Annotated in this window: 41 protein-coding genes (2 of these 41 cut by a window edge); 12 read left to right on the top strand and 29 right to left on the bottom strand. The window is 46.6% G+C overall.

The genetic code is table 11. The features are described from left to right. From DW800_RS05695 to tsaD, 12 genes are all read right to left on the bottom strand, one after another. On the bottom strand, window positions 1-989 hold the 5' portion of the coding sequence (locus DW800_RS05695; RefSeq protein ID WP_035448568.1) for a hypothetical protein. The gene continues 91 nt to the left of window position 1, outside the view; the window shows 989 of its 1,080 coding nt (coding positions 1-989); the start codon lies at window positions 987-989; its stop codon lies off the left edge, out of view. A gap of 7 nt (window positions 990-996) precedes the next feature. After that, window positions 997-1,866, bottom strand: coding sequence for a DUF58 domain-containing protein (locus DW800_RS05700; RefSeq protein ID WP_005827747.1), 870 nt, complete (start codon window positions 1,864-1,866; stop codon window positions 997-999). 168 nt (window positions 1,867-2,034) lie between these two features. After that, window positions 2,035-3,030, bottom strand: coding sequence for an AAA family ATPase (locus tag DW800_RS05705; protein WP_005827745.1), 996 nt, complete (start codon window positions 3,028-3,030; stop codon window positions 2,035-2,037). Between the two features lie 193 nt (window positions 3,031-3,223). Continuing rightward, entirely contained in the window at window positions 3,224-4,405 is a 1,182-nt protein-coding gene (locus DW800_RS05710; protein ID WP_005837202.1) for an HU family DNA-binding protein, read from the bottom strand. Window positions 4,406-4,431: 26 nt separating this feature from the next. Continuing rightward, a complete protein-coding gene (locus DW800_RS05715; RefSeq protein ID WP_005827742.1) occupies window positions 4,432-4,704 on the bottom strand; it encodes an HU family DNA-binding protein in 273 nt (90 codons plus the stop codon). Window positions 4,705-4,782: 78 nt separating this feature from the next. Further along, on the bottom strand, window positions 4,783-6,081 hold the full coding sequence (rimO, locus tag DW800_RS05720; RefSeq protein WP_005837204.1) for a 30S ribosomal protein S12 methylthiotransferase RimO: 1,299 nt from the start codon (window positions 6,079-6,081) through the stop codon (window positions 4,783-4,785). Further along, a complete protein-coding gene (ftsY, locus tag DW800_RS05725; protein ID WP_005827738.1) occupies window positions 6,078-7,037 on the bottom strand; it encodes a signal recognition particle-docking protein FtsY in 960 nt (319 codons plus the stop codon). The genes rimO and ftsY overlap by 4 nt, the downstream gene beginning before the upstream one ends. Window positions 7,038-7,287: 250 nt before the next feature. Then, entirely contained in the window at window positions 7,288-7,446 is a 159-nt protein-coding gene (locus DW800_RS05730) for a DUF4295 domain-containing protein (protein WP_005827735.1), read from the bottom strand. Window positions 7,447-7,460: 14 nt separating this feature from the next. Beyond that, window positions 7,461-7,649, bottom strand: a complete 189-nt coding sequence (rpmG, locus tag DW800_RS05735; protein WP_002560155.1) for a 50S ribosomal protein L33 — start codon at window positions 7,647-7,649, stop codon at window positions 7,461-7,463. A gap of 20 nt (window positions 7,650-7,669) precedes the next feature. Next, complete coding sequence (gene rpmB, locus DW800_RS05740) at window positions 7,670-7,930, bottom strand: 50S ribosomal protein L28 (RefSeq protein WP_004291052.1); 261 nt, start codon at window positions 7,928-7,930, stop codon at window positions 7,670-7,672. Window positions 7,931-8,051: 121 nt separating this feature from the next. Further along, a complete protein-coding gene (locus DW800_RS05745) occupies window positions 8,052-8,519 on the bottom strand; it encodes a CinA family protein (RefSeq protein ID WP_009038369.1) in 468 nt (155 codons plus the stop codon). 13 nt (window positions 8,520-8,532) lie between these two features. Continuing rightward, complete coding sequence (tsaD, locus tag DW800_RS05750) at window positions 8,533-9,555, bottom strand: tRNA (adenosine(37)-N6)-threonylcarbamoyltransferase complex transferase subunit TsaD (protein WP_005827731.1); 1,023 nt, start codon at window positions 9,553-9,555, stop codon at window positions 8,533-8,535. A gap of 204 nt (window positions 9,556-9,759) precedes the next feature. Here tsaD and DW800_RS05755 point away from each other — a divergent pair, with 204 nt between their 5' ends. Further along, window positions 9,760-14,232, top strand: coding sequence for a translocation/assembly module TamB (locus DW800_RS05755; RefSeq protein ID WP_119957921.1), 4,473 nt, complete (start codon window positions 9,760-9,762; stop codon window positions 14,230-14,232). A 157-nt stretch (window positions 14,233-14,389) separates the two neighbouring features. Here the strand turns inward: DW800_RS05755 and dnaB are convergent, their stop codons facing one another. Further along, complete coding sequence (dnaB, locus tag DW800_RS05760; RefSeq protein WP_008664493.1) at window positions 14,390-15,961, bottom strand: replicative DNA helicase; 1,572 nt, start codon at window positions 15,959-15,961, stop codon at window positions 14,390-14,392. Window positions 15,962-16,258: 297 nt separating this feature from the next. On the opposite strand from dnaB, the gene ispE reads away from it, so the two are divergent. Both ispE and DW800_RS05770 read left to right on the top strand, forming a co-directional pair. Beyond that, entirely contained in the window at window positions 16,259-17,092 is an 834-nt protein-coding gene (ispE, locus tag DW800_RS05765; RefSeq protein WP_016273799.1) for a 4-(cytidine 5'-diphospho)-2-C-methyl-D-erythritol kinase, read from the top strand. Between the two features lie 83 nt (window positions 17,093-17,175). After that, window positions 17,176-17,670 carry a PepSY-like domain-containing protein gene (locus DW800_RS05770; RefSeq protein ID WP_005827722.1) on the top strand — a complete coding sequence of 165 codons (495 nt, stop codon included), beginning with the start codon at window positions 17,176-17,178 and terminating at the stop codon, window positions 17,668-17,670. A gap of 69 nt (window positions 17,671-17,739) precedes the next feature. Here the strand turns inward: DW800_RS05770 and purT are convergent, their stop codons facing one another. Both purT and DW800_RS05780 read right to left on the bottom strand, forming a co-directional pair. Next, the gene (gene purT / locus DW800_RS05775) at window positions 17,740-18,906 is read right to left on the bottom strand and encodes a formate-dependent phosphoribosylglycinamide formyltransferase (RefSeq protein ID WP_005827720.1); all 1,167 of its coding nucleotides are present in this window, start codon (window positions 18,904-18,906) and stop codon (window positions 17,740-17,742) included. Between the two features lie 138 nt (window positions 18,907-19,044). Further along, window positions 19,045-20,562: a DUF4301 family protein gene (locus DW800_RS05780; protein ID WP_119957893.1), complete on the bottom strand. Its 1,518-nt coding sequence runs from the start codon at window positions 20,560-20,562 to the stop codon at window positions 19,045-19,047. Window positions 20,563-20,667: 105 nt separating this feature from the next. Between DW800_RS05780 and DW800_RS05785 the strand changes: the two genes are divergently transcribed. Continuing rightward, window positions 20,668-22,887, top strand: a complete 2,220-nt coding sequence (locus DW800_RS05785) for a RelA/SpoT family protein (RefSeq protein ID WP_005827714.1) — start codon at window positions 20,668-20,670, stop codon at window positions 22,885-22,887. Between the two features lie 16 nt (window positions 22,888-22,903). Then, window positions 22,904-23,275: a diacylglycerol kinase family protein gene (locus tag DW800_RS05790; RefSeq protein WP_005827712.1), complete on the top strand. Its 372-nt coding sequence runs from the start codon at window positions 22,904-22,906 to the stop codon at window positions 23,273-23,275. Here DW800_RS05790 and DW800_RS05795 read toward each other — a convergent pair. The 3 genes from DW800_RS05795 to DW800_RS05805 form a co-directional block, all read right to left on the bottom strand. After that, on the bottom strand, window positions 23,251-24,228 hold the full coding sequence (locus tag DW800_RS05795) for an MFS transporter (RefSeq protein WP_005827710.1): 978 nt from the start codon (window positions 24,226-24,228) through the stop codon (window positions 23,251-23,253). The two genes, DW800_RS05790 and DW800_RS05795, sit on opposite strands and share 25 nt — an antisense overlap. Then, complete coding sequence (gene panB / locus DW800_RS05800; RefSeq protein ID WP_034523185.1) at window positions 24,209-25,030, bottom strand: 3-methyl-2-oxobutanoate hydroxymethyltransferase; 822 nt, start codon at window positions 25,028-25,030, stop codon at window positions 24,209-24,211. Before panB ends, DW800_RS05795 begins: the two co-directional genes overlap by 20 nt. A gap of 76 nt (window positions 25,031-25,106) precedes the next feature. Beyond that, the gene (locus DW800_RS05805; RefSeq protein WP_005827705.1) at window positions 25,107-25,754 is read right to left on the bottom strand and encodes an HAD family hydrolase; all 648 of its coding nucleotides are present in this window, start codon (window positions 25,752-25,754) and stop codon (window positions 25,107-25,109) included. A gap of 118 nt (window positions 25,755-25,872) precedes the next feature. Between DW800_RS05805 and DW800_RS05810 the strand changes: the two genes are divergently transcribed. Continuing rightward, entirely contained in the window at window positions 25,873-27,228 is a 1,356-nt protein-coding gene (locus DW800_RS05810) for an MATE family efflux transporter (protein ID WP_005827703.1), read from the top strand. A 151-nt stretch (window positions 27,229-27,379) separates the two neighbouring features. On the opposite strand, the gene DW800_RS05815 is transcribed toward DW800_RS05810, so the two are convergent. Genes DW800_RS05815 through DW800_RS05830 form a run of 4 tightly spaced genes read right to left on the bottom strand, consistent with a single transcriptional unit; the run spans window position 27,380 to window position 35,052 of the window. Further along, window positions 27,380-29,683 carry an ABC transporter permease gene (locus DW800_RS05815; RefSeq protein WP_008664475.1) on the bottom strand — a complete coding sequence of 768 codons (2,304 nt, stop codon included), beginning with the start codon at window positions 29,681-29,683 and terminating at the stop codon, window positions 27,380-27,382. 19 nt (window positions 29,684-29,702) lie between these two features. Further along, complete coding sequence (locus DW800_RS05820) at window positions 29,703-32,006, bottom strand: ABC transporter permease (RefSeq protein ID WP_008664474.1); 2,304 nt, start codon at window positions 32,004-32,006, stop codon at window positions 29,703-29,705. A gap of 21 nt (window positions 32,007-32,027) precedes the next feature. After that, window positions 32,028-32,711 carry an ABC transporter ATP-binding protein gene (locus DW800_RS05825; RefSeq protein ID WP_008664472.1) on the bottom strand — a complete coding sequence of 228 codons (684 nt, stop codon included), beginning with the start codon at window positions 32,709-32,711 and terminating at the stop codon, window positions 32,028-32,030. Between the two features lie 25 nt (window positions 32,712-32,736). Beyond that, complete coding sequence (locus DW800_RS05830) at window positions 32,737-35,052, bottom strand: ABC transporter permease (protein WP_008664470.1); 2,316 nt, start codon at window positions 35,050-35,052, stop codon at window positions 32,737-32,739. Window positions 35,053-35,336: 284 nt separating this feature from the next. Between DW800_RS05830 and DW800_RS05835 the strand changes: the two genes are divergently transcribed. The 6 genes from DW800_RS05835 to DW800_RS05860 all read left to right on the top strand — a co-directional run bounded on the left by DW800_RS05835 (window position 35,337) and on the right by DW800_RS05860 (window position 43,096). Next, entirely contained in the window at window positions 35,337-36,143 is an 807-nt protein-coding gene (locus DW800_RS05835; RefSeq protein ID WP_008664467.1) for a metallophosphoesterase family protein, read from the top strand. Continuing rightward, entirely contained in the window at window positions 36,118-36,855 is a 738-nt protein-coding gene (locus DW800_RS05840) for a hypothetical protein (protein ID WP_005827685.1), read from the top strand. Before DW800_RS05835 ends, DW800_RS05840 begins: the two co-directional genes overlap by 26 nt. A 244-nt stretch (window positions 36,856-37,099) precedes the next feature. Next, window positions 37,100-38,470, top strand: coding sequence for a sigma-54-dependent transcriptional regulator (locus DW800_RS05845; RefSeq protein WP_119957894.1), 1,371 nt, complete (start codon window positions 37,100-37,102; stop codon window positions 38,468-38,470). Beyond that, a complete protein-coding gene (locus DW800_RS05850) occupies window positions 38,460-39,767 on the top strand; it encodes a sensor histidine kinase (protein WP_119957895.1) in 1,308 nt (435 codons plus the stop codon). Before DW800_RS05845 ends, DW800_RS05850 begins: the two co-directional genes overlap by 11 nt. Window positions 39,768-39,861: 94 nt before the next feature. Continuing rightward, on the top strand, window positions 39,862-41,313 hold the full coding sequence (locus tag DW800_RS05855; RefSeq protein ID WP_005827676.1) for a potassium/proton antiporter: 1,452 nt from the start codon (window positions 39,862-39,864) through the stop codon (window positions 41,311-41,313). A gap of 115 nt (window positions 41,314-41,428) precedes the next feature. Next, window positions 41,429-43,096, top strand: coding sequence for a long-chain fatty acid--CoA ligase (locus DW800_RS05860; protein ID WP_005827674.1), 1,668 nt, complete (start codon window positions 41,429-41,431; stop codon window positions 43,094-43,096). Between the two features lie 343 nt (window positions 43,097-43,439). On the opposite strand, the gene DW800_RS05865 is transcribed toward DW800_RS05860, so the two are convergent. The 7 genes from DW800_RS05865 to DW800_RS05895 form a co-directional block, all read right to left on the bottom strand. Further along, on the bottom strand, window positions 43,440-45,593 hold the full coding sequence (locus tag DW800_RS05865; protein WP_005827672.1) for a glycoside hydrolase family 97 protein: 2,154 nt from the start codon (window positions 45,591-45,593) through the stop codon (window positions 43,440-43,442). 21 nt (window positions 45,594-45,614) lie between these two features. Further along, the gene (locus tag DW800_RS05870) at window positions 45,615-48,113 is read right to left on the bottom strand and encodes a glycoside hydrolase family 31 protein (RefSeq protein ID WP_117600886.1); all 2,499 of its coding nucleotides are present in this window, start codon (window positions 48,111-48,113) and stop codon (window positions 45,615-45,617) included. A gap of 34 nt (window positions 48,114-48,147) precedes the next feature. Continuing rightward, window positions 48,148-49,953 carry a glycoside hydrolase family 66 protein gene (locus DW800_RS05875; RefSeq protein ID WP_117703287.1) on the bottom strand — a complete coding sequence of 602 codons (1,806 nt, stop codon included), beginning with the start codon at window positions 49,951-49,953 and terminating at the stop codon, window positions 48,148-48,150. Between the two features lie 13 nt (window positions 49,954-49,966). After that, complete coding sequence (locus DW800_RS05880) at window positions 49,967-51,463, bottom strand: SusF/SusE family outer membrane protein (RefSeq protein WP_005827666.1); 1,497 nt, start codon at window positions 51,461-51,463, stop codon at window positions 49,967-49,969. A 19-nt stretch (window positions 51,464-51,482) separates the two neighbouring features. Then, window positions 51,483-52,973, bottom strand: coding sequence for a RagB/SusD family nutrient uptake outer membrane protein (locus DW800_RS05885; protein ID WP_165853107.1), 1,491 nt, complete (start codon window positions 52,971-52,973; stop codon window positions 51,483-51,485). Between the two features lie 14 nt (window positions 52,974-52,987). Then, window positions 52,988-55,990 carry a SusC/RagA family TonB-linked outer membrane protein gene (locus tag DW800_RS05890; protein ID WP_009038352.1) on the bottom strand — a complete coding sequence of 1,001 codons (3,003 nt, stop codon included), beginning with the start codon at window positions 55,988-55,990 and terminating at the stop codon, window positions 52,988-52,990. A gap of 249 nt (window positions 55,991-56,239) precedes the next feature. Further along, on the bottom strand, window positions 56,240-57,671 hold the 3' portion of the coding sequence (locus tag DW800_RS05895; RefSeq protein ID WP_008664452.1) for a DUF6377 domain-containing protein. It continues 227 nt past the right edge of the window; only the last 1,432 of its 1,659 coding nucleotides appear in the window; its start codon lies beyond the right edge, outside the window — the gene reads right to left on this strand; it ends in the stop codon at window positions 56,240-56,242.

The raw sequence follows: 57,671 nt of genomic DNA on the forward strand, positions 1-57,671 counted from the left end.
ATCTTGGTACGCAAAGAACGTTTCTCGATAATGGTAATCTCAGTAGGCTGCGGCTTGGCATTCTCCTCTTCTTTCTCCTTGGTTTCATTAATAAAGTCAATGGCATTAATCAAGTTAGCGTCATTTTCGTTCATCAATGGATTATGCTTGGCAAATTTCACCAAATCAGCAGTCTGGAACAATTCACGCAAATCTGATATAGCTTCCTTATCTTTCATTTCCAGCAACTTATCTATGATTTCCGTAGAAGTCATTTCCAAAGCATTGAAACCAAAACGGTCTTTTATATATGTACGAAGAGCATCAGTCAATTCCGTATAATATTCCTTCGGTTCCCCTTTCTGCCATACCTTCTCATTCTTGATACGTTCTATCTCCTGCATAGCCAACTGATGGGGAGGCAGCTTAGGTTCTACCTTCACCTTACGGATAATAGGCTTATTGTCGAAGAAGCGCATTATCAGATAGACAAGTAATATCCCTATCGGGATAATCAGCGCACCACAAGCCATAAGACCATACCAGTCTTCCCAGGCAAAAGGCGCTTGCATCACTGTTTTGGGACCGAAGAACTGTTCCGGATTCTCCGGATCTAACGGGACATTCACCGAATATACTTTCAAGGCCAACGCTTTGGAGCGATACTTCTCATTATCCACTGTCACTTCCATAGGCGGCAGATAATAAAGAGCCGAGTCGAAAGAGGTAACTGTATACTCTTGAGTTATCAATGCACGCCGGCCATCATTCAGCAGTTGCGTATCCAGCTTGGCCACATCAATAATTTCAACCCCATTCACCAGCGTATCGGTATATACCGGGAATATGGCACGCTTATCGGCATCCAGAGATACTTGAAGCTTTATCTTTGCCTGCTCTCCAATAAGAATCTGCAAAGAGTCAATCGTAGCATCTACCGTTACCGACTGGGCTACTACCCTTCCCGACCATGCTATCAATAACGCTATCAGAAATAAATATCTTTTCATTTTCCGATTAATTTCGTTTCGCAAACAAATTCATCAATGCCTTGACATAATCCTGGTCGGTACGTACCGACACATTGTCGACATTACTCTTGGTAAACGTTTCATTCAATTCCGCCTGCTTGTTCACCCACCAATCATGATGGGCACGGCGCACGGCACGCGAGGAGGTGTCAATCCACTGCTCATGTCCCGTCTCGGCATCCCTAATCTTCATCAGTCCCACGGGTGGCAATTCTTCCACACGACGGTCGTACACCTGAACGGCAACCAGGTCATGCTTACGATTGGCAATGGTCATGGCGTTCTTGAAACTTTCCTGGTCGATGAAGTCGGACAAGACAAATGCCGTGCAACGGCGTTTCATCACATTCGTCAGATATTCCAATCCCAAACGGATGTTCGTCCTCCGGCTTTCCGCATGAAAATCTATCAGTTCGCGGATGATGTAAAGTATATGCTTACGTCCCTTCTTGGGCGGAATAAACTTCTCAATCCGGTCCGAAAAGAAGATGACACCAATCTTGTCATTATTCTGAATGGCAGAGAATGCCAGTGTAGCGGCAATTTCCGTCACCATATCCTTCTTCATCTGCTTTACCGTACCGAACTCCAAACTACCGGAAACATCTACCAACAACATCACTGTCAATTCGCGCTCCTCCTCAAACACCTTGACGTAAGGCTTGTTGAAGCGGGCGGTCACATTCCAGTCAATGTCGCGTATGTCATCGCCAAACTGATACTCGCGCACCTCGGAGAATGCCATACCTCTACCCTTGAAGGCAGAGTGATACTGCCCGGCAAAGATATTGTTGGACAATCCGCGCGTCTTTATCTCAATCTGACGGACTTTCTTCAAAAGTTCTGTTGTTTCCATTGATTTATTTTAATAATCTCATTTAAGCACACAAGCGCAATTTAGTTTATAACAGAAACTTCCCTATGAAAAGGGGTGAGGTTTTCGGTACTCAACCCTAAGGTTTACGACGCTAAACCTCAGGTATAGGATTGTAAACCTCAAGTTTACGAAAACCTCTATTATGCGTTAGGGCACTTCAACCTTGTTCAGTATCTTGCTGACGATTTCATCAGATGTCATATTGCTGGCTTCCGCCTCGTAAGTCAAGCCGATACGGTGGCGAAGTACGTCGTGTGCCACAGCGCGCACATCCTCCGGAATGACATAACCGCGACGCTTGATGAACGCGTAGCTACGGGCAGCCAAGGCCAAGTTGATGGAAGCACGGGGCGAACCGCCGAAACCAATCATGTCTTTCAGTTCTTTTAAATCATATTTTTCCGGATAACGGGTAGCAAATACAATATCAACAATATATTTTTCTATTTTCTCATCCAGATACACCTGGCGAACCACTTTACGAGCTTCAATAATTTCGTCTGCCTTCAAAATGGGCTTCACTTCAAATTTATCACCATTGATATTCTGACGGATAATCAGTTTCTCCTCTTCCAGCTTCGGATAGTCTATTACGACTTTCAGCATGAAACGGTCCACTTGCGCTTCGGGCAGCGGATAAGTACCTTCCTGCTCGATAGGATTCTGTGTGGCAAGCACCAGGAATGGTTTGGGCAACCCGAAAGTTTCATTGCCGATAGTAACTTGACGTTCCTGCATGGCTTCCAGCAAAGCACTCTGTACTTTGGCCGGAGCACGGTTGATTTCATCAGCCAAAACAAAGTTTGCGAAGACCGGACCTTTTTTTACTTGGAACGTTTCATCCTTCTGGCTGTAAACCATTGTACCTATTACGTCGGCAGGCAACAAGTCAGGCGTAAACTGAATGCGGCTGTATTGCGCATCAATCAACGAAGCAAGCGTCTTGATAGCTAAAGTCTTTGCCAAACCGGGCACACCTTCCAACAACACATGTCCATCGGACAACAAACCAATTAACAACGACTCTACCAGATGCTTTTGTCCTACAATGACCTGGTCCATACCTGTGGTAAGATTGGTAACGAAAGCACTTTGTCTTTCAATCCGCTCATTCAGTTCGCGGATGTCAATTGTTTCAGCCATAAATCAATCTATTTTTTAATGTTTAATTTCTTCATTTATCCGGTTTTGAACCGGCAATTATTTTTTTCGCTCCCAAAAGTACGGGAATAAATTAACCATACCAACTAATTTTTATTAAAAAACTATGCGAAACCTTTTAGATTAAACTACTTTCATAGAGTTTAGTATTTAACAAAAAAGAAGCAGTAATTTTTTACTGCTTCTTGGCTAATTTCGGTATCTTGATAGTGGTACCATAAGGTACATTATCCGGATTCTTGATTACGCCGGGATTATGCTTCACGATATAAGGCCAAAGCGCTTTTGTCCCATAAAAACGAAGCGCTACCCTAGTCAGCGTTTCCCCTTCCTTGATGGTATAAGTGGTTTCTGTTCCCACAATCGTATACCCCACAGAATCCGGTTCAAACGGTGCAACTGTCTTTTTCTGCTCTTTTTTAGGAGCGGGAGACTGTGCCTGTACATTTTCCTTTGGAGTTGTTGTAAGCGCAGGAGTTGTTGTAGCAACAGTTTCTGCCACAGTATCTGTCCGGGCAGGAACTACAACATCTTTTGAAACAATGCTGTCTGTCAAGGCAATATTGTCTTGACCGGCAGGGACATCCACCTTTTCAGTAACAGATTCCTTCACATCCGAGTCTGCAACCTCTTCTACAAGAGGCTTTGCAGTAAGTTTGTCAAGCAAGTCCGGATAATACATGAAAGCTACGGCACCACCACACAACAACACTACAAATACAACGATGCCTATAAAATATTTCATAGTCGAAGAATCTGCCGTATCTTTTATCACTGGCTCAGACGGTTCCGGTTCAACAGCAACTATATTTTCAGGCATTGCTTCAGGTTCAGTTTTTTCCGGTTTCTCCTCTTCAACTTCCGGTTCGGGCTCAACTAACGGCTCTTCGACTACAGTTTCCACCAAAGGTTCTTCTATCGTGGCTTCTTCCACTAAGGCAACCTTCTCCTCCACCTCTTGTTCCGGAGTTTTGATTTCAGTATCTTCATCATCTTCACTGTCATTTTCCTGCAGGGTGTCCTCAAGCACCGTAGCGTCATTCAAAACTACAGTTTCAAAATGCGAAAATGGTCTATTGATAATATCTTTCAAAGCCGGTTCCGGTGTAAACGACACTTTTGTATGCCCTTGTATCTCAAACCTTTCCCCCGTATTCACATTAACGCTTTCACGACTCCCGACATCTATCAGCTTGAAAGTCCCCAAACCTCGTATCTTCACATATTTGTCCTTCTCCAAAGACTCCTCAATCAGCTGGAAGAATTCTTTCACAAAACTATCCGCATTCTTCTTGCTCATGCCATGCCTTTCAGCCAGCGTGTCAATCAGGTCTTGTATGTTCAGTTTCTCGTTCATAATACGGGAGATTTTTTAAAAGCCGGTTACTTAAACTTATCCTTTAACAATGTACTCGGCTTATAGGTCAATACCAATTTGGGAGGCACCAGCATACGTTGCTTTGTAGTCGGATTCACAGATATACGCTCTGCCTTCTTTTTCACTTCGAATGTACCGAACCCTTGTATAGAGATAATATTCCCCTCCTCCAACTGCCGTGTCATATCTGCCAGCAATGAAGCAACCAGCTCAGAAGTATCTTTCAATGTGTACCCTAACCTCCGCGACAATTCAGAAGTAAACTCTTTGTTATTCAAAATGTAAGCCTTTAAATTGAACTACGGTGCTATATTAGCAAATCTTCTTCACATATGCAAGAAGATAAGGAAAAATCTTTAAATTATTCGTCCAAAAAGGTCGAAATCATCGGAATTTACTATCTCTACGTGGTAAAAGTTACCTATATGCAACGCCCTGTCTCCACGCTCAATCAAAACCTCAGGATCCACTTCGGGAGAATCAAATTCTGTACGTCCAATATAATATTCGCCTTCCAGCCGGTCAATGATTACTTTCATCTGCCTGCCTACTTTCTCCGCACTCAACTCCCCTGAAATGCCTTGTTGAATAGACATTAACTCATCCAAGCGCGCTTGTTTCACTTCCTGGGGAATAGAATCCTCATATTCAGCAGCGGCATACGTCCCTTCTTCTTCCGAATACGCAAAAGCCCCCATTCTATCGAAACGCACTTTACGGACAAACTCTTTCAGCTCCTCAAAATCGGCTTCAGTTTCTCCTGGATGCCCCACCATCAGTGTAGTACGGAGATGAATACCGGGAACCTCCTCACGGAATTGTTCTATCAGCTTATACGTCTCATCCTTCGTCACATGGCGACGCATCTTTTGCAGCATATTGTCACTGATATGTTGCAGGGCAATATCCATATATTTGCATACATTGTCACGCTCGCGCATCACACGGAATAAATCAGCCGGAAAATGTGCCGGATAGGCATAATGCAAGCGTATCCACTCCACTCCGGGAATATCCGAAATCCGCTCAACAAGCTCGGGCAACATTTGCTTCTTATATAAATCTACTCCGTAATAGGTCAACTCCTGGGCTATAACCTGGAATTCCTTTACACCCCGTGCAACCAGATACTTCACCTCGTCAAGTATCTCCTCCATCGGGCGCGACACATGCCGTCCCGTAATGATGGGAATAGCACAATAAGAACATTTACGGTCACACCCTTCGGATATCTTCAAATAGGCATAATGCTTGGGAGTGGTCAATGTGCGCTCTATGTGCAGCTCGTCATGATAGGCCTTTCCCAAATCCTGCAACAACTCTCTCCAATTGAATTTACCATAGAATTTATCCACCTGGGGAATTTCAACGGCCAATTCCTTCAGATAACGTTCCGAAAGGCAACCCATTACATAAAGCTTCTCCAAGTTTCCTTCCTCCTTGGCCTGCGCAAATTCCAGAATCATATTAATGGATTCCTCCTTGGCGTCACCGATGAAACCGCAAGTATTGATTACGGCAATCTGTCCCTTCGGTCTTTCCGCATCATGTGTCACATGGAATCCCACTTCCTCCAACTGACGCATCAAATGTTCCGAATCCACCAGGTTTTTAGAACATCCTAAAGTGATGATATCTATAGTCTTCCGTTTCATGCATTCTCCCCGAACAGTGAATCAACAAATTCCTTTTTACGGAACACCTGCAAATCTTCCATTCCTTCACCCAATCCAATATATTTAACCGGAATTTTAAACTGGTCTGAAATGCCGATGACTACGCCACCCTTGGCTGTTCCGTCCAACTTTGTAACAGCCATTGCCGTAACCTCCGTTGCCAGAGTGAACTGCTTGGCTTGTTCAAATGCATTCTGTCCGGTTGAGCCATCCAACACAAGCAACACCTCATTCGGAGCATCAGGAACAACCTTCTTCATCACATTCTTGATTTTCGTCAGTTCATTCATCAAACCGACTTTATTATGAAGGCGTCCTGCCGTATCTATAATTACCACATCGGCATTATTGGCAGTTGCGGAACTCAGTGTGTCAAAAGCGACAGAAGCCGGGTCAGCACCCATTTTCTGCTTTACAACAGGTACACCTACCCGTTCACCCCATATCACCAACTGCTCCACAGCAGCAGCACGGAAAGTATCGGCAGCACCCAGATAAACAGACTTTCCGGCTTTCTTAAATTGATAAGCCAGTTTGCCAATCGTAGTAGTCTTCCCTACACCATTGACGCCCACTACCATAATGACGTATGGTTTCTTCGCAATCGGTGCTTCAAAGTCATCCACATCCTCCGAATTATTCTCTGTAAGCAACGCTGCGATTTCATCACGTAAAATATGATTCAGCTCAGTGGCATTCATATATTTGTCGGCTGCTGCACGCTTTTCGATACGTTCAATAATTTTCAGTGTCGTTTCCACGCCCACATCCGAAGTTATCAACACCTCTTCCAGATTATCCAATACTTCATCATCAACTTTTGACTTTCCTGCCACGGCACGCGCAATCTTGCCAAACACACTTTCTTTGGTCTTAGATAATCCTTTATCTAATGTTTCCTTTTTTTCCTTGGAGAAAAAACTAAAAAATCCCATACACTAATTATTTTTATGCAACCTGTTTTCGCATTCCCTGCAAAGATAGTGCAAACCGAATGCAGAATAAAATGAACCCGTTCATTTTTTATGCTGAGGTGCAGCCTATCTTCGCATTTTCAGCAAAGATATAACAAAACTGACGAATATTAAAAACTTCGTCCTCTTTTTAAAAAGAAATCCCCTTACCGGAAATACCGACAAGGGGATCTTTATAAGTCATCAGCGCTTTACAGCCACTGTATTTATCTTATTTCTTAAAGAAGTTCTGAACATCTTCATTACGGACCATCTGTTCATCAAAGATGTAAGCACCAGTCTTAGGAGACTTCACCATTTTGATAACCTTTGTATAAGAACGTCCTTCTTTGCTTCCTTCGTGCAAGGTTGCTACCGCTTTCTTTGCCATAAGTTATAGATTTATTATTTAATTTCTTTATGTACTGTCACTCTCTTCAGAATCGGGTTGTATTTCTTCAACTCCAATCTCTCTGTGGTATTCTTTCTGTTCTTCGTCGTAATATAACGAGAAGTACCCGGCATACCGCTATCCTTGTGTTCTGTGCATTCCAGAATCACCTGTACTCTGTTACCTTTTGCTTTCTTTGCCATAATCAGTATTCTCCTCTACTTTAGCCAATAACTTTAATGCTTTTCCAATCACAATAACCTTTAGCTACCGCATCTTTCAAAGCAGCGTCCAGTCCTTTCTTATTAATAATGCGCAAACCATTAGCGCAAATGCTAAGGCTGATCCAGCAATCCTGCTCTACATAGTAGAACTTCTTGTTAAACAAGTTCAAATCAAAGGTTCTCTTTGTTCTTCTCTTTGAGTGTGAAACATTGTTGCCAATCATGGCCTTCTTTCCGGTAATTTGACAAATCTTTGACATTTCTATCTTAATTTTATAGTTTTCTTTTTTGCCTATTTCAAACAGAGCGCAAAGTAAGCACTTTTATCGTTACCAAACAAGTTTTTCTTAAAATAATTCACTGTATGATAGCATTTTTTCCTCATTTCAGCTTCTCACAAAGCAACAAAAGGGCATTTTGAATTGCTTTTTCCACATTTCCCTTTCTTCCCTCGTCCCCCTCCTGCTTCATGGCAACGATTTCATTTTTATAGGCAGCAGCTATCCACACCGTACCCACCGGTTTTTCCGGAGTCCCACCTCCAGGACCTGCAATACCGGAAGTAGCCACTGCACAATCTGTTTTCAGCGTTTTCATCGCACCTTTCACCATTTCTGTAACAGTTTCGCGGCTTACTGCTCCATGTTTTTCCAAAGTTTCGGCAGATACATGCAGCAAAGACATCTTTATTTCATTGGAATACGCCACTATACTACCATTAAAGTATTCCGAACTGCCGGGAACGGAAGTAATCAGAGCGGCAATCCCTCCACCCGTACAACTTTCTGCGGTGGAAAGGGACAATTTCTTTGCTTTCAGCAGCTCTCCTACCTTTTCTTCCAACTTCATACCTTATTATATATTATCCTAAAGTTACGCGTGAATAAGCAGGTGCTTCCATCGGACAAAAATCCTTATCCATATACTTGAAGTATCCGGTAATGGCAATCATGGCAGCGTTATCCGTTGTGTAGCTGAACTTCGGAATAAATATTTTCCAACCATACTTCCCGGCATGCTCACGGAAAGCATTACGCAATCCATTATTGGCGGAAACGCCTCCTGCAACAGCCACTTCCTTTATTTTATATTGTTTGGCAGCTTTGCGCAACTTATCCATCAAGATATCTACAACGGTAGCTTCCAGTGATGCCGCCAAATCCGTCTTGTGATGTTCGATGAAATCGGGGTCGTCCTTCATCCAGTCGCGCAGAGAGTAAAGAAACGAGGTCTTAAGTCCGCTGAAACTATAATCCAACCCTGGAATATGCGGTTTGCTGAACGAGAAGGCTTTAGGATTACCTTGCCGAGCCAGTTTGTCAATAATCGGACCACCCGGATATCCCAATCCCATTACCTTCGAGCATTTGTCAATGGCTTCACCAGCGGCATCATCAATGGTCTGCCCCAAAATTTCCATATCGTTATAGGCTTTCACCAAGATAATCTGTGAATTTCCACCGGAAACCAGCAAGCAGAGGAAAGGAAATTCCGGCTGCACATTATCTTCACCTTCTGCTTTAATGAAATGAGCTAACACATGACCAGTCAAATGATTAACATCAATCATAGGAATACCTAATGAACGGGCAAACCCTTTGGCGAAAGATACCCCCACCAACAACGACCCCATCAATCCCGGTCCACGCGTAAAGGCCACAGCACTCAATTCCTCTTTGGTTACTCCAGCGCGTTTCAATGCCTCATGCACTACCGGAACTATATTTTGTTGGTGCGCGCGGGAAGCCAGTTCAGGCACTACCCCGCCGTATGCTTCATGCACAGCTTGGCTGGCCACCACATTCGAAAGCAGATAACCATCTTTGATGACAGCTGCAGAAGTGTCATCACAAGAAGATTCTATTCCCAAGATTATTGTACTCATAGTGTTTATTTACGTTTAAACGCTGCAAAAGTAGTGATAAAAGTACGATTCATAACGTATTATTTCATATTTTTGTTGGCTGATTATAAAAATTAACCGCCTATCAGAAAGCTAAAAAAAACAGTACGCTGGGTACTCGGTATTGTATTGGGATTGTATATCGGTACCATATTGTTGCTGAACATTCCATCCGTTCAGCGACAAATGTCTGTATTTGTTGCCAATGAACTGGCTTCCATACTGGACAGCAAGATTTCCATCGGGCGAATAAACATAGGATTGCTGAACCGCATCATCATCGACGATCTGCTCCTGGACGACCAGTCCGGCAAGGAAATGCTGAAGGTGACCCGTCTTTCCGCCAAATTCGATATTCTCCCCCTATTCAGCGGCAAAATATCCATCAGTAACATACAATTGTTCGGCTTTAACATCAATCTGAGCAAGCAGACTCCCAAGGATAAACCTAATTTTCAGTTTGTACTCGACGCATTCGCATCCAAAGATACGGTTCAAAAGAAAAATAACCTGGATCTCCGTATCAATTCCTTACTGATACGCCGCGGAAAGGTTTCATATGATGTGCTGTCCGAGAAAGAGACTCCGGGAAAGTTCAATCCACAGCATCTCCGCTTGCGTAACATTATTGCAAACATCTCCCTAAAAGCATTGCAAAATGATTCTATCAATGCTGCCATCAAGCGTCTGAGCATCGAAGAAGAACATTCCGGATTTGAATTGAAGAAACTAAGCCTAAAGGTTATCGGCAATGACCAACGGATGAAAATCGAAAATTTCGCCATCGACCTCCCCAACACCTCTTTGGCAATGGATACTATACACATGGATTATGACAGTCTGGGGGCGTTTGACAATCTTGCCCAAGATGTCCGTTTCTCATTCCATTTGCTGCCCTCTCAAATCGCCTTGCAGGATTTATCGGCTTTTGTTCCGGCTTTTGGTTCCTTCAAGGAAAAATTGCAAGTAGAGGTACAGACAGACGGCACCATCAATCAACTGAATTGCCCGCACCTTTCCGTCTCTGTCGGAAATCATTTTTATCTGAGGGGAGACGTATCTCTACAAGACCTTTCCCATCCGGAAAATGCTTATATATTCGGTAATTTGTCCAATTTGTACGCAGACCCGGAAGGAATTGCCTTCTTTGTCCGGAATTTCAGCAAGAACTATAATGGAGTACCTCCCGTCCTGCAACACTTAGGAACGGTTTCCTTCCGTGGAGAAGTCTCGGGCTACTTCACAGACATCGTAACTTACGGACAAGTACGCACTGACATCGGAACCATCCAAACTGACGTAAAACTAAGTTCTAACAAAGATAAAGGTTATTTTGCCTATTCCGGTGCAGTGAAAACCAAAGAGTTTGAGCTGGGCAAGATGCTGGGTAACAAAAAACTGGGTAAAGTAACTTTCAATCTGGATGTCAACAGCAGCCATTACGAAAACCAATACCCGTCCGTACTGCTGAAAGGGCTGGTTGCCTCCATTGATTACAGCGACTACAATTACGAAAATATCACCCTAGATGGAGAATACAAGCAGGGAGGCTTCACGGGAAAAATCGCCTTGGATGACACCAATGGTTCTGTTATTTTGAACGGTACCATCAATACCGCCAGTCGGGTACCGACTTTCAACTTTCAGGCAAGCATCGACAAATTTCGTCCTCATGCCCTACATCTGACACCCAACTATGAAGATACGGAAATATCAGTCAAAGTCAAGGCGGACTTCACCGGCGGTTCCATTGACGAGATGAACGGTGAAATCAACATTGACAGCTTATCGTTCGCAGCTCCGGAAACACAATACTTCCTGGACAACCTGAAGATATCCGCCATAAGAGAAAGCGAAAACCAGAAACGGCTGACCATCCAATCCAACTTTCTCCAAGGTAGCATAGAAGGCGATTATTCTTATCGTACCCTGCCTGCCAGTGTACTGAATATCATGCGTCGTTATATCCCCGCCTTGATTCTGCCAGACAAGAAACCCATAGAGACGGAGAACAATTTCCATTTCGACATGCACATTTACAATACGGAACTGCTCTCCACCGTCTTTCAGATTCCGGTAAAAGTATATACCCATTCCACCATTAAAGGATACTTCAATGACAAGGCACAGCGGCTCCGTGTAGAAGGCTATTTTCCTCGTCTCCGCTATGAAAACAAATTCATCGAATCCGGAATGTTCCTTTGCGAGAATCCCGGTGACCAGTTTCATACACGCCTACGCTTCAGCAACCGTAAATCAAGCGGCGCTGTCAATATAGCTTTAGAAGCGCAAGCCCAGAACAACAGCATACAGACCACGCTGAACTGGGGTAACAGCAGCACTGTAACCTACAGCGGGAAACTCGCCGCCGTCGCCCACTTCATCCGTGAACAGAAAGAAGCGAATGAAAACAAGAGGAAACTTCCCCCCTTAAAAACCGTCATTGATGTCCAGCCCACCAACGTGATACTGAACGATACACTGTGGGATATACATCCTTCCCAGGTAGTACTCGACTCCGGCAAAGTGTATGTCAATGATTTCTACTTCAGCCATAAAGACCGGCACTTGCGTATCAATGGCATCGTTTCACCACATCCCGAAGATACAGTACGTCTGGATTTGAAGGAAATCAACATCGGTTATGTGTTCGACATTGCAGACCTCGGAGTCAATTTCAAAGGAGAAGCCACCGGTCCGGCTTTCGCCAGCGGAGTACTGGAAAAACCCGTCATGAGCACCGATTTGTTTATCCGCAACCTCGGATTGAACGAAGGCTTGCTGGGGGACGCCAACATACACGGAGAATGGCATCACGATGTGAAGGGCATCTATCTGGATGCCCATATCCAGGAGAAAGATATCGCCAAAAGCCATGTGTATGGCTATGTCTATCCCTTGAAGCCCACCAGTTCATTGGATCTCCAAATTGAAGCGGGCGGTACCAACTTGAAGTTTATACATCATTATATGAGCAGCATCACGCCCGAATTCAACGGACGTGCCACCGGCCATGTACATTTCTATGGCAAATTCAAGGCTCTCACCATGGAAGGGCGTGTATTCGGCGATGCTTCCATGAAGGTAGACGTGCTCAACACCACTTTCTCCGTCAAAGACAGCATCTACATCGAGCCCGGCGGGTTGACCTTCCGCAACAACCGCATTTTCGACACGCAAGGGCATCAAGGCAGCATGAGCGGCTATCTGCACTATCAGCATTTCAAGAACCTGGAGTACCGTTTCAATTTCAATGTCAACGACATGCTGGTGATGAATACCAAAGAATCACCGGACTATCCCTTCTACGGCACCGTCTACGGTACGGGAAATGCCACTATTGCCGGTAATGCCCAAGATGGCGTTAACATTGACGTTGCAATGACTACCAATCGCAACACCACCTTTACCTATATAAAGGATAACGTATCTACAGCAGTCAGCAACCAGTTCATCAAGTTTGTGGACAAAACGCCACGCCGTGCCGTACAAGACTCTGTCCGCCTTTCCGACTACGAGATTGCCCAAAAGGAAATCGAGGAAGAGAAAGAGAGCGACACTGACATCCGGTTGAATCTCTTGGTAGACGCCACTCCCGACGCTACCATGAAGATTATCATGGACCCTATCGCTGGCGACTATATCAGTGGACGGGGAACCGGAAATATCCGTACTGAGTTCTTCAATAAAGGAGATGTAAAGATGTTCGGCAGTTACCGGATAAGCCAGGGAGTCTATAAATTCAGTCTGCAAGAGGTTATCCGAAAGGACTTTATTATCAGGGATGGGAGTACCATTACATTCAACGGTTCGCCGCTGGATGCCACTCTGGACATAAAAGCAGGCTATACGGTCAACTCAGCATCCTTAAATGACCTGATGCCCAACGAGGCAACCTCCGGCTACATCAGCCAGACAAATGTAAAAGTGAACTGTATGATGGACCTTACCGGACAATTGACTTCACCCGATGTAAAATTCGACATCGAGCTGCCCAACGAACGCGATGAAGTGCAGGCCATTGTCCGTAACTATATTCCTACTGACGAGCAAATGAACATGCAGATACTCTATCTGTTGGCTATCGGCAAGTTCTATACCCCGGAAAACTTGGGAGCCACCCAGAATTCGAATATGATGTCCAGTGTTGTTTCATCCACCCTTTCCGGACAGTTGAATAACGCTTTATCAAACATTCTCGATGTCAATAACTGGAACTTCGGCACCAATTTCAGTACCGGTGAAAGAGGCTGGACAGACATGGAGTTCGAGACCATGCTTTCGGGACAATTATTGAATAACCGACTACTTATCAATGGTAATTTTGGCTATCGTGACAATCCGATGGCAAATACCAATTTTGTGGGAGACTTTGAAGCGGAATGGCTCGTCAACCGTTCCGGAGACATCCGCCTGAAAGCGTACAACGAAACGAACGACCGCTACTACACCCGGACAAATCTGACAACACAAGGTATTGGCATTATCTTCAAAAAGGATTTCAACAAATGGAGTGAGCTCCTTTTCTGGAACAGATGGAAACTCAACCGGCTGAGAAAGGAACAAGAAATAAAACAAGATACTCTATCCTCTGATAAAATAAACACAGAACAGCAGATGCCCGAGGCACAATCAAAACGGAAAAGGGAGCAAAAATAAGATTGACGTCCTCACTGTCCACATTGAAGGTTTTAGAATAAGTAAATAGGCTCAAATACAGTATTTAACATGGCTACACCCTTTGTACCTAAAGGTGTAGCCATCACTCTACGATGGTATAGGCATTCAAGGCAAAGGGTGTAGCCATAAAAATACATCAGAAAGGTAATGGCCCGTCCGACCCCACACCTCCAAACGGGTTGTCCGTCTGTGGCGGAAAATCAGCAGCCGATGGAGGTGGCGGTGTTGCCGTACTTCCGATAGGCGCATTCATACGTGAACCGAATGTAGCTCCTCCACCCTCCGTCGGAGGTGGGATAACCATATCATCCTCCGGATTCTGGAAACGGGTGTACTGTCCGATAAATCTCAGACGCACATCCCCCACAGCACCGTTACGGTGCTTTGCTATGATGATTTCCGCCATACCGCGCAAGTCACTGCCATCGGCAGAAGTATAAATCTTGTAATATTCGGGACGGTGAATGAAGCACACCATATCGGCATCCTGCTCGATGGCACCGGATTCACGAAGGTCACTCAACTGGGGACGCTTGCCTTCCTCGCCTTCACGGTTCTCCACACCACGGTTCAACTGCGACAGAGCGATGATAGGAATGTTCAGCTCCTTGGCCAAACCTTTCAATGAACGCGAAATGGTACTAACTTCTTCCTGACGGCTACCGAAAGACATTCCGCTTGCATTCATCAGCTGAAGGTAGTCGATGATGATAATCTTCACTCCGTGCTCACGTACCAGACGCCGTGCCTTCGTACGGAGTTCGAATACCGACAAAGAAGGCGTATCATCCACATAAAGCGGAGCATCCAGCAAGTCACGCAGTTTGTAATCCAACTGCTGCCATTCATAGTCCGCCAACTGGCCACTCTTGATTTTCTCACTCGGAATCTCGCACACATTGGAAATCAGACGGTTCACCAGCTGCACGTTACTCATTTCAAGCGAGAACAGCGCTACGGGATTACGGAAATTCACGGCAATGTTCTTCGCCATGGAAAGCACGAATGCCGTTTTACCCATGGCAGGACGGGCTGCAATAATGATGAGGTCGGACTTCTGCCATCCGGAAGTCATCTTGTCCAGCTTGGTATAACCACTTTCCAAACCACTCAAACCATCGGTACGGGCAGCAGCTTTCTGAATCAAATCATAGGCTTCGGCAATGACAGGATTAATCTGCGTATAATCCTTCTTCATGTTCTGCTGGGAAATCTCGAACAGCTTTCCTTCGGCCTCCTGCATCAAATCGTCCACGTCCAGCGTCTCGTCGAAAGCCTTGCTCTGGATATTGCTGGTAAAAGTTATCAGTTCACGTGCCAATGCTTTCTGTGCAATGATACGGGCATGATATTCGATGTGCGCAGAAGATGCCACCTTACTGCTGAGTTGGGTAATATAGAACGGTCCGCCCACTTCCTCCAGTTCTCCCCGCTTGGAAAGTTGCTCCTTCACGGTGAGGATATCGACCGGCTTCTGATTCACGGCCAAATCGGTAATAGCGGAATATATCAACTGATGTCTATGCTCATAGAATGACTCCGGACGAAGAATTTCACTTACCAGCGAATAAGCGTCCTTCTCAATCATCAAGGCTCCCAAGACAGCTTCTTCCAGCTCCGGCGCTTGCGGCTGGATACGTCCGTAGTCTGTTACGGGCTGTGGTGCCTTTCCTTTCGGAGTACGGGATGTTCTTCTTTGTTCTGCCACTTTAAGAATTAAAAATTGAAAATTAAAAATTAAATGAATTTCCCTTTTAGAAAGGGAAAGCAAAGATAGTGCAAACCGAATACATAACTTTCATGCTTGCATGAAAAAGTTATGTTGAGGTGCAGCCTATCTTCGCTCGTATGGCAAAGATAAGCGAATTTATTTATAAGCAGTAAATAAATCATTGTTAAGTTTTCAATCTACTATGAACAGAAATCACTAACTTTGTCTTCGGAAGCTGCACTCCAATAGCTTCTCCTTTTAATTTTAAATTATTAATTCTTAATTTTCAACGCCATGCTGACTTTTCCAAATGCCAAAATAAACCTGGGACTGAATATCACAGAAAAGCGTCCGGACGGATACCATAATCTGGAAACCATTTTCTATCCGGTTCCCATAGAAGATGCTTTGGAAATCAATATCTTGAACGAAGGAAACGGAAAGTTCCGTCTGCATCAAGCAGGTCTGGAAATTGAGGGAGAAGCAGAGAGTAACCTGGTAGTGAAAGCCTACAAGTTACTGGATGACCGGTTCAACCTTCCTCCGGTAGATATTCATCTCTTCAAGCATATTCCCTCGGGAGCCGGACTGGGTGGCGGTTCGGCCGATGCAGCCTTCATGCTGAAGCTTCTGAATAATAAGTTTGAACTCGGACTGCCGGATGACACTCTGGAAGAGTATGCCGCCAAGCTGGGTGCCGATTGTGCCTTCTTCATCAAAAACCGTCCGACTTACGCAGAAGGTATCGGAAACATATTTTCTCCCCTTCCCCTCTCACTGAAAGGATATCGGATATGGTTGGTGAAGCCGGACATTTTCGTCTCTACACGGGATGCCTTTGCAAAAATAAAACCGCATCATCCGGAAATGTCCCTGAAAGAAATTGCCCAACTTCCCGTAGAAGAATGGAACGGACGAATGGTCAATGACTTTGAAGAAAGCGTATTCCCCCAATTCCCGGCTATTGGAGAAATCAAGGAAGAGATGTACCGGCAAGGAGCTGTATATGCCTCCATGAGTGGTTCGGGGTCATCTGTTTACGGATTATTCAAGGAAGATGCCGTATTACCGGAAGTGGATTTCGGAGAAAAAACTTTTGTATACAAAGGCCAGTTCACTGATATTTAAAAATGCATCAACCAATATACTGATTTCCGGAAACAAAAATACAACAAGGTTGTTCTTACAGAAAACTCAAAACAACCTTGATTATGAAAAAGTTCAAATTCTGTATTCTGGCAGGACTACTTGCCTTGCTGTCGGTGTCCGCTTTTGCGGAAGGACGTCTTCCTGCAAATATACAAACAGCTTTTCAAACGCTCTATCCTCAAGCAACGGATGTGGAATGGGAGCAAATGGCCGGTTGCTACGTAGCAGAATTTATTGCAGATGGTCAGGAAATTGATGTCTGGTTCAATAAACAAGCGGAGTGGGTTATGACTGAAACGGATGTAGAGTCACTGGAAAAAGTGCCAGCTCCCGTGGCAGAAGCATTCATGAGCAGTACAATGACCGGCATGAGATTAAGGGATATAAGAATCATCACCTTTCCCAAACATCCCACAGTGATAATAATTGAGGTGGAACAATACAATTCCGATGAAGAATTCCAACTGTTCTATGCTCCGGATGGAAAACTATTACAAAGCCTCGATGTAACAGAACTTGGAGGAGAGATTTATCCCGGACTCTTTTTCAATGATTAATACTGACGATTGGTGATTTGTTGATGGTATCCATTCATCAACAAATCACCAATCATTCATCACTAATCATTAATATACCTCTACCCTATCAGCAATACGCTTCGCTTTGTCGCGCAGCGTGTCAAGATCACTGTCAAGAGGTGCATAACACAGCACTACACCCATACGGCGGTTTACGCGGGTAGTAGGCTTACCAAAAATACGCAGATAAGTATCCTCTTCTTTCGTAACCTCTTCCATGCCACGATAATTGGGACGTTCCTGACTGGCTATCGGAGAAAGGATGACAGCACTGGCTCCTATACGCTCCTGCTTGATGCCAGGGATAGGCAGACCAAGCACCGCACGACAGTGCAATTCAAACTCATTCAGATTCTGGGTTCCGGCCAGGGTTACCATACCCGTATCGTGCGGACGTGGAGAGAGTTCGGAGAAATAGACACCGTTCTCATGGCTGAGAAAGAATTCCACTCCCCACAATCCGGCACCGGTCAAGGCACGGGTCACTTTCTCTGCCATATCCTGCGCCTCCCTTAGATGGGCAGGGTCAATATGGGCAGGCTGGAAGCTTTCACGATAGTCCCCACCCTTCTGTACATGGCCGATAGGCGGGCAGAACAAGGTCGGACCATTCTTCTGTGTTACGGTGAGCAGTGTTATCTCACTGTCGAACTTGATGAACTCTTCAATGATAAGTTCTTTGATGTCTCCACGGCTACCATTACAGCCATACTCCCAGGCATGCTCCAGTTCGTCGGCACTCTTTACGAGAGACTGGCCTTTACCGGAAGAGGACATCAGCGGTTTCACCACACACGGGAAACCTATCTTTTCAGCAGCAGCTTTCAGTTCATCCAAAGATTTGGCATAAAAATATTTAGCAGTCTTCAATCCCAGCTCTTTAGCTGCAAGGTCACGTATGGCTTTACGGTTCATGGTAAAGTTCACGGCGCGTGCACTGGGCACTACCTGAATGCCTTCTTTCTCGAAATCATACAGACGTTCCGTACGGATAGCCTCAATTTCCGGAACAATAATATCCGGCTGGTGTTTGCGTACTACACGTTCCAAAGCATCTCCATCGAGCATGCTGAATACCTCACATTCATCTGCCACTTGCATGGCAGGCGCTCCGGCATACGAGTCGCAAGCAATGATATACTGGCCCTTACGTTGGGCAGAAATAACAAACTCCTTGCCCAACTCACCGGAACCTAACAATAAAATCTTTTTCATCAATTCTTTTATTTACAATTTTATATATTTACGATTTGACGACGTACGATGTACGATTAGAGTTACTTTAGACAATAAACCGCCACAAGCCAAAGCAATCCCAATCGTACATCGTAAATCGTCTAATAGTAAATCCTCTTATTGGTGCTGGTCTCTCAACAAGTCATTCACCGTCTTTACCGGATTGAATGTAGTCAGAGGCACTTCTACAAATACTGTGTTCCAATCACTCATGGCTCCGTTCCACAAACCGGGAAGTTCAAGCGCTTTCAGGTCCTTGCCGTTCTTGGACTTATAGGAGATGAACCCCGTCGCTTTATCCACATACTTCACAAGATTGAACTTATGTCCTTTATAGTCACGTACGGCGCAAACCAAATCCACCGGATTGAAATGGGTACCTTTTTCAAACATTTCCTTCTTTTCCGGGTCGTCCATATCAATCTGCGAACTTTCCAGAATCTGCAGAGAGATAGTACCGTCACTGTTGTATGCCAAGAACGGACCTCCGCCCGGTTCGCCTACGTTCTTCACCATACCGCAAACACGCATCGGACGGTTCAGCTTCTCTTTCAGATATATAACCAACTCGGCATCTTCCAGATTCTTTGTCTCCGGATTCTTGCAATAGAGTTGTTTCTGCAGGAATTGCAGAACTTCAAGAATTTGCTCGTGTGTATACTTCCCGCTGTCAAGCAACTGCAGATAAGCAAACGCTCTCTGCTGTAACGCTACCAGCACACCGGCAATCAGTTTCTTATATAATACGGTGTCACCTTTCAGCTTGTCGGGTACCACATTGTCTATATTCTTTATGAAGATAATATCCGCATCAAGGTCATTCAAGTTTTCAATCAAGGCGCCATGACCGCCGGGACGGAACAACAATTTGCCATTGTCGCGGAAGGGTTTGTTTTCCATATCGGCGGCAATGGTATCGGTGCTCGGCTTCTGTTCCGAAAAAGAGATGTTATAATCCACCCCATACTTCTTTGCATAAGCGGCAGCCTTTTCGTCTACCAAAGCCTTGAACAAGGCACGATGTTCGGGCGAAACCGTGAAATGCACATTCACCTTACCGTTCTTATTGGCAGCATACAATGCTCCTTCTACCAAGTGCTCTTCCAGCGGCGTGCGGCTACCGTCTTCATACTTATGGAACTTAAGCAATCCTTTGGGCAGAGCACCATAGTTCAGTCCGGCCCCTTCGAGTAAGGCAGCAACAACCGCCTTGTAGTTTCCAGCGGCAACCAAAGTCGGTATATCCTTTCCGGCAGTCCTCTGGCAAGCGGTATTCAAGTCATCATAGAAGGCAAACTTCTCTATTTTCTCAAAGAAAGTCTTTTCAAAGTTTGTCTGGGGAGTGTCATAGTCTGCCCCGAGAAATTCAAACAAGTTCTTGAACATACGGCTGGCAGCACCCGAAGCAGGCACAAACTTCACCACCACTTTATCGGTTTGTGTATATGCCTCCCAGGCATCCAGGTATTTCTTCTGTTCATCCGTATCCGGAGCCAGTATACCCTTTTCTACAGAAGCGGCGGCAGACAGCTTCAAGTATGGAAAACCTTTTTCGAAACAAGCCAACTGTTCGGCTATTTGTTCTTCGGAGATGCCTTTATTTTCGAGCAACTCTTTGTCTTGCGGTGTTATCATAATATCTTGTTTTATTAATTCATGCCCAAAAATACAAAAAAAGCAGAACTGCCGTCAAGAAAATGAAGAAAAAACTTACCTTTGAAGCATAAAATACGGACGATTATGGAAACTGATGAATTTTTCACTATCAAAGAGAAAGATTTACTCTTCTCGCTCTACCGCAAACTGTTGCAACTTTCCGGAGAAACCCTCCAGAAGGGGGACTGCAAAAAGCTGAAAACACATCTTGTCAATACTATACAGAACAACCGTATCCAGCGTGATATATTCGGTTTGAATCCCGTCATCAAAGATATGCAGACGGCTGTCATTGTAGCGGAAGAAATCGGAATGAAGCGTGCTTCTATCCTGGGGCTCATGCTGCACGACTCCGTGCGCTGCGGCACTTGCACCGCTCTGGAAGTGGAGCAAATCTATGGCGAGGATGTGGCAGGCATCATCCGGGGATTGATACGTGTAAACGAACTTTATTCCAAAAGCCCTACCATCGAGTCCGAGAATTTCCGCAACTTGTTGCTGACTTTCGCCGAAGACATGCGTGTCATTCTCATCATGATTGCCGACCGCGTAAACATCATGCGGCAGATAAAGGATTGCAAGAACGATGAAGCCCGTCGGCAGGTAGCCAACGAAGCGGCTTATCTCTATGCGCCCCTTGCCCATAAGCTGGGTCTGTACAAATTGAAGTCGGAACTGGAAGACCTCTCATTGAAATATACAGAAAAGGAAGTTTACTACCATATCAAGGAAAAACTGAATGAGACCAAGGCATCGCGTGACAAGTACATTGCCGCCTTCATTGCACCGGTACAGAAGAAGCTCGAAGAAGCCGGACTGAAGTTCCATATTAAAGGACGCACCAAGTCCATCCACTCCATCTACCAGAAAATGAAGAAGCAGAAATGCCCCTTCGAAGGCGTGTATGACCTGTTCGCCATCCGCGTCATCCTGGACTCTTGCCTGGAAAAGGAGAAACTGGAATGTTGGCAGGCCTACTCCATCGTAACAGATATGTACCAGCCTAACCCGAAAAGGCTACGCGACTGGCTGTCCGTACCTAAAAGCAACGGATATGAATCACTGCACATCACCGTGATGGGCCCCGAAGGCAAATGGGTGGAAGTACAAATACGTACCGAACGCATGGATGATATTGCCGAACGAGGCCTGGCCGCCCATTGGCGATACAAAGGAGTGAAAGGTGAATCTGGTCTTGACGAATGGCTGACTTCCGTACGCGAAGCCTTAGAGAGCTCGGACAGCAACGGACTGGAAACGATGGACCAGTTCAAACTGGATTTGTACGAAGACGAGGTATTTGTATTTACCCCCAAAGGTGATTTGTTCAAACTTGCCAAAGGCTCCACCGTGCTCGATTTTGCGTTCCACATCCATAGCAAACTGGGCTGCAAATGTATCGGTGCAAAAGTGAACGGCAAGAATGTACAGCTGAAGCAAATGCTGCATAGCGGTGACCAGGTGGAGATAATGACATCGAATACGCAGACGCCCAAGCAGGACTGGCTGAACATCGTAACCACCTCCAAGGCACGCACCAAAATACGCCAGGCATTGAAGGAAATGGCTGCACGCCAGCACGCCTTCGCTAAGGAAACCCTGGAACGCAAGTTCAAGAACCGGAAGATAGAGTATGATGAAGGAACCATGATGCGCCTCATCAAGCGCCTCGGTTTCAAGATAGTGACCGACTTCTATCAAGCCATAGCCGATGAAGAACTGGATGTCAACGAGATTATAGACAAATACCAGGAACAGCAAAGACGGGAAAATGATACGCGCGACGATATTGTCTACCGCAGTGCTGAAGGCTATAACCTTCAACAAGGCATACCGGAAGAGATAGGTACCAAAGAAGATGTACTGGTCATTGATCAAAATCTGAAAGGATTGGATTTCAAGTTGGCACGCTGCTGCAATCCCATCTATGGAGATGATGTATTCGGCTTTGTCAGTGTGACGGGAGGTATCAAGATACACCGTTGCGATTGTCCCAATGCCAGTGATTTGCACTCACGTTTCGGCTACCGTATCGTGAAGGCACGCTGGGCCGGAAAGTCACAAGGTACACAGTACCCCATCACCCTGCGCGTAGTGGGACACGATGACATCGGCATCGTGACCAACATCACTTCCATCATTTCCAAAGAAACGGGTATTACTTTGAGAAGCATCGGCATTGACTCGCATGACGGGCTGTTCTCCGGAACACTGACCATCATGGTGAGCGATACGGGACATCTGGAAGCACTTGTCAAGAAACTGAGAACAGTAAAGGGAGTGAAACAGGTTTCAAGGAATTAAGCAACAACTATAATCCATGAAGTACGACTTTAAAAAGCAGTTGCGCAGTTTCGGATATGCCTGGAAAGGTATCCGGTGTTGCATAGGAAAAGAACAGAACCTGAGCTTCCATCTGATAGCTACGGCTGTGGTAGTCATTGCAGGATTCGTTTTAGGCATTACCCGCATGGAGTGGATGATAATCATTCTCTGCATCGGAGTGGTGATAGCAGCCGAACTGTTCAATACCGCCATTGAGAAGCTGGTCGACCTGGTGTCTCCCCAACAGCATCCCGTGGCAGGGCAAGTAAAAGACATAGCCGCCGGAGCAGTACTGGTATGTGCTGCAACGGCGGCCATTATAGGATTGATTGTATTTATCCCTTACCTCACCCGCTTCTTCTTATAATAAGGATAGGTCAGCAGTACAAAGAAAAATACGGCAAGCATAGCAGCAACAGACGCCACATGGTATATCTGCGCTTTGTCCATCAGGTGGCAAGCCACAGTCATGCCCACCAGCAGCCCTGCCTCCATAGACAAATGACAAGTGGTGTTTGCCGTTCCACGCTGGCAATGGTGCGACAGCTTGACGAACATCTTCATGAACGGGACTGTAATGAACACCAATACAGCCAATGCCGCCAATGACCAGTAATCGCCCACAAACATCAGTGGCAGCAACGCTCCCGGTACAAAAGCAATCAGTAGCATATTGATGGCAGGTATCCATGCACGCGGCAATAAGAAGCGGTCCATATTGCACAACGACACGCCTATCGGAGCACGGAAAGCCACATATACCCTCGATGCGAAAAATATGCTAGCCAGTCCGGCCGCTACGGACAGATAGGTCACCATACGGAAACCATACATCTTATACATTCCAATGCCCAACACAACACCCACCAGCATGCCCAAGCGTGCAGCCCATGCATATACCATGTTTCCTGCGCTGCGGCGCGCGGAAGTCGTTATGTCGATGGCCACCGTAATGCCCGCTGTGGTTGCCAGCCCGAAACATGCTCCCTGCACAGCGGCAAGCAGCAGAAATTTCGTATAACCATCCACAAAGGCATATCCCAGAACAGCCGCCAGCATAATGAGTGCGGAGTAAAGGAGCACGTGTTTCCTTTTATATTCATCGACCAGATAGGCATGGAAAGGACCGACAGCAAACATGGCCACCACAAAGACCAGAAACATGCTGCCCGCTTGCCCGACGGAAACACCCAACTGCTCTCCCATCACAAAAGGAAGCAAAGGGAAAAGCATATAGACGGATATGAACAGCAACAGATTTGCCGTACACATCCGCCAAAAATTGAGTGTCATGAGTTTGTTAGTACTGTTCTTTCTCATTCGGGAAATCTAAATTCTTCACATCGGATACATAACGGCTGATGGCATCCGTCATCACTGTATGCAGGTCGGCATAGCGACGCAGGAAACGGGGACGAAAACCGTTATTCATACCCAGCATATCCTGAACCACCAACACCTGGCCGTCCACATCGCCACCGGCACCGATGCCTATAACGGGTATAGTCAGCTCGCTTGCCACGCGGGCAGCCAATGCGGCAGGAATCTTCTCCAATACCAGTCCGAAGCATCCGGCTTCTTCCAGCAAATGCGCATCGCGTACCAGTTTCTCGGCTTCGGCATCATCCTTGGCACGGACCGTATATGTTCCATACTTGTTGATGGATTGGGGCATCAGTCCGAGATGTCCCATGATGGGAATACCGGCGCTGAGGATACGCTTCACCGTACCGATGATTTCCTCGCCTCCCTCCAGTTTGAGGGCGTCGGCATGGCTTTCTTTCATAATACGGATAGCGGAAGCCAATCCCTCCAGTTCGTTGCCCTGATAAGAGCCGAAAGGCATGTCGACAATGACCATGGCACGCTTCACACCGCGAACCACGGATTTGCCATGATAAATCATCTGGTCGAGCGTGATGGGAAGCGTGGTGACATTGCCTGCCATTACATTGGAAGCGGAATCTCCCACCAGAATCACGTCTACCCCGGCACCGTCCACAATCTGCGCCATAGTATAGTCGTATGATGTCAACATTGATATTTTTTCGCCTCTCTGTTTCATTTCGATAAGGCGATGTGTAGTCACTTTACGAGTGTCGTCTGAAATATAACCCATGATAGTATTTACAATTTGGCAATTTACAATTTACAATTACTCAATTTAATTTTCGGCGCAAAGGTAATCCTTTTTCTGATTACTTGTGCAATTGAGTTAATTTATCGTAAGTGAATCCCTGAAAGTCATCCAATACATAATGACACAACGGAGCTATGTCTTCACGGGAATTGGTGGTTGCCAACCCTATAACGGTAGCTCCTGAAGCCATGCCGGCTTTCAGCCCGTTGAAAGAATCCTCGAATACATATGTGGTGTCGGGAGTTGTGCCGAAAACCTCCATACCCAACAGAAAACAATCCGGTGCAGGCTTGGAAGCCGTAAACATCTCGGCCGTAAGGATACGGTCGAAAAGAGTCTTTATTTCGGGATGAACCCGATAGACAGCTGCCATCTTCGCTTCGTTGGAGCTGGTCACTACGGCAGTCTTCACCCCATTCCGGTGTAGGTCGGCAATGAAGTCAAGCACTCCGGGAATAAAGTCGAATGACATTTCCTGTTCAAAGCGGTTCAGCCGTTCGGTAATTTCGGCTTGTTCCTTCGCCATACCCGGAAAAAAGGTATCATAAATATAGACCAGCGTCTGGCCCTTCACCCTGCCTTCAATATCATCCATACCCAAATACTGCTTTCCCATTTCATGCCAGAAGTGACTGTACTGTGTTTCCGTGTCTACCACCACGCCGTCAAAATCAAAAAGTACGGCGGTTGCTTTTGTTGTGTCCATAAACTTTCTTTTACCTAAATCTGTTAATACCAAAACATTATAGCGTACAAAGGTGGGAATAATCTGCGAATCAAACAAATATTTTATACCTTTGTGCTCCTTAATTGACTCATATCAAATGAACAACGCGCATATATTAGGAACCGAACGTATTGGCAAACTGCTTGTGCAGTACTCCATTCCGGCCATTATAGGCATGACGATTACTTCGTTGTACAACATCATCGACAGCATTTTCATCGGTCATGGCGTAGGTCCTATGGGCATTGCCGGACTCGCCATTACTTTCCCTCTGATGAATCTGGTCGTGGCTTTCTGTACGATGGTATCGGCAGGTGGCTCCACCATTTCGTCCATCCGGTTGGGACAGAAAGACCTGGACGGAGCAACGGAAGTATTGGGAAACACACTGATGTTCTGCCTGGTCAACGCATTCATATTCGGCAGTGTTTCATTCATCTTTCTGGATGACATCCTGCGCTTCTTCGGTGCCAGCAATGATACGTTGCCATATGCCCGCGACTTTATGCAGGTGATATTACTGGGTACCCCCGTCACTTATACCATGATTGGCCTAAACAATATCATGCGTGCCACGGGATATCCCAAGAAAGCGATGCTCACGTCTATGGTAACGGTAGTCTGCAACATAATCCTCGCTCCCATTTTCATCTTCCAATTTGACTGGGGAATACGGGGAGCTGCAACGGCAACGGTCATCTCGCAGTTCATCGGCATGGTGTGGGTAGTGAGCCATTTCCTGCAAAAGACAAGTGTGGTACGTCTGCAACGGGGGTTCTGGAAGATGAAGAAACGTATCATCAGTAGTATATTATCCATCGGTATGTCACCGTTCCTGATGAACGTCACGGCATGTGTCATTGTGATTATCGTAAACAACAGCCTCCAACAGTACGGAGGCGATATGGCCATCGGGGCATATGGCATTATCAACCGACTGCTGGTACTCTATGTAATGATTGTATTGGGGCTGACGATGGGAATGCAACCGATTGTAGGCTATAACTTCGGTGCGCAAAAGCACGACCGTGTGAAGGCTACCCTGCGCCTGACCATCATTGCCGGAGTATGTATCACCAGTACCGGCTTCCTTATCTGCGAATTGTTCCCCCATGCCATATCTGCCATCTTTACCAGTGATGAAGAGTTGATAGATATTGCTTCCAGAGGCGTACGCATTGCCGTAGCCATATTCCCGCTGGTAGGCGCACAGATTGTCATTGGCAATTTCTTCCAAAGCATCGGGAAAGCGAAAATCAGCATCTTCTTATCGCTGACACGCCAATTACTGTATCTGTTGCCGGGACTACTGATATTCCCACATTACTTTGGGCTGGACGGCATCTGGATATGTATGCCGGTATCGGACTTCTTTGCTTTTGTAACGGCAGCGGTGGCATTGTGGATATATGTAAAGAGATTACCCACAGGAATTACCGAAAAAGCGAGGTGAAAGTGATTTATTCTACTGCAAATATTGCATTTTATGTTATAACAAATAAATTGTTCGAAAATATATCATTCATTCAGCCCAAACACATCATCTATTCGCCCCAAACAGATGGTCTGTCTACCCCAAACGCATGATGTATGTTGCGGCAACTTTATTCGCTCTTGATGCTCTTTACCGGATTTTCATTGGCAATGCACCATGCCTTCAATACCACGGTAGCAACGATAAACAACAGCAACAGACAACCTACAAGAATATATCCGCCTATAGGGAATGGCACAACATCAGAGAACTGGCTCGCCCAAAGCTTTCCGGCCCGGCATGCTCCCCCAATACCTATGGTGACAGACGGAATGGCCAGCCAAAGCACATCTCTTGACAATAACAGCAAAATACTTTCCGTCTCCGCTCCATTCACTTTACGAATGGCAATCTCTTTTGAACGCAGGCGGATTTCATCATTCACATAGCCTATCAGTCCCATCAGAATGATAAAGAGTATGGTCAATGAAACCAGCAGGGTGACATCACGAAATACCCGTACAGACTCGGCATAACTGCGCATTTCCTGCTCCACCGAACGGAATACGAGGCTTTTCTGAGGATAAATCCGATGCATCTCTTCATTGAGGCGGGCGAGATTTTCATCCAATGGCTCTTTGAGGCGAACATGCAGGGTGGCAGCTGTCTTCCCCGTCCATTCCACCATCACCGGCAAATTATCGTTGGGCATATCGGCAAAACTGAAACTGTCTAACAGCCCGACAACAGTGCCATAATCATTCACCCGCTTGCCTATGGGGCTGTCTGTCCAATTCATCTTCTCACAAAAGACACTGTTGACAAGCAACTGACCTTCTCCCGTCAAGTTATGCCCCTCTTTCAGTCTCAGACCAATGAAAGGAAGAAAATCACTGTCGAACCAAGTATTACGAGGATAGAAAAGCTCGTTACCCTGATTGTCAAGAATTGGCTGGTTAGAACCGAACCACAATATAGGGCGTTCTGCCGAAGCAACCCCTTCCACATAAGGCAAACTGCCGACAAGACTACGCAGGCTATTGCCATCCACTTCCCGCTGGGTGGTATATGCCACACGTTCAGGACGCCAACCACGGTCACGCGTCGTTACATAACTGTACTGTGAAACGACCATCAGCATCATCCCCAGAATGAATGCCGCTCCGATGAACTGAACAAAAAGCAGTACCCGTTTCCAGCCACGACGCCCGGAAGTGTAGCGGCGGAACACTTGTGTCACCGGAATACGAGCGAAAAGCATGGCAGGCAGGCAACCACCTAAAATAAACAGTAACAGTATCACCGACAATGGTGCCCAAAGATTCTGCCAGTCAAAAAGAGCACTGAGAGGTACAGCTGCCAATTCTTCCATTTTTTCGTGGAAAATATACACCAGCAGTCCAATGAGCAGCAAGGCAAGCCCTACTACTATAGCAGTCTCTACCATGAACATGGAAAAGATGCTACTTCCCGAAGCACCGCTGCATTTGTGTACACCGATGGCCTTGGCACGCTGTGTCAGCGAAGCCACGGAAACGAGTACATAATTCAATGCGGTCGTAAAAAGCAGCACGATACCCAGGAAGAACATAATCCAAATCATCTTCCGTACTTGAGGAGTCTCGACATGCAGATTATGGATAGGGACAATACGTACGCTCAATTCTAAACCACTTTCCGGTGGAATATGACGGGCAATAGCTATGGACATACGCTCATTCAGCCAATCAGCATCCTGCGGGCTGCGCAGCCTGAGATAACCGTCGTAGTTTCCGCCGCTTTGCCAACCTAGGTTCCACTTCAGATGCCGCCCTATAGTAGGAAAGGAAATGATTGCCTCTGGACGCCTCTCCAAAGAAGTGTTCAACGGAATATCGGCAAAGATACCCTTCACGAGCAGTGTAGTCTGATATCCCCAAAAATCATAACGCAGTGTTTTCCCTATCGGATTTTCGTCACCGAAGGCCTCCTTTGCTGACTTGGCAGAAAGGAATACGACATCCGGACCCGCCAAATCCTGTGGATTGCCTTCTATCATCTCCAAACCGAGTACAGAAAAATAAAGTGTATCTGCCATCACCGTGGACATATCTAATTGGCGCTCACCCAACTGGAAACTATTATCAAAAAGAGAACAGCTCACTGTGCTACTTTCCACTTGTTCCGGAAACTCTTCGGCAATGGCAGCCGGAATCGGAATGATGGTAAAGCGACTTTCGTTACCTTCCAACACTCCATTTTTCAACCAACCCGTCTTCACAATATAAAGGTTATCCGAATCATGATAAAAGTTATCAAAACTCAACTCGAATGCAATCCGTGCAAATAGAAATACAGACATCAGCAGTCCCAATGCCAAAGATACAATCTTAATGGCATTGGAACCTTGCTTGTGCAACAAGCTTTGTAATGTATAATAAATGTGCCGCCTCATAATTTCCTGAAGTTATTCTTTATTCACTCTTGATACTGTCTACCGGATTCTCATTGGCAATCCGCCATGCCTTGAATACTACACAACCGATGATGAGCAATAGTACAATGCATGCAATAAGCAAGAATCCGCAGATACCAAAATCCACTCCCTCCACAAACTGCTCTATCCAGACACCGCCTATATACCAGGCTCCCAGCCCTCCAAGAAAAACGGCCGGCAAGGATATCCAGAATATATCCTTCGAGAAAAGCCGGAGAATGGATGACGCTTCCGCACCATTCACCTTGCGGATGGCAATTTCCTTGCTGCGGCGTTGTATCTCGTCATTGATGTAGCCAATCAACCCCATTAACGTAACAAAAAGGATGGTTATGGCAGCCAGTAAAGCTGCATTACGGAAATCCGTGACGGTACTGTTCTGGTCGTCAATGACCTTTTGGAACGAGGAAAATACAATGTCACGGGTGGGAAACAGCTTTTCCATGTCTTCGTTCAAACGCTTGAGGTTATCGTCAAAAGGCTCTTTCAGACGTAATTGGATGTTTCCGGAAAATCGGTCAAGATAAGTTGCATACATAGGTTGCACCGCCACATAAGCGGCATTGGATGTGGCAAAGTCTTTCAGTACACCTACAATATTGCCCGCTATGCGATCGCCGTTGCGCACTTGCCTGCCTATCGGTTTATCTTCCCAATGCATCATTTTCAAAAATGTTTCATTGACCAATATCTGCCCAGGGGCATCCATATTCTTGCCTTCCGCAAATTCCAACTTCATAAACGGGGCATAGTCCTTGCCAAATTCCACCCAACGCATGCTCATCCACTGCCCGTTATCAGTCGTAACCCCTTCTCCACTCAATCCGTCTGTAAGAAGATTACCGCTACAAGCTCCATCTTCCACATAAGGCAAAGAAAGCATCACACTACGATTTGCATCGCTTTCCGCATCCGAGTCAAAGGATACGCCCGAAGCATAAGCCACCCGGTGGTAATCGAATCCACGTTCTTTATTGGTGATGTAATGGCTCTGCATAAGCACCAGCCCCAACAAGCCGAAAATAAAAGAGGTACCGGCAAACTGCACAAACAAGAGCGGACGTTTCCAGCCTTTCTTGCCTTCGGTGTACCGGCGGAAAACCTGCGTCACCGGAATGCGGGCAAAAAGCTGCCCGGGCAACATGCCGCCTATCATAAACAAAATGACTATCACTGAAAGCGGTGCCCAAATGTTTTCCCAAGAGAAAAGACCGGCAAGACTAACGTCGAGCATGTCCTCCAACGGCTCACGGAAATTAAATAGAAGCAGCGCTACAAGCAGCAAGGAAGAAAGCATGATGACTCCGGTCTCCCATAAGAACATACCGAAAATAGTTCCCGTATTTGCCCCACTACATTTATGTACGCCTATAGCTTTGGCACGACGGTTCATGGCTGAGATGGAAATAAGCACATAATTCATCGCCACAATAAAAAGTATGGCGGTTCCCAGCGTCAACAGAATCCATACCATACGCATGGTACTGATACCAAATTCCATACGGTAGTCCTTTATCGGAACCAGACTGATAAACACATCATCGCTCTTGCGCACCTGCTCGGCAAGTTTCTCTATTCGGGTGTTCACATCGTCCAATTGCACCCCCGGGCGCAGACGGACAAAGGACATATAGCTGTCTCCACCTCCCCACCCCCAGTATCCCCAATGATGCTTGAAGGAGGTAGCCAGAGACATCACGACACCACTTCCATAGAAACTGGAGTTTTCGGGAAAATCTTCAAAAATGCCCTTCACGGTCATTGGCATCTGTTTGTTATAGACCACCGTCTGCCCGATGGGATTCTTATCGGCAAACATGCTGCCGGCCAGCTCCCTGCTGATGAAGACCACCTCCGGATTATTCAGCTCGCGAGGGTCTCCACTGACAACATCAATGCCCATAGTGGCAAAGAAACAAGAATCGGCCGTCATGGCATTGGTCTGGAAACGGCGTTCATTGGCAAACCAAGCCGAATTGCTCCACCATTGCTGGGTGACGGTAACACTCTCCACCTCGTCAGGCAGGTTTTCGGCAATGGTACCAGCCACCGGTCCAAGAGTTATATGCGAAGGATGATACTCGTTGTTGTAATACCATACTGTTTTGACAAGACACAAACGTTCATGGTCCTTGTAGCAGGTATCATAATTGAGCTCGAATGCCTGACGGGAAAAAATGAGGATACTGACTGCCAACCCCAGTCCCAAGGAAATAATCTTGATGAGGTTGGAGCCTTTTCCTCGTATCAGTGTCTGAAGAGTGTAATATAGTTGTCTCATGGAAGTTGTTTTAAAAGTCTGTTACAAATCCTGCGCTGCCACACTTGCCACCACACTACCGTCGAAAAGATGTATCGTGCGGTGTGCAAACGAGGCGTCGTGCTGGCTGTGGGTCACCATAATAATCGTAGTACCCTCTTTATTCAGTTCTGTCAACAGATTCATCACCTCAGCTCCGTTCTTGGAGTCCAAGTTACCGGTAGGCTCATCGGCGAGTATCAGCTTGGGATTGGTTACGACCGCACGGGCTATCGCCACACGCTGCTGCTGACCGCCGGAAAGCTGTTGCGGGAAGTGTTTGGCACGGTGGCTGATGTTCATCCGCTTCAGAATATCCTCTACCATGCGTTTGCGCTCACTTGCCTTCACGCCGAGGTACGTAAGGGGAAGTTCCACATTCTCGTAGACGTTCAGTTCGTCTATCAGGTTGAAGCTCTGGAACACGAATCCCAGCTTGCCCTTGCGCACACGGGTACGTTCCTTTTCCTTCAAGTCCGCTACTTCCTGACCGAGCAGCTTGTAACTGCCCTCCGTAGGATTGTCCAGCAGCCCGAGGATGTTCAGCAAGGTGGACTTGCCGCAACCTGACGGTCCCATAATGGCTACAAACTCCCCCTCCTTTACATCGAGGCTGACGTGGTTCAATGCTACTGTCTCTACTTCCGAAGTACGGAATACTTTGCTGATGTTGTTAATTTCAATCATGATATTCTATGTATTAATATTATTATCATTCGCTCTTAATGCTGTTTACCGGGTTCTCGTTCGCTATCCGCCAGGACTTCCAAAGTACGCAGGCTACGATAATCACCAAATTGGCCATCACTACCAGTACGTATACTGCCCAACTGACGGGAATACGCTCCGCGAACTGTTCCATCCACATTCCGTTGACATACCATGCCAATACCGTACCGATGACAACTGCCGGAGCTGCCACAACGAGTATATCCCTTGACAACATTTCCAAGATGCCAGAAGCCTCTGCGCCGTTCACTTTGCGGATGGCAATCTCCTTGCTGCGGCGGCGCACCTCATCGGTGGTATACCCAATCAGCCCCATCAGCATGATGAAGAACATGGTCACTGCCGCCATCAAGGTGGCATTGCGGAATACACGGACAGAATTATAACTATTCTCTATTCTTTTCTCATAGCCGGTAAAGTCAATAGTCTGGTCATGGAAAGCCTCGGCTACATCGTGGTTCAGCTTCTGCAGATTTTCGGTAAAGGGTTCTTTCAAACGGACATGTACCGTTCCATAAAAATTCTTGTTTCCCCGGGCTATGAAAGGCATCTTCTCGGTTCTGAAACTCTCTATCTGGAAATCCTTCAACTGCCCTACGACCTTGAATGTATTCCCTTCGGTATATACCGTACGGCCCACGACGTCGTCTCCCCAACGCATCATCTCGGCAAAGGTCTCGTTCACCACGACTTCCTCTTTATCGCGCGCCATACGTCCCGTCTTCATAGTCATGCCCATCAAAGCAGGAAAGTCCTCGCGCATGAAATAAGAAGAACGACAAGAGAACAGTGCCTGCCCGCTCTCACTATGAATCATCGAACCGCTATATCCGCTAATGGGCGTGCTGTTGGCGCTGGACACCGCTTCCACGTAGGGCAATCCCTTGAAGAACTGATAAGCCGCATCACGCGTCGCTTCATTATCCCAGTAGGCATTGCCTATGGCTATCTGCTTGGGATTATACCCCATATCCTTTTTCAGTACATACTGGTATTGCGACATCACCACACACATCAATCCACTAATGAATGCCACGCCTGCAAACTGGACAAACAGCAACGGACGCTTCCAGCCCTTCTTCCCCTCGGTATAGCGGCGGAACACCTGCGATACGGGAATACGCGCAAAGAGCCGGCCCGGCAATACGCCTCCCACTATAAACAGCAGAAGCACTACCGACAACGGTACCCAGATACGCTCCGGAGCCAACAAGGTGGAGAGCTTTACAACGACCGTGTCTTCCACAAAATCGCGGAAGTTGAGCATTATCAACGCCATCAGCAGCAATGCCGCCACAATGATGATACCCGTTTCCAGCAAAAACATGCTGAAAACCGTGCCACCGCTCGCACCGCTGCATTTATGTACGCCTACCGACTTGGCGCGGTAGCTCATAGAGGAAATGGAAATCAGCACATAGTTCAACGCCGCAATGAAAAGAATGGCAAAACCAAGAATGCTCATGATGACACGCATCCGCTGCACATCATCATAATTGCGGTATGTATCACGGATGGGCTGCACAAAAGCCGTGTAACCGTACTCTTTCTTATCTTCTGCCGGGCGATATTTGTCTATCATGGCATCAATACGCGCATTGACAACAGATTTGTCGGCACCGGGACGGAAACGGATAAACTCTACCCAACTGTCTCCCCCGCTCCACGAGTAGTTATTCCAGTTGCGGCTCCACAAGGTAGGCATCGAGATAACCGCTTCCGGATTGATTGTGGCGTTCTCAGGCAAATTGGCATAGATTCCCTTCACCGTCAGGTCAAACTGATGGTCATAATTAAGCGTTTTCCCTATAGGATTCTCCTCACCGAACACTTTCCTTGCAAAGCGTTCACTCAAGAAAATAATATCCTTCTGCACCAAGTCCTTTTCGGGATTCCCGTTCAGGACGTCGATACCCATGGTACGGAAGAACAGCGAATCGGCTGCAATCTTCCTGTCATCAAGACGCACGCTTCCATTGTAAAGGGGAGCAGATACCATAGACGTGCTCAAACTTACCGCCGACTCCACCTCTTTGGGGAAGTTCTCCAAAATGGCCCCTGCCACGGGACCGCAATTCCACTCTTGAGGCTCAAACTTCTCTCCTTTCACCGAGAATATCGACCATACCTGATACAAGTTATCATAATCCTTAAAGCAAGTGTCAAAACTCTGTTCATATGCCACGCGGGAGAAAAGCAGAATACTCATCGTCAATCCCAATCCCAAAGAAATGACCTTGATGATATTCGAACCGCGTCCCCGCAGTAAAGTCTGAATTACATAATAGATTTGTTTCATTCCGTTTATCGTTTATTAGATTTATTTTCTTGCTTTTCATATTGCAGAAAGCGTGCCAAAGAATACACAAACCTGATTATCAGCGCATATCGTATTTCAGAAGAAGACAAAGGTGTCTAATTTTTAGACACTCCCGTCTAAAAATTAGACAGAGGCCGAATCTCTGTTCAGCCTCATAGAACAAAAAAAAGGAAAATTAGAAAAGAATCCATAAGAATGAAAACTTTACCTTTGCCCACAGTTTTCTAAAGATAGAGTATAAACGTAAAATGAAGCACCTGCACATGAAATTCCCCAAACTCTTATATCCTTCATTCCTATGCCTGCTTATAGCCGGCTGCGACATGATAGATTATCACCCTTACGATGTACACATCAGCGGTGAAACCGATGTCAATGCCCACAACATTGCCCAAATAGAGCAGAACTGCCAGAACAAGACAACAATCCGGTTCGTAACAATGGGTGATTCCCAGCGCTGGTATGACGAGACCGACGACTTTGTAAGCCACCTCAACAAGCGGGACGACATAGATTTCGTCATTCATGGCGGAGACGTCAGTGACTTCGGTGTAACAGACGAGTTCCTTTGGCAACGGGACATTATGAACAAACTCAAGATACCCTATGTGGTACTTCTCGGCAATCACGACTGCCTGGGCACGGGCGAAGAGACTTATCGTGCAATATTCGGAGACCCCAATTTCTCCTTCATTGCAGGACGGGTAAAGTTTGTCTGCCTGAATACCAACGCCATCGAATTCGACTACTCCCGCCCCATTCCCGACTTCGAGTTTCTTGCCGCACAGATACGCGACCATGAAGAGGAATTCGATAAAACCGTTGTGTCCATGCATATACGCCCGTTCTGCAACGAGTTCAACAATAATGTGGCACACGTATTCCAGCGTTACATCAAGGAATTTCCCGGACTGCAGTTCTGTACATCCGCACACGAACACCATCGCTTCGAGAAAGACCTCTTTGAAGATGGGATAATGTATTACATGAGCGACTGCATGAAGAACCGCAATTACTATATATTCACCATAACCCCCGACGGATATGAACGCGAAGTGGCATATTATTAATCACCTGGCATGCGCCGTCGTCTTCTTGTCGGTATGCTCTTTTTCTGCTTTTTCACAAGAGAGAGATACCATCTTCATCATAGAACACGATACCGTATGGATGGACCTGCAACCGGATGCCGTCATTGAAAGCCAGACCAGAGAGAACCGTTATGACCGCCGCGTACACCGCTACCGCAGGCATTGGGAGGCCTTGATTCCGACGCACACCAAAATTCAGTTTGCCGGCAATATGGGGTTGCTGTCATTCGGTACCGGATGGGATTACGGCAGAAGAAACCAATGGGAAACAGACGTATTCTTCGGAGTATTGCCCAAATATGACTCCAAACGTACCAAGCTGACATTCACTGTCAAGCAGAACTACCTTCCCTGGAGCCTGCAAATAAAACAGAGCCGTTTTTCTGTAGAACCGCTGGCTTGCGGTATGTATCTGAACACGGTATTCGGCGATGAATTCTGGGTCAATGAACCGGAACGCTACCCTAAAGGATATTATGGTTTCTCCTCTAAGGTACGCATCCATGCATTCTTAGGACAGCGCATCACTTACGACATCGACCCGCAACGACGGTTCACGGCCAAAGAAATCACTTTCTTCTATGAAATAAGTACATGTGACCTATATGTAGTCAGCGCCTTCACCAACAAGTATCTGAAACCCAAGGATTATCTGAGCTTGTCATTTGGCATCAAACTGCAACTGCTATAATTTTTTTTCAGTACCGCCATGAGCTCTTACTGAAGTTGCTACAAACTAATTTCTATCTTACTTAAATCTATTCGTCCCACAATCGTTATATTATCGTCCGACAGCTGTTGAATTATCGTCCGATAACTGTTGGACGATAATTCAACAGCTGTCGGACGATTAATTCTTAGTAAGCAAAAATATAGAATAAAGCATATAATACAGATAAATCATTAACTTTGCCTGCAGAAAACAGAAATAGTTTATGGCCAAAAAAAACGGAAACATCCTGATTGTCGATGATAACCGAGGCGTACTTACCGCCTTGCAGCTTTTGTTAAAGCCATATTTTGAAGAGATAATCACACTTCCCTCTCCCGTAACCCTGCCCAGCGTATTGCGAGAAAGGTCATGGCAAGTGGTTCTTCTTGACATGAACTTCACCTCGGGCATCAACACCGGCAACGAGGGACTATACTGGCTCCATGAAATAAAGAAGCAATGTCCCACCCTGCCCGTAGTGCTGTTTACCGCCTATGCCGACATTGACCTTGCCGTACGGGGAATCAAGGAAGGAGCCACAGACTTCGTCGTGAAACCCTGGAACAACCAGAAACTGGTGGAAACCTTACTGAATGCCGTATCAGCTTCTGAAACAAAATCTCCGGCCAACGGCCCAAATGCCGGACGTACGGCAGAAAGCAGCCACCTGTTTGCAGATACCCGCAACATGTATTGGGGAAACAGCCCCACCATGCAGCAGCTCCGCCTTTTGGTGGAAAAAGTGGCCTCTACCGATGCCAATATCCTTATTACGGGCGAGAACGGTACCGGTAAAGAGATGCTGGCACGCGAAATTCACTCCCTTTCACCGCGCAACCGGCAGGAGATGGTAAGTGTGGATATGGGTGCAGTCACCGAAAGCCTTTTCGAGAGCGAACTGTTCGGCCACATGAAAGGCTCTTTCACCGATGCCCATGCCGACCGTGCCGGCAAGTTCGAAGCAGCCAGCCGCAGCACCCTCTTTCTCGATGAAATAGGCAATCTCCCCTACCATCTGCAAGCCAAACTGCTGACCGCCATCCAACGACGCAGCATTGTCCGTGTAGGCAGCAACACTCCCATTCCCGTAGACATACGGCTGATTTGCGCTACAAACCGCAATCTGCCCGAGATGGTGGCAAAAGGCGAATTCCGCGAGGACCTGCTATACCGCATCAACACGATACATCTTGAGATACCCTCGTTGCGCGAGCGGCCCGAAGACATCATCCCCCTTGCAGAACTTTTCATCGCCCGCTTCTGCAAGCAATATGACAAGCCCCCCGTCCGCCTGACGGACGGCGCCCGCGAGAAACTTACGCTCCACCCCTGGTACGGCAATATCCGCGAACTGGAACATGCCATCGAAAAAGCCATTATCATCTGTGACAACGAAACCCTTCCAGCAGAACTGTTCCAGCTGGCACGGCGAACCGGCACTCCCGAAGCAGCCGCATCCACGCTCGAAGAAATGGAAATGCAGATGATACGGAAGACGCTCGACAAATGCAGCGGAAATCTCTCTGCCGTCGCCGCACAGCTGGGTATCACCCGCCAGACGTTGTACAACAAAATGAAGAAGTATGGCCTTTAATTATTCATTCCGCGTTGCCGTCAGTCTGGCAGTAGCACTCCTTGCAGGGGTGATGTGGACTGTAGACGTATTTTGGGGCGTGTTCTGCACCGCGCTGCTTCCCATAGCCCTGTACTGGCAGCAGAAGCTATACCGCCATCATGTGCGGAAAGTGCTTTTCATGCTCGACGCCATCGAAAACAACGACAATGCCATCCACTTCTCCGAAACGGAAAACACTGCCGACGCACGACTCGTGAACCGTGCATTGAACCGGGTTGCCCATATACTTTATAATGTGAAAAGTGAAACAGCCCAGCAAGAAAAATACTACGAACTCATCCTGGACTGCGTGAATACCGGTATCCTTGTCCTGAACGACAATGGTGCCGTATATCAGAAAAACAGCGAAGCCCTCCGTTTGCTGGGCCTCAATGTCTTTACCCACGTCAGCCAGCTGAACCGCGTGGATCCGCGTCTTTCGTCCCTTCTTGCCAATTGCCGCCCGGGAGACAAATTGCAAATGCCTTTCAACAACGAGCGAGGCACTGTCAACATGTCTGTCCGCGTCAGCGACATCACAGTCCGTAAAGAACATCTGCGCATCCTCGCCTTGAACGACATCAACAACGAGCTGGATGAAAAGGAAATAGATTCCTGGATTAGGCTTACCCGCGTACTGACGCACGAAATAATGAACGCCGTCACTCCCATAACCTCCCTGAGCGATACACTGCTGGGACTGACCGAGGCACAAGCCTCCAAAGAAGAAATCAGAAACGGCCTGCAGACTATCAGCAGTACAGGCAAGGGCCTGCTCTCTTTTGTGGAATCATACCGGAAATTCACCCGTATTCCCACCCCCGAACCATCCTTGTTCTACGTAAAAAGCTTTATCGAGCGGATGGTCGAACTCGCCCGTCACCAGCACCCCGATGTCCGGGTCACCTTTCATACGGACATCGCGCCAAGCGACCTTATTCTATATGCCGATGAGAACCTGGTATCACAAGTGGTCATCAACCTACTGAAAAATGCCATACAAGCCATCGAATCGGATAAAAATACAGATAAAGAAGGACATATCAACATACGTGCCTACTGCAACGAAGCGGAAGCCATACTGATAGAAATTTCCAACAACGGACCTGCCATTCCCAATGACATTGCCGAACACATATTTATCCCCTTCTTTACGACCAAAGAGGGTGGAAGCGGTATTGGATTGAGTATTTCCCGGCAAATAATGAGGCTTTCCGGTGGAAATTTATCCTTATTGCCCAGTAAAGAAACCACCTTTATTTTAAAGTTCAATTGAACTATTTTAGATTTGTATTTGTTAAACACAATGCATATCTTTGTACTATTAGACATAAGAAACATCACATTTCAAACTATATAGCATAGAATTTATGATATTTACAGCAGGAAACATACTACTTATAGGTTCCATATTACTTTTCGTCAGCATCATTGTCGGCAAGACCGGCTACCGTTTCGGAGTGCCTGCGTTATTGCTTTTCCTTGTCGTCGGTATGCTGTTCGGCAGTGACGGATTGGGATTGCAGTTCCACAACGCCAAGGAAGCACAGTTCATCGGCATGGTTGCACTCAGCATCATTCTGTTCTCCGGTGGCATGGACACCAAGTTTACGGAGATAAAGCCCATATTGACTCCCGGCATTGTTTTGTCAACTGCAGGAGTGCTGCTCACGGCCCTCTTTACCGGATTATTTATCTGGTGGCTGTCCGGCATGAGCTGGACCAACATCCACCTGCCGTTGATAACCTCCCTTTTGCTTGCATCCACCATGTCATCTACCGACTCAGCCTCTGTATTCGCCATTCTGCGTTCACAAAAAATGAACCTGAAGCATAATCTGCGCCCCATGCTGGAACTGGAAAGCGGTAGTAACGACCCGATGGCATATATGCTGACAATCGTGCTGATTCAATTCATCCAGTCCTCCGGAATGGGAGTTCCCCAGATATTGGGCTCTTTTGCCATACAGTTCATTGTCGGTGCCGCAACCGGTTATTTCCTCGGAAAGCTGGCCATCCTTATGCTGAACCGGCTGAATATAGACAACCAGGCACTCTATCCTATCCTGTTGCTGTCCTTTGTATTCTTCACCTTCTCCATCACCGACCTGCTGAAAGGTAACGGTTACCTGGCCGTGTATATCGCCGGAATGATGGTAGGCAATAACAAAATCATGCACCGGAAAGAGATTTATACTTTTATGGATGGACTGACCTGGCTTTTCCAAATCATCATGTTCCTCTGCCTCGGTCTGCTTGTCAACCCCCATGAGATGCTGGAAGTTGCAGTCGTGGCATTGCTCATCGGCGTATTCATGATTGTCGTGGGACGTCCTCTCAGCGTTTTTCTCTGCCTGCTGCCTTTTGGCAAGAGAATCACCCTCAAGTCACGGCTATTCGTATCGTGGGTAGGATTACGTGGCGCAGTACCCATTATCTTTGCCACCTATCCCGTGGTGGCTAATGTGCCCGGTGCCCATGTCATCTTCAACATCGTATTTTTCATAACCATCGTCTCACTGGTCATCCAGGGTACCACAGTCTCCTGGGTAGCCCGGCTGCTTGGCCTCTCCACCCCGCTGGAAAAGACCGGAAATGATTTCGGAGTTGAGCTGCCCGAAGAGATTGACTCCAACCTGCACGACATGACCATTACACAAGAAATGCTGGAGCAGGCAGACACCCTGAAAGACATGAACCTGCCCAAAGGCACACTGGTGATGATTGTAAAACGTGGCGATGAGTACCTCATTCCGAACGGGACATTAAAACTTCATGCCGGTGACAAGCTGCTTCTTATTTCGGAAAATAGCAAGGAATAAGAATTACAGATAAGTTTCTATCCGTTCCAGGGCAAGAAAAAAGTGGAAACTATTTGCTTTGCATCACTATAAGACCTATCTTTGCGCAGTTTTAACTAAAGTGTGCAACAGCTGAATGGAACAAGAACAAGGGTTCATCGATTATATAGAACAAAGCATTATTAAAAACTGGGATCGCAACGCCCTGACAGACTACAAAGGAATTACACTGCAATACAAAGATGTAGCACGGAAAATAGCCAAATTCCATATCGTATTGGAAAGCGCCGGCATCAGGCCCGGTGACAAGATTGCCGTTTGCGGACGTAACAGTGCACACTGGGCAGTCGCTTTTCTGGCGACGGTTACCTATGGAGCTGTCATCGTTCCCATTCTGCATGAGTTCAAAGCCGACAATATCCACAACATCGTCAACCATTCCGAAGCCAAGCTGCTGTTTGTCGGCGACCGGGCATGGGAAAACCTCAATGAAGAGGCAATGCCCCTGCTGATGGGTATCGTACTGCTGACGGACTTCACTCCGGTAGTTTGCCGCAACGAGCAGCTGATGGAGGCTTTCGAGCATCGCAACGTCCTCTATGGCACACGTTTCCCCAAGAATTTCCGTCCCGAGCATATCAGCTACCGCAAGGAGGAATCACCCGAAGAACTGGCTGTCATAAACTATACTTCGGGCACCACGGGATATTCCAAAGGGGTCATGCTCCCCTATCGCAGCCTTTGGTCCAATGTTGCATATTGCCATGAGATGCTCCCCGTACGTCCGGGCGACCATATTGTATCCATGCTGCCTCTGGGACATGTATTTGGTATGGTGTACGATTTTCTATACGGTTTTTCCGCAGGCGCCCATCTGTATTTCCTTACCCGTATGCCGTCTCCCAAGATTATTGCACAGTCATTCTCCGAAATCAGGCCACGGGTCATTTCGTGTGTACCGCTTATCGTAGAAAAGATTATCAAGAAGGATATCCTGCCCCGGATAGACAATAAAATAGGCAAGCTGCTATTGCGGATGCCCATTGTCAACGATAAAATCAAGGCTGACATGCGCAAAAAGGCAATGGAAGTATTCGGCAGTAATTTCGATGAAATAATCATCGGAGGAGCACCGTTCAATGCCGAAGTGGAACGCTTCCTGAAGCAGATAGGCTTCCCCTATACCATTGCATACGGAATGACGGAATGCGGCCCCATCATTTGTTCCAGCCGCTGGGAAACATTGAAACTGGCCTCTTGTGGCAAGGCAACCACCCGCATGGAAGTAAAGATAGACTCTCCCGACCCTCAGAACGTGGCAGGAGAAATAATCTGTAAAGGTGCCAATCTGATGCTGGGCTATTACAAAAATGCCGAAGCGACTTCCCAAATCATCGATGTAAACGGCTGGCTGCACACCGGCGACCTTGCAACGATGGATACCGAAGGATATGTCACTGTCCGCGGACGCAGCAAAAACATGTTGCTCACAGCCAGTGGTCAGAACATCTACCCCGAGGAGATTGAAAGCAAACTGAACAACATGCCCTATGTGTCCGAATCACTGATCGTATTGCAGAAAGACAAGCTCGTGGCTCTTATCTATCCGGATTTTGACGATGCATTCGCCCATGGTATGGAACAATCGGACATCGAAAAGGTTATGGAGGACAATCGGAATGAATTGAATCTGCAATTACCGGCCTACAGCCAGATTACAAAAGTCAAGATACACTTCGAGGAGTTCGAGAAAACGGCAAAGAAGAGCATTAAAAGATTTATGTATCAGGAAGTAAAAGGGTAAGGGGAATGTGTCAAAACCTTCTTTAACGCTTTATTTTAGGCGCGGATGACGCAGATTTCACGGATTTAGTTTATTGAATCCGCATTATTCCGCGTAATCCGCGCCTAATATTATAACATTATAAAAGTCTTCATGTGCTTTTGACACATTCGCATCCTTTTTGTTAACAAAAATAGAAGCAAAGGAATAAACGGCTAATAAGTGTTATAAAACATACTTTTTTAGTTGGATAATTTGCAGATTTATCAAAAGTCCGTATCTTTGCAATGTGTTTTTCATAGTATTAGATTTAAGGTTAACAAAGGTTGGAGTACAGCGGTACTCCTTTTTTTATGCCCGTAAATCAGATATTCCCGGAAAGCCTCTTCAGTCCCTTCAATACAGATTTATCTTTCACCTCCATGATGCTGATGGCATAGCCGCCACCGGAAGCAGCTTTCAGTTTCAAGACCGTTTTGGGAGAAACGATACCTTCACGGATAACATAAGCTTGCGGATTTGTCTTATAATCGGCATCTTTTGCATCGGCATAGACGGTTGCAATATACTGCTTGTCTGCATCCAGGAAGTCCAGTTTCAGAGTTGAAGCATGTCCGTGCTCACTGCTGGTGCAACCGATAAACCAGTCATTCGTACCTTTTGCCTTACGGGCAACAGTGATGTAACGTCCCGGCTCAGCTTCCAGATAGCGGCTGTCGTCCCAATCCACAGCCACATCTTTGATGAACTGGAAAGCATCCATGAAACGCTCATAATTCTCAGGAAGGTCGGCAGCCATTTGTAGAGGGCTGTACATAGTGACATAAAGTGCCAGCTGACGCGCCAAGGTAGTATTGGCATGCGTATGGCTGTTCGGATTCAACTTATTGATGTCCATTTCAAAGATACCGGGCGTATAGTCCATCGGACCACCCTGCAAACGGGTAAACGGAAGTACCGTTGTGTGGAAGGGCTTGTTACCGGCAAAAGCCTCGTACTCCGTGCCTCGGGCAGATTCATTGCCTATCAGATTGGGATAGGTACGGCATAAACCAGTCGGACGTACCGCTTCATGGGCATTGACCATTATCTTGTGTTTGGCAGCTTCGGTCACGGCGTATAGGTAATGGTTGTTCATCCATTGTCCATAGTGATGCTCGCCACGGGGAATCATATTGCCTACGTAGCCACTCTTTACCGAATTATATCCATATTTATTCATCAGACGGTAGGCAGCTTCCATGTGCCGCTCATAGTTACGGACGGAAGCCGATGTTTCATGGTGCATCATCAGACGGACACCCTTGGAATGAGCATATTCATTCAGATACTTGATGTCAAAATCGGGATAAGGAGTCACGAAATCGAAAACATAATCCTTGGAATTACCGAACCAGTCTTCCCAACCCGTATTCCAACCCTCCACCAATACCTGGTCAAAACCGTGTTCGGCAGCAAAGTCTATGTACTTCTTCACATTAGCCGTGTTGGCCGGATGAATGCCGTTCGGTTTCACCTTGGAATAGTCCGTATCATCCAGTTTCACAGAAGGGAGGTCAAAAGTATATGCCCAGGGCTTTCCCCCTGCAATCATTTCCCACCATACGCCGACATATTTCACCGGCTTAATCCAGGAGGTATCATCATACTTACAAGGCTCATTCAGATTGAGAATCAAATTGGAGGCCAGTATCTCGCGGGCATCATCACTGACTATGACCGTACGCCAGGGAGTATGGCAGGGAGACTGCATATACCCTTTATTTCCTTGAGCATCCGGAGTCAGCCAGGATTCAAAAACGAGGTTCTTGTCATCCAGGTTGAGATGCATGCAAGAGTAGTCCACCAAGGCTGCCTCGTGCAGGTTAAGGTACACTCCATCAGCTGTTTTAAGCTGTATGGAAGTCTGGACACCTGTCGGCGAAAAGACAGTTTGTGACGCATTGTCACTCACAGCTCCCTGCAGCAGTCCACGGATTTCAGAGAGTTTGGACTCCGTGTAATCATATTCCTGGGTATCATAATCTCCCGGAATCCACCAGGCAGTATGGTCGCCGGTCATGGCAAACCGGGAATGCTCTTCCTTTATCACAAAATAAACCAGATTCTTCTGTTGCGGAAACTCATAACGGAATCCCACGCCGTCATCATATACCCGAAAACGGATATTCATAAAACGAGTGGTAGACGGTTGTTCAAGTTCTACCAGCAATTCGTTGTAGTGGTTGCGGATATCTTTTGTTTCCCCCCACACCGGTTGCCAGGTTTCATCGAAAGTGGAAGTAGAAGTCTTTACTACTTTGAAACCATCCATCAGGCTGGTAGCTCCTTTCAGTTCCAATCCCAACGTACTGGGATTGATGACGGGAGTCCCTTTATAATCCACCTGATAGGCTAGTCTCCCGTCTTTTGTCAGTTCAAAATCCAGCTTCACCATGCCCGAAGGGGATGAAATGCCTTCAGCATTCCCCGCCAGGGCAGAAAAAAGCAAAGCTGCGCTAAGTACAAATTTCTTCATAATAATGATATGTTTTTTGTGTTAATAGACAAACTCAATGATATGTTCCTTTCCATCATCCGGCAACCTCAGCAGGCAGGTCCCCTGCTTCTTGTCGGGACACCAGGCAGTTATCGTAAACTCTGTCTCCCGATTTTCTTCCAGCTTTCCGACATTCGTTTTCTTGATTTTCTGACCGTCCAGCAAAGCTGTTTTCGGCATCTGTTCCGTATAGATGCAGAACATCAGGTTTCGTTGGCCGGGTAAGCTATATTTCTCACCGGTCCGTGTACCTACTTTCAGCGTATAGCCTGTGTCGGTAGTCTGGCAAGTAATAGGAGTGCGCATGAACTCTCCACGCAAATATCCTAAATCAGTTCCTGCATCTTCATAAAGCGAGAAGGTAGTTTCACTGCCCGCTGCAGCAGGAAATATCTCAAACGTAACCGGATAGACCGGTTTCTCATCCGTATAGTTCATGACCGGCATTTGAGGTATGATACTTCCCTGCTTTACAAACATAGGAATAGTATTGAGGGGAGCATCCACCGTCATCCATTGCTCACCGCTATATGCTGTGTGTTTGTTGTTGTAGTCAATCCAAGTTCCTTCAGGAAGATACACATTCTTGTTTCGCGCTCCTTTCTTTACCACCGGAGCAACCAGCAGTTCGCTGCCAAACATGAACTGGGCATCCGTAGAGAACGTTTCCATATCTGCCGGATATTCCAGAAACATCGGTCGCATGAGAGGCAACCCCGTTTCGTGTGCTTCGCGGGCATACGTATAGATATAAGGCAAAAGACGATACTTCAATTCGATGGCTGCCTTGGCATTCTTCTCGGCCTCTTCGCCGAACAGCCACGGCTCCACAGCCACGTTGCCCTCATGATGAATGCGGCTCAGGGGATTGAAAGCGCCCATCTGTATCCACCGCGTATAAAGTTCAGCCATCGCAGGATAATCCTCTATATCTCCGCAATAACCGGTAATGTCACAAGTAGTAAAAGGAATAATTCCCAAACCGGCAGACAACAGTACCGGAATCTGATTGGCCATCTGTCCCCAACCCTGCGTCACGTCATCACCGTTTCCACAGTCACCGGTCCAGCCGAAAGTATAGCGTTGCAAGCCCGCAAAAGCGGCACGTGTCATCTGAAATACGCGACGGTTAGGATTCCGTTTTTCAAACTGCTCCTTCACCACCTTATCCCACGTAAGACCATAAACATTGTGAATCTCATCATGCATGCCCAAATGGTGTTTCATCACCAGGCGTTCCGTCTGCTCCTCATTGCTCCAGGCAGGTTCACCCATATCAGTCCAGAAACCGGCAATGCCATCATCAATGGGCTTCTGCTGATAAGCTCCCCACCAGTCTGCCACAGCAGGAAGGGTGAAGTCCACTACGCCACAATTACCGCCCCAGGGCCAGGGCATGTCATAACTCCTGCCGTTGGTGGAGTCCTTTACCAGATACCCTAACCTATCGGCTTCCTCCCATTGCCGCTTATTGGCTTGTGAAATGACCGGATCTTGCGAAACCACCACCTTGAAGCCCATATCCTTGAGGTCTGCAAGCATCTTTTTCGGATTCTCGTAGTTCCCTTTCCGCCACTCAAAATCCTGCAAATACTGTGTCCAGCCTATGTCCTGGTAAATAACATCACAAGGAATTCCGCGCTTACGATAGCCTTCAGCTATTTCATAAGACAATTTCTCGCTCGTCAGCAGTCCCCGGCATTGTGCAAAGCCCAATGCCCATTTAGGAGGCATTATGGGTTTTCCCGTCAGGTCGACATATTGTTTCATGATTTCCTTATAATCCTTCCCGAAGATAAAATAATAAATCATCTCTCCCCCAGGAGCCTCGAAACTGTAGTAATCGCGGCTTTCCGTACCAAACTTAAATTCGGTCTTATACGTATTGTCCAGGAAAATACCATAACGATAACTGCTCATAAAGAACGGAATACTCTTGTAGAGCGGGTCCTCAACGGTACTATAACAAGGCTTGTCACTGTTCCACATCTTGTAGGCTTCGCCGCGACGGTCCAGCTTGCCGGTCTTTTCTCCCAAGCCGAAGAAGTGTTCGTCACGACGGAGGGTCTTGTATTCCAATTTGCGCTGCCCGTTACTGATATGCCCCTTATCGGCATAATCACTGAACAGCAGTTTCTGATACTTGTCGAATATCTGTAAGTTAAACGGAGACTTGTTTACCCGGATACGGAGTTTAGGGGTAAAAATCTCGTAGCAGGCATTCTGTTCGTCCACATGGACGGTACCGACATCCTCCAGGTCCTCATTGACGACGGCAAAGGAAGGATTATTCCGCTGGAAACTACCGTCGGGAGAAAACCATATACGTACCGTAGACTGGCTACACAGACGTAATTGTATGGCAGAACTGTCATTTAAATAGAAGGTCACACTCCGGTCGTCACTGGTATAGGAAGTGCAGTCTCCGGTGCGGTTCTGTGCATTCGCATATACTGAAAATGCACAGACGGCAAAAAATAAAAATATATATTTCTTCATTACTATAATCTGTTTGTTCCTTTATTGGATACTCTTATTCCATCACAAGCATGCTCCAGTACTTCAGCAAGGGCAAGATAAAGGTAACCGTGCCGTCCTTCTGTTCGAATGACAGTTCCTGCGAAGCACCGGCATGGAAATCGGGCGATGCAACCCATATCTTGTTCACTTTACCGGAAACATTCATCTTCAACGGCACGTCGGACACCAGACGCGGTTCGGGCATTGTTCCGTTCAAATCCCTCCAGCTTAAGTTATCCGCATTGAGGAAGTTGAGCAGATGAATGACTTGCCTGCCATTTACATTCTTGGCATATACAGTGATGGCAGACTTCTGCGGCGGCCATGCATTCAGAGAAAGATTCCGCGCAGCATCCGTACAGTTCAGAGAAACGGAAATCTCCGCCTCCGTATCTTTATCACGAAGCAGGTTCTGATAAGCCGTCATAAAGTCATAATAACGAATCATGGCTGTTTTCAGTACATCGTTCATCTGCAAAGCCGTGCTTGGAAAGTACTCGCGGCATAGCATGTGGTCACCCAATTCCAAATGAGAGCCTCCCAAAGCAAATATCACAGCATCCGTCAGCAGCACACCCGGTGTATTGAACTCACCGGTACTGCTACCTGCCTTGTCATAGTTCATATATGCGGCAAACACCGTTTTCAAGGCATGGTTGCCATACTGGTCGTTCGCTTTGATAATGGTGTGCAGATCCTTGAAGCCTGCCTCATCGCCCCATACTTCATTATAAAGGAAATCCACTTTACCCGTACCAGCTATCTGGGAAGCTCCATAGCTGGAGACGGCATTCATCACCAAACGCTTGTCCGGATGCTTCTGTTTCATGGCTTCGATGAACGAGGCATATCCCTTAGGCAGATTTACCTTATTGCCATCATAGTCATAGCGGTCACCCCGGTTTCCCAGTTGGTCTATCTGATAACCGTCAAAGTCCAGATTGGCATAAACATCATCGTTTCTCTGGGCAATATATGCCTGCCATTCCGTATTGGCGGGATTGAGCAGGAAGATATTACTTTTCCAACTGGAGGGCAAGTCATGCGAATCCTTATCCATGCGTCCCGTGTTCTTGAATATGTACCATTCTTCCTTTACCCCGTCGGAAACGGCATCGTCCAAAGCTCCGAAACATAGATTGTAGAACATGGACTTCATGCCCAGGCTGTGTTGTGTAGAGATATACTTCTTCACTACCTCGGTATAGACCTCCCGGTTGGCAATGTCCTTATAGACCTCGTCCAGATGCTCACGCGTACCGCCCAACGGCCAATGATGCTTGTTGTGCCAATCCTGAAACTGTACCCCGTTAATGTGGCAACGGTTCAGGAAAGCCATCTCCTTCTCTATCACTCCATCCACCTTTTTCGAAGCATCAAAAGTGGCAACGAAACCATAACGTGGAAAACGTGTCCAGTCACTGGATACATCTACGGCAATAGTACCAAGAATAACCTCTGTTCCATTCTCTTTTGTACGGTATACATCCACCAGATAACCGGTATAATCGGTTGCCGGAGCAGTCCAAGTCCAAGTAGTACCGACAGCAGCCTGCTCCGATACAACCTTGTCCATTGTCCGGTAGCGGATTTTAGCTCCGGCAGGAAGGGCGTCAGCTGTAAAAGAAACACTCTCGCCCGGCCGGTAACATGCCTTGTCGGTAGTGAGATTGACCGTCAAGTCCGAGGTGACTGGGGTTACTTCCGTAACCCCTCCACTCTCTCCGCCTCCACCGGTACCGCTACCGGTATCATCACTCTCCTTGCTGCATGCAACCAGCAGCAAGGCTACCATTGTTGTATAAACTATCTTCTTCATCTATTGTAGATACCTATTGTTTCACGATTGAAATTGTCTCTTCCAGCTGATTCAAAGTAATCAGATAGGAACCTGCTGTCGTAATCTTCCACTTCTGGTCGATGCCGCCTACCATCACGTCCAGATATTGCGCTTTGAACGCTTCGTCTGATTTATCAAGGAAAAGCATCGGTTCTGTTTCTCCTGCAGGCTGTTTGTCTGCTACAGCCGGCATGAACCAGGCTCCATTCCAATCTTCCTGCTTATCACAAGTAAATTTCAACTCACCGGCATTCAGCGTACCTTTCCAAGTAAACACATACGGATTATCCGTTGTCTGCATCGGCGTAGCATCACCAATCGTCCAACCGGCCGGAGTAGCATCACCTACCATATAAATCATCTCATACGGAGTAAATTCGCTCATCATCATGCGTTCCTTACCACTACGGATATCCATGCAAATCTTGTAGGCCTTGCCGCATTCCCCATCTTTCAGCACCCATTTATTGTCCGGGTCGAACCCTTTCACAAACACCACTTCTGTATCGGTATAAGCAGCATCGGCATTCTTGGCCTTATACATGTTCTCCCAACTTCCATCGGAGGTTCCGAACTTGAATTCCCCTCCTTTGCCCACTTCAAAGAACTTGCCGAAGCGGAACAAGTATGGATCGAGCACATCTTGTTTCATCTTCACGAATCCCCAATCCGTAGCGTTACCCACAAAATAAAGCTGGTCGTAGGCAGGTGCCAACGTCTCTGTCTGGGTCAATGTAAGAACACCGGTAAACAGATTGGCTTCGACGATGTAATTATGGTCTTCTTCGACAACAAAAGGTTCATCCGGCTGGTCATCACTGCTACGAAGAACCAGCAATCCATCTGTTCCTTTGTTGTAAGAGGGCAGGAATGAGCCTAAGGTCGTGATGAACTTAAATTCACCGGCCACAAGCCGGCCCGTCCATGTAAAGATACCATTGTCCTTGCGGGTCATCTCTGTCGCATCATCGGCACTCCAGCCGCCCGGAGTGGCACTACCTATCAGATAAAGGGTGGATGTGAGCGGTTTATAGGCTGTAACACTGAAAGCAGTGGTAGACACCTGTTTTTCGTCCCGTTCTGTTACAGTAGCTGTCAAGCGCGCTTCCAACGAAATGTTCTCCCCGGCAGTTGCCCCAAAATGGTTGCGCAGGATGTCATTCAATTCCTCCACGCTCTTTTTCCATGAGTATTCTTGTACAGCATTCTCCACAGCTACATAAGAATCTGCAAAATCACTGCCGGTCTTGGTCAATTCCAGCGTATAGGAAATTTTATTACCCGTCCCATAATTGGTTCCCGTAGTCCAGGAAAGCTCCAGGGCATCATCGGCATGTGCCTGCTCATTCAAAACAACTTCCGTCTTGCTGGCCGTCAGTACAAGTTCATTCTGTCCTTTATCCAATTCCATGTAATCATCATCTACACAAGCAGATAAGGCTGCACAGCCCAGTAAGGCAAATACAAGGTGTGAAATATATTTCTTCATATTCTTCTGATTAAATTAATTAATAACCCGGGTTCTGCACCATTAAGGTATTAGCATCCATCTCCGTCTGCGGAATAGGGAACAGCAAGCGGTTCTTGTTCACGTTGCTCTTTCCAATGGAATGCAGGAATTTAATGGCATACTCTCCATTGTTGACACGAATCATGTCGAACCAGCGATGCCCTTCGAAAGCTAGTTCCATGCGGCGCTCATGGATAATCTTTTCACGCATGGTTTCCTGTGACAAGCCCGAAACCTCCGGCAGTCCGGCACGCTTACGTACAATATTCAAAGGCACGGCAGCCTGGTCAGGGCGTCCCATTTCATTCAAAGCTTCGGCCTTCTTCAGCAGGACGTCCGCATAACGATAAATCACGAAGTTGGCAGGATTGGTATTGTATTCCGGAGAAACCGTTTTCGACACCAGAAACTTGCGTACATTGTATCCCGTATTGGAATAAGAGCTTTTGTAAGCCTTACCGTCAAAATCCGGACATCCGGCATAAAGCACGGTCAAATCCTTACGTTTGTCACCGCTCTCATATTGACCCACAAATTCTTCTGTAGGCTGGTTCCAGCCATAACTGCCGGCAACAAAGTCCGAATTACGGGGACCCATGAAAGTTGAAAGCCAGGAAGACTGCGGATTGTTTCCCCAAAAATCATATTCCGTATTGCCCGAATACTGGACCTCGAACAAAGATTCCGGCCCGTTATTGACCAATGCATCGAAATTGTCCTCATACTTGCAGGAAGAAAGGTCATACCCCAAATTTGTTATCTCATCACACAAATCAGACACCTCCTGATAATATTCCGTATGATTAGGAGCCAGCGTCAGATAAATATCTGCCAACATGGCCAAAGCTGCATCTTTGCAGGCACGTCCCACGTTCTCGTCGTCGTAAGAAGACTTGGCAGGAAGCAGGTCAACCGCATTCTTACAATCGGAAATTATCTGGGCATAAGTCTCTTCGACTGTAGCGCGTGCAATGTCTGTCGGTTCTCCCGGATTATAAGGAGCCAAACGCAGTGGAACACCACCGTACAGACGTACCAATACATAGTAATAATGTGCACGGAGAAAATAAGCCTCTCCCAGACAGCGGTTCTTGATTCTCTCTGACACGGCTTCAGCCTCCAGAAGACTATTCAACACAATGTTGCATTGTCCTATCCCCACCCAGGGAGAACGCCACATGTACAATGCCATGCCATTGTCGCTCTGCGTTATGAAGTTAGAAGCTTGTATCGTTTCAAGGCCGTCGGTACCGCCACCGGCACCCACCAAACTGTTACCCGCCACAATATCCAGTGTCCAGATACGCTGGTTGTACATATTGGAAGACTGAAGGGTGCGATAGCAGGCATTGGTCAGAGCAATGGCCACATCATCGGTCACCGTCGTTTCCGGGTCAACCGTATTTTTAGGAGACTTGTCCAGAAAGTCGTTGCAGGAAGCCAGCAGCAATACTGCCAGCATATATAGTAAATTTGTTATCTTTTTCATATCCGAGTCAATCATTAAAAGTTAAAGTTTAATCCTAAGCTGAACGTACGGGAAATGGGGTAACGGTTCTGGTCTATTCCGTTAATACCCACTTCAGGGTCGAAACCGGAATATCCGGTGATGGTAGCCACATTCTCACAAGATAGGGAAAGGCGTGCATTCTCAATCTGGGCTTTCTGTAACCACTGCTTCGGGAAAGTGTATGAGAGTGTGATATTCTTCAAACGCAGATAAGAACCATTCTCCACAAAGCGGTCTGACACGCGTGTATTCTGATTGGGGTCGCCGAACACGGCACGCGGCATCGAATTGCTGGTCCCCTCTCCTTGCCAACGCTTCAGTACGTCGGTAGTCTGGTTATAGGCAGCTGCCATACCGGTATTGTCGATATTGTTGGCATTGTATATCTTATTTCCGGCTATACCTTGTAAGAAAACAGAAAGTTCGAAACCCTTATAGGAAAGGCTATTGTTCATGGAGAACAGCCAACTTGGGTTCGGGTTACCGATGACGGTACGGTCACTATCATTGATGACACCATCGTTGTTCAAATCCCTGAAACGGATATCACCCGGCTCAGCTCCCGGCTGCACGGCATGTGTATTCACTTCGGACTGGTTCTGGAAGATTCCGTCCGTAACATAGCCGTAGAAGACATTAATGGGATAGTCCTTTGCCAGCATCGTTACATAGGAGTTATTGATTTGGTTAATGTAATAAGGAACGTCGCTGTTCAAATCCTTAATTTTATTCTTGTTGTAAGTGGCGGTCAGGTTCGTTTCCCATCCCAGTTCACCGGTAAGATTGATGGTATGCAGACTCATTTCAATACCTTGATTACGTACTTTTCCGGCATTGGTATACGTGGTTGTAGTATCTTCAAATCCCGATGTGATGGGGATAGACGCCTTTACCAGCATGTCTCTCGTCTCCTTCAGATAAGCATCGAACGAGAACATAACGCGTGAATTGAACAGTGAGGCATCAAAACCGATGTTGGTTTGTGCCACCTCTTCCCAATGGATATACGGGTTGGCGAGAGTAGAAGAAACCAGCGCTGTCTGATTGCCGCTCGAAATGCCAAAAGGATATACACTGGTATTGTAGGATGCCAGATAGCTGTAGTTTCCAACACTTGCCTGGCTACCGGTCACACCGTATCCCGCACGCACTTTCAGGTCATTGATATAGTCGTTTTTTGGAAACCACTTTTCCTGAGAGGCACGCCATGCCACAGATACGGAAGGGAAAGTACCCCAGCGATGTTTCTTACCGAAACGGCTGGAACCGTCACGACGAATGGTTGCAGTCAGCAAATAGCGGTCTTCGTAAGAGTAGTTGACACGTGCCATGTAAGAGAGCAATGCCCACTCTGTCTCGTTTCCACCGATGGCATACATTTCCTCGCCATTATCCATTTCGTGCACATTGTCGAACATAAACACATTCTTCTGCGCATTCAGGTAGTCATTGGTGTTCCATTGGGCAGACATACCGGCCATCAATCCCACACGATGTTTTTCTGCAAAAGTATGGTCGAATAGGAAATAGTTGTCCCACAAATAAGTGAACGACTTGTTATCGCTCTTATAACGTGAAGTCTCCTCTGTGGGAGTGGGTTTCCAGTTATACTTGGGGGTAAAGTTGTCTATGAACCAGAATTTGGCATCGTAGCCGAAAGTACTTTTAAACTTAAGCCATTTGGTAAAAGTAAGTTCTGCCGTCAAGTTGGCCAGGAAGTTATATCCATCAGTCTGACTCTTGTTCAGTTCCGTCGGTCCAATGGGGTTGCGCGTGCTGCCATACCATTCCGAGTTACCATCAGGGCCACTCCAACTGCCATCTTCATTCTTCACCGGATAAATGGGGAGCGCTTTCAGCGCATCACCTATATTATAGCTGCCCGACTTCTTCGTATCGGCACTGAACGTAATGTTATTGGAGAACTTCAACCATTTCAAGACTTGCGCATCACTGTTGGACTGGAATGTGAAGCGACGGTAATTCACACTCTTCACGATACCGGACTGATCCAGAAAACCACCGGACACATAATAATGGGATTTCTCGTTACCGCCGGAATAACTTACCGTATAGTTCTGCATCACACCCGTACGGAGCAATTCATCCATCCAGTCGGTACCTGCACCCAATTCAGAAGGATTGGCCCATTCCGGATTAGGATTGCGTCCACTGTTCACCATCATGTCATTACTCAACTCGGCATACTGCGCCGCGTTCAATAAAGAAGGTACGTTCGTAGCATTCTGGAAAGAGTAATTGGCAGATACAGCAAGTTTTCCTTTTCCTTCCGTACCGCGTTTGGTGGTAATCATCACAACTCCATTAGCTCCCCGGGAACCGTAGATGGCTGTGGCCGAAGCATCCTTCAATACATCCAAACGTTCCACATCGGCCATATTTAAGGAAGACAAGCCCAAGTCGGTAGGCACTCCGTCAATCACGACCAGCGGGTCGCAGTTGTTGATAGAACCCAAACCACGAATCTTGATGGATACATTGTCTCCCGGTTTACCGGCATCTACAATCTGCACACCTGAGATTTTTCCCTGGATGGCTTGTCCCAAATTGGATACGGGGGAATCCTTGATATCCTTGTTACCGATGGAGGACACTGCTCCTGTAAGGTCGCTTTTCTTCATGGTGCCATACCCTATCACCACCACTTCATCCAGCATTTCGGCATCTTCAGACAAAACTACCTGAAGCTGTTTCTGTCCCTTCACCTGCACCTCTTGAGTCTTATAGCCTACAAATGAAACGACAAGAGTACCGTTCGAAGACATGTTCAAAGAGAAATCACCGTCAATACCGGTTATTGTCCCATTTGTGGTTCCTTTTTCCATTACACTGGCGCCAATAACCGTTTCACCGGTCTGGTCTTTCACTACACCTTGTACTGTAATTTGCTGTGCGAACATGCACATCGGAAGTAACATTCCTATCAGACAAACCATCATCCGTAGCCTGCTGATTGGCATTTTGTACTTTTGCATAATATAAGAATTTAAAGTTAATAATAAAAACATAAATCACATGTGTCACTCTTTCCGAAGAGGAACAATGCAAATGTATCAGATAAGAGAAGCCAATAGTGGAGGAAAGAGTAAAAAAGTAGTGGTTTACATCATTCAAAAAGGCTTAAACCACTATATATCAATAATATACAAAATTATTACCCAACTAAAAAAGTAGTGAAAATATAAGGGTAAAAGAGACACTTCCAAGCTTCAAAACCCCTATTCTCAGTTCTTCGACTTGCCAATTGTCATCACTTCCTGTTCCAACAAGTCGCGGTCACCGGCAGCCTTGTTGCGAACCTTCGTACGATAGTTATAAATGGTGGTAACAGAATACCGAAGGAACTGGGCTATCTTCACGCTGTCAGTAATGCCCAAACGTATCAATGCAAAGATGCGCAACTCTGTATTCATCCGTTCGCCGGCTTTCAAGGATATTTGCTCATCATCGGCAAGCAGGGCATTGAAGTCTTCTACAAAAGTAGGAAACAGCTGCAGGAAGGTATTATCAAAGTTGGTATAGAATTCCTTTAATTCCCCCTCTATGAATTTAGAAGACTTGATGTTCTTGTAGAGTTCCTCCACATTTCCGGTAGCGGCAATCTTTCCCAGCGACCGGCGGTAATTGTCCATCTTTTCCAAATAGACCGAGCACTGGTCCATATAACGGCCGATATACTCCTCCTTCAGATAGGAGTTTTCGGCAATGCTGTGGTTGGCCTCCTTGAGTTGTGCATTGGAAAGGTGAAGCTCATCATTCAGCTCCTTCAACCGTTTGTTGGCGTCAATCACTTCCCTGCGGGCGGCAGCCACTTTCTTCATCTGCTTGTATACATAAAATATGGCAAGCAACAGAAAAAGTGAAAGTAGGCTGATAGATACCAGTGCCCATTTCATCTGCTCCTGCTGCTTCTCCGTCTTTTGCTGGTAAGCATCATTAATGATAGGAAAGATTTCCAGAATCTCCAGCTTGCGCAACCGGGCATTGCAGGCGGCTGCATCTTCCATACATATCTTTACATAAGAATAGGCACGCTCGATGTCTCCTTCCTGGTAAAGCAGTACGGCGAGCTTGCGTAAAGAGATATATTCACGGACAGCGGTTTTCATATCCGCCATAGCAGAAACAATCAGGTATTCCTTTTCCTTCTCTTTGTCCCCTTTCAGCCGGTAAGACTCTGATAAAGTATAGGCACAAATCGCAACGTCGTGTTCATAGTCCTTCTGCAGCGCCAGATAATCCGTCAGCAAACGGATGGCCTTGTCATATTCATTGCGTACATTATACTGGTCGGACTGAATCAAGGTATGTATCAGAAGATTATCTTTATTGACCAACAGCAACGAATCACGATATTTGTCCGTAAGCTCCGTATAAAGCTTCTTTTCATATGCCGTCACGGCATAATCGGCCATAAGGCCATAGACCGTACGGTAGATATGGTAATAATATGGATGGATATCCACCGGCAACCGGTCTATATGGATATTCCGCATCAAATCCATAACTTCCTTATACATACCGGTCATTCCCAAAACATCTGCTTTATTCATGCGGGCATTGTCTATGTATTCCCGGTTTCCAAGACGTATGGCTATCTGTTCCCTTTCCTCGGCCATGTGCAATGCAGAATCCGTATTGAACGAACGGTACTCA

This window comes from Bacteroides sp. AM32-11AC (assembly GCF_003603515.1).
GTDB lineage: Bacteria > Bacteroidota > Bacteroidia > Bacteroidales > Bacteroidaceae > Bacteroides > Bacteroides uniformis.

Coding starts and splice junctions, on each gene's coding strand:
- ispE (WP_016273799.1), top strand. CDS start 16,259: ATGCTGACTTTTCCAAATGCCAAAATAAACCTGGGACTGAATATCACA.
- purT (WP_005827720.1), bottom strand. CDS start 18,906: ATGAAAAAGATTTTATTGTTAGGTTCCGGTGAGTTGGGCAAGGAGTTT.
- DW800_RS05790 (WP_005827712.1), top strand. CDS start 22,904: ATGAAGTACGACTTTAAAAAGCAGTTGCGCAGTTTCGGATATGCCTGG.
- DW800_RS05830 (WP_008664470.1), bottom strand. CDS start 35,052: ATGAAACAAATCTATTATGTAATTCAGACTTTACTGCGGGGACGCGGT.
- DW800_RS05820 (WP_008664474.1), bottom strand. CDS start 32,006: ATGAGACAACTATATTACACTCTTCAGACACTGATACGAGGAAAAGGC.
- DW800_RS05745 (WP_009038369.1), bottom strand. CDS start 8,519: ATGAAGTTGGAAGAAAAGGTAGGAGAGCTGCTGAAAGCAAAGAAATTG.
- DW800_RS05875 (WP_117703287.1), bottom strand. CDS start 49,953: ATGAAGAAGATAGTTTATACAACAATGGTAGCCTTGCTGCTGGTTGCA.
- DW800_RS05705 (WP_005827745.1), bottom strand. CDS start 3,030: ATGGCTGAAACAATTGACATCCGCGAACTGAATGAGCGGATTGAAAGA.
- DW800_RS05730 (WP_005827735.1), bottom strand. CDS start 7,446: ATGGCAAAGAAAGCGGTAGCAACCTTGCACGAAGGAAGCAAAGAAGGA.
- rimO (WP_005837204.1), bottom strand. CDS start 6,081: ATGAAACGGAAGACTATAGATATCATCACTTTAGGATGTTCTAAAAAC.
- DW800_RS05855 (WP_005827676.1), top strand. CDS start 39,862: ATGATATTTACAGCAGGAAACATACTACTTATAGGTTCCATATTACTT.
- DW800_RS05835 (WP_008664467.1), top strand. CDS start 35,337: ATGAAATTCCCCAAACTCTTATATCCTTCATTCCTATGCCTGCTTATA.
- DW800_RS05805 (WP_005827705.1), bottom strand. CDS start 25,754: ATGGACACAACAAAAGCAACCGCCGTACTTTTTGATTTTGACGGCGTG.
- DW800_RS05780 (WP_119957893.1), bottom strand. CDS start 20,562: ATGATAACACCGCAAGACAAAGAGTTGCTCGAAAATAAAGGCATCTCC.
- tsaD (WP_005827731.1), bottom strand. CDS start 9,555: ATGAGTACAATAATCTTGGGAATAGAATCTTCTTGTGATGACACTTCT.
- DW800_RS05815 (WP_008664475.1), bottom strand. CDS start 29,683: ATGAGGCGGCACATTTATTATACATTACAAAGCTTGTTGCACAAGCAA.
- DW800_RS05870 (WP_117600886.1), bottom strand. CDS start 48,113: ATGAAGAAATATATATTTTTATTTTTTGCCGTCTGTGCATTTTCAGTA.
- DW800_RS05700 (WP_005827747.1), bottom strand. CDS start 1,866: ATGGAAACAACAGAACTTTTGAAGAAAGTCCGTCAGATTGAGATAAAG.
- DW800_RS05810 (WP_005827703.1), top strand. CDS start 25,873: ATGAACAACGCGCATATATTAGGAACCGAACGTATTGGCAAACTGCTT.
- DW800_RS05770 (WP_005827722.1), top strand. CDS start 17,176: ATGAAAAAGTTCAAATTCTGTATTCTGGCAGGACTACTTGCCTTGCTG.
- DW800_RS05825 (WP_008664472.1), bottom strand. CDS start 32,711: ATGATTGAAATTAACAACATCAGCAAAGTATTCCGTACTTCGGAAGTA.
- DW800_RS05885 (WP_165853107.1), bottom strand. CDS start 52,973: ATGAAAAAGATAACAAATTTACTATATATGCTGGCAGTATTGCTGCTG.
- rpmG (WP_002560155.1), bottom strand. CDS start 7,649: ATGGCAAAGAAAGCAAAAGGTAACAGAGTACAGGTGATTCTGGAATGC.
- DW800_RS05890 (WP_009038352.1), bottom strand. CDS start 55,990: ATGCAAAAGTACAAAATGCCAATCAGCAGGCTACGGATGATGGTTTGT.
- DW800_RS05840 (WP_005827685.1), top strand. CDS start 36,118: ATGAACGCGAAGTGGCATATTATTAATCACCTGGCATGCGCCGTCGTC.
- ftsY (WP_005827738.1), bottom strand. CDS start 7,037: ATGGGATTTTTTAGTTTTTTCTCCAAGGAAAAAAAGGAAACATTAGAT.
- DW800_RS05710 (WP_005837202.1), bottom strand. CDS start 4,405: ATGAACGAGAAACTGAACATACAAGACCTGATTGACACGCTGGCTGAA.
- DW800_RS05880 (WP_005827666.1), bottom strand. CDS start 51,463: ATGAAGAAATATATTTCACACCTTGTATTTGCCTTACTGGGCTGTGCA.
- DW800_RS05755 (WP_119957921.1), top strand. CDS start 9,760: ATGTCTGTATTTGTTGCCAATGAACTGGCTTCCATACTGGACAGCAAG.
- DW800_RS05860 (WP_005827674.1), top strand. CDS start 41,429: ATGGAACAAGAACAAGGGTTCATCGATTATATAGAACAAAGCATTATT.
- DW800_RS05785 (WP_005827714.1), top strand. CDS start 20,668: ATGGAAACTGATGAATTTTTCACTATCAAAGAGAAAGATTTACTCTTC.
- DW800_RS05865 (WP_005827672.1), bottom strand. CDS start 45,593: ATGAAGAAATTTGTACTTAGCGCAGCTTTGCTTTTTTCTGCCCTGGCG.
- rpmB (WP_004291052.1), bottom strand. CDS start 7,930: ATGTCAAAGATTTGTCAAATTACCGGAAAGAAGGCCATGATTGGCAAC.
- DW800_RS05845 (WP_119957894.1), top strand. CDS start 37,100: ATGGCCAAAAAAAACGGAAACATCCTGATTGTCGATGATAACCGAGGC.
- DW800_RS05795 (WP_005827710.1), bottom strand. CDS start 24,228: ATGAGAAAGAACAGTACTAACAAACTCATGACACTCAATTTTTGGCGG.
- DW800_RS05850 (WP_119957895.1), top strand. CDS start 38,460: ATGGCCTTTAATTATTCATTCCGCGTTGCCGTCAGTCTGGCAGTAGCA.